This is a genomic window from Paenibacillus sp. R-74696 (assembly GCF_055814915.1).
In genome coordinates, this window is record NZ_JBPULM010000017.1 from 230686 (window position 1) to 288356 (window position 57671).

The window sequence follows — 57671 nt, forward strand, 5'->3', positions numbered from 1 at the left end:
GGCAATCCCGATATCTCGAAGTACCGCAAGCTCAAAGTGTATACCGTAGGTAATTTCCCTCAGAACGACTCGAAGGAAGTTATAGCAGAAATCAACAAATATTTAAAAGAGAAAATTAATGCCGAGATCGACTTTCAAGGACTACCCTGGTCCACCTGGTCGGAAAAGATGGCGCTGGCCTACCAGTCCGGTGAACAAGTGGACCTGACCTTTGCTCCGAACTGGGCTGATTTTGCCAATAATGTATCTAAAGGGGCTTTCCTCCCGCTCGATGATCTGTTGGCCCAATACGGACAAGGAATTACAGAGACGCTGGATCCCCGTTTTCTTGACGGCGGCAAAGTAGATGATAAAATCTATGCCATTCCAACCAATAAAGAAATTGGTGAAAGCCACACCATTATGTTTAGGAAAGATCTACTAGATAAATATGGATTTGATGTCAACTCGATCAGTACGCTGGAGGATCTGGAGCCATGGCTTCAAACGATTAAGGATAAGGAGCCCGGCATTGCTCCAATCTGGCTCTCTGGCAGCGGCTCCGATACACTTGGTTATTTCGACAAAACAAGGCCGAGTGTGGAGGAAAACTTTCGTTACGAGCTCGTAGCGGGTGCGCCTGCCGGAATCGTGCTGGACACGAAAACAGACAAGATGATCATCAGCTCTATGGAGTCCGATATGGCTATTTATCGAATGAGACTCTACAGTGACTGGTTTAAGAAGGGGTACATTAATCAAGATGCTGCAACAACCAAAACGAGTGCCGAAGACGCGCTGAAGGCCGGGAAAACGTGGATGAAGTTTGGGTCCGATAAACCGGATTCCGACAAAGAGGATTCCATCGCTACAGGCATTGCGCTCGTCAAGCTTAAAGGGAACGATCCCGAGATTAGCACAGCTAGCGTTAGCAACTCCATGATGGCAATAGGGCGTACATCCATCGATCCTGAGCGGACGATGATGCTGCTGAATCTTTTGCATACCGATAAGAAACTAATCAATCTGATTGACTTCGGTGTGGAAAATCGGCAATATGTCAAGGTAGAAGGTAAGGATAATTTCATTAAGCTGCCGGATGGCGTGGCTACCCGTACGGATACGGGATGGGCTCCGGGCATCGAGTGGATGTTCGGCAATCAGACACTCACTTATTTGTGGGAAGGAGAAAGCGCTGACAAATGGGAGAAGTTCAAGGCTTATAATGAGAAATCCCATAAGGTGAAGTCATTCGGCTTTAACTTTAATACGGTTCCCGTCAAAACGGAAGTGTCCGTCGTCAGCAATATTATTAAGGAATATCGCCCATTGCTTGAAACGGGAAGCTTGGACGCAGACAAGGTATTGGCTGAATACAACGGAAAGTTACAAGCCAACGGTATCGAGAACATCCGCGCCGAAGTTCAAAAGCAGTACGATGAATGGAAAGCGAAGCAAAAATAAGCAGGCAAAGGGGGAGACTGATGAGGTCTTTCCCCTTTTGTGCCTCACAGGCGTTAATAGGATAGGAAAAGGAGAGAAACTGTGAAATTATCTTTACAATTTAAAGTAAGCGCTCTCGTTCTGCTTCTAGTGACGCCTATTTTTCTTTTTTTATACTACACTAATATTTATTCTACAAACATTGTTCGGGAGAAAGTCGCAAAATCTGCATCGGATACACTGACCCTTCACTTAGGTGCTCTTGATGAATTGCTAGAGCAGACGAGCACTTATTTACTTCGCACATCAAACGAGAGCATGCTGCTGGAGCTATACTCGGAAAGTGATCCGGAAAGTGTTAATTATTATTTATCCATACGAAAATTAATGGATCAATGGTATAGCGATGTCAGCTACTACTCCAGTATTCGCAGCGTGTTTGTGTATCACCTTGATAGGGATGAACTCTTCCTCAGCAGCCAAAAAGAGTATTACAAGGAGAAGGACGCCATTCGATCCGGACTGTCTTCCCAGCTGAAGTCCTTCAAGCTTCCGACTTCCTTGAAGTGGGAAATCGTTACCGTCGGAGGTGAGCCGGTCTTGTTTAAGGTGCTGCCTGATAAAAGTGGGAGGCTGCTCATCGGTGTACTAGTCAGCATTGACTCATTAGCACAGCCTTTAACCCAATTGGAGTCTGTGAGTAGTGACGAAAAGATCGGCATTATATCCAAAGATGGCAATCTGCTATGGGGGCAATTCTCGAAGGAGGACCTTGCCTTGCTCCGCAGTAAGTTGAATGATCAATCGAATCATGCTAGTGCATCCTTGCGCCTCAATGATGGGAGCAGCTACCTGTTTGTAGACAAACCGTCCAATTTCTCGGATCTCAACGTATTCATTCTATTGGATGAAGAATCACTTTTGGATGAGCTGCCCATGTTCCAACGCGTGATTAAAGCGATTCCTATCGCGGTTGTTGTGATATTGGTTATTATGTTCTTTCTACTAAACCGGCTCGTGTTTAAGCCTATTCAACAGTTGACCAGCGGGATGCGCATACTTGGAAAGGGGCAATTGGATTACCGTCTTAAGGAAGGGAAATCGAAGGAGTTCCAGTTGATTACAGAGCAGTTCAATCGAATGGCCGAACAAATCGGAAATCTTAAAATCGATGTATATGAAGAAAAAATGAAAGTGCAGCAAGCAGAACTTAAGCATCTTCAAGCTCAGATAAACCCGCATTTTTTCTTGAACTCTTTGAATATTGTCTTTCATCTTGTAGAGCTTCAGAAGTATTCGCTGATTAAGAAAATGATTGCCCATCTCGTTTCCTATTTCAGATTCATTATGAGCACCAACGATACGTGGATTACGCTTACTAGTGAATTGAATCATATTCGAAATTATATGGAAATACAGATGGTTATGTACCCTGGCAAGCTTAGCTTTCAGGATAGATTCCCGAAGGAGCTAGAGAATGCGCTCATACCACCCTTGCTTGTGCAGCCGTTCGTGGAGAATGCGATTAAGCATGGATTTATTAATAACACAAAACCATTTAGAGTTAACATTACGATAAATGAAGAAGTCGGCAAAGATGACGCTTTGTGGATGGTCATCCAAATCAGCGACTCTGGTCCGGGCTTCTCTGAGCTGCAGCTGGAAAGGCTTAACCTAGGATTGTATGAAAAAGATCCGACAGACCGCCAATTAGGGATATGGAATGTACGCCGACGCTTGAGTATGTTCTATAATGAACAGGCGAGTATCACCTTTTGCAATGATCCTCAGGGCGGTGGAGTTATAAAAATAATGTTGCCTATACATAGGGGGCTGTGATCTTACATATGTACCGGATATTGATCGTCGATGACCAATATTTTGCCTTGCTTGGTTTGCAACAAGGCGTGAATTGGAACGAATTAGGTATTGCCGATGTCAATCTGGCGGAAAATGTAGAACAAGCAGTGGAGTGCCTGGAGCGCCATCCTGTAGATTTGCTTATTTGTGATATTGAGATGCCAGGGAGGAGCGGGCTGGAATTATTGGTCTGGGTATCGCAGCACTCACCGGACACGCTAACGATTATGCTGACTTGCCATGCTGATTTTGAGTATGCACAGCATGCCATCCAGCATGGGGCGTTCCATTATTTGTTGAAGCCTGTTGATTACGAGCAATTGAAACAGGTGGCCAGTGAAGCTATCGCAGAAGTCGCCAGGAAGAAAGAGCAGCATAAGTTTGAAATGCTTATACAAGACTATCGAACAAAATGGGAGCATCAGCTGCCTATATTAGTGGAACGCTTCTGGCAAGACATCCTTAGCCAGCGCACATCCCTTCTCCCGGAATCATTGCAAAGATCTACGGAAACTTGCGGCCTGGACTTCAAAAAGGATGATCGTTATATACTAGTTCTGTTAGGCCTGGAACAATGGAAGGAAAATTTAAGCGCTCGTGATGAGGCTATTATGGAGTACGCCCTTCGCAATTTGGCTGGAGAGCTGCTCCTGAGAGGGCTAGAGGGCGTCGTACTTCAGGATCATGTAGGTCTCAATTTGGCGATTGTATATGTGAGGGACGAAGAGGTTCTTGTTGGTAACGTGCTGGGTTACAATTGTCGGCAGTTCCTGAATGAGTGCAAACGGATTCTTCATTGTTCCTTGTCGATTTATATCAGCCCGACGGTATTCCTGCCGGAGATCGTTAGCGCTTATGCTCACGTGACAGAAAGAGAGCAAAGCAACCTAAACAGCTCACAGCAAGTTTTCACTCCGACCTATCCGCCTTCCGCTAGGCTGTTGAATCAGATACCGGTAGTTGCTCCAATGAACTTGTTTGCAGAGTGGGCGACCATTCTAGAACTCGGCGAGCTTGATGAGCTGGATAGCCGTGTTAAGCAATGGTTCTGTAGCAGTGAGGCGATCACATGGACGAATGAATCGCATCGACAATTCATTCATGGCATTCTTTTTATAGTTCATACCATTCTGGCAAAGAAAGGTTTGTCTATGCACGAGTCAGTGGAATTAAAGCAATTATTGGATAAGGAAAGTTACCCAAAACACTCGGTAGGTTTGCAAAATTGGACGAGAGGGATTCTAGGGGTGACCGTATTACTTCTTAGGACAAGCAAGAATGTTTCCTCTACCGTCGTCACCAAGATCAGACATTACATTCGTTCACGTTTGAATCAGGAAATCAATCGTGAAGAACTGGCCGCCCATGTCTATCTAAACCCGGCGTATTTATCCAGATTATTCAAGAAGGAGACCGGATTATCCTTGTCGGACGCTATTATTCAGGAACGAATACAGGAGGCCAAACGATTGCTGGAAGAAACCGAATACAAGATTACCGATATTGCGGAGAATGTAGGGTATACCAGCTTGGGAAGCTTCTCTAACTTATTCAAAAGAGTTGTCGGCGTAACGCCGCAGCTCTATCGGGCCCGGAAAAAAACGAATAATTAATATTGTCAACCGTGTGAAAGTAACGCGGGCAATTCGCTTGTGTTACTTTCGAAGGAACGAGTCGTGACCAGGTACTAGATAATATGCAAGCCAAGTTCGACACTGGAACAGTTGATCTACAATATCCATGATCTTAGTGTTACGGCTGTCTCTAAACCGGCTAGACGACATTGTCAATAGTTTGGTACAATATATGAGAACGTTGTTTTAAATTATAAAACGAAAGGAGGAGAATACATTCCATGCCCATCATTCAATCACTCGACCGGGCACTTACTATTCTTGATTTGTTTGATGAGCATAATCGAGTATTGAAAATAACCGAGATCAGTGTCAGGGTCGGCTTGCATAAAAGTACTGTGCATTCCCTGCTTAAGACGCTTCAACATCATCGCTACATTGAACAGGATGAGAACGGGCTGTATCGGCTCGGCATGCGTCTGCTGGAGAAGGGGCAGCTGCTATTGCAGAGCTTTGACATCCGGGAGATCGCAAGAGGACCGATGGATGCACTATCAGGGAAGACGGGACAGACTGTTCATCTTGTCATCCGGGATGGAGCGGAAGGCGTCTATATTGATAAGGTTGAAGGCAGCAAAGCAGCCATTCGATATTCCCGGATTGGCCGACGTGTACCACTGCACAGCAGCGCAGTCGGCAAGATGCTAGCGGCTTACGTGCCGGAGGCTGAGCTGGAGCGGTTGCTGGAGAAATACGACTATTCCATTCATACGCCACATACGATCTCAAACAAGTCAGACTTCTTGAAAGAGCTGATCTCCTCTCGAAATGCGGGCGTCGCCTACGACCGGGAAGAGAATGAAGCAGGTGTCCGTTGTGCCGCGGCGCCGGTGTATGACCACAGCGGCCACATTACGGCGGCGATCAGCATCTCGACGATGACATCAACAGTCGGAGATGAGGAATTAGCGGCTTTCGTCCTGCTTTTGCAGGAGACGGCAGAACAGATTTCACGCGGACTCGGCCACCGTCCAAGATAATGCGATTATACGCAAAGATTCTGGGCGGATCTTTTTTTATTACAATATAAGAACGTTGTTTTATAATGTAAAACACTTTGATTGGAGGTCATGTCATTATGCGTATATTTCGTTACCTCGAAAACTCGCTTCCCTATTTGGGAGTAAAGACAGAAGACGGAGATTCTTATCGGCTAGATGCGCCGGATCTTATGACACTCGTCGCAAATGCCCGCACCGTTGGATTGACAACCGCTGCTTATGTTGAGACGATGCTCGGCAGTCTCTCGCCGATAGGCGCTCCCGCCGAAACGCTGAACCTGACGACGCCGCTGGACGCACCGGAGGTATGGGCGGCAGGTGTGACCTATCAGCGCAGCCGTGAGGCGCGAAATTATGAGGCGACGGATGGAAGGCTCGATGCGGCCACATTTTACGACAAGGTGTACGAGGCCGAACGGCCGGAGCTGTTTATGAAATCGACAGCAGCCCGTACCGTTGGACCTGGTGAGCCGGTATGCCTAAGAAGCGACTCCTCGTGGCAGGTGCCGGAGGCAGAGCTTGGGCTGGTCTTAGATAGTTCTGGCGTAATCGTCGGCTATACAGCTGGCAATGACATGAGCTGCCGCGACATCGAGGGCGAAAATCCTCTTTACCTGCCGCAGGCGAAAATTTGGAAGCGTTCCTGCTCAATCGGCCCGTTCGTCCGCTTGGCGGAGACGGTCGCTGACCCTTACGCGCTCTCCATTGCCTGCCGCATTTACCGGGACGGAGCGCTGGTCGTTGAAGAAACGGCTCATACGGGCCTGTTAAAGCGCAAACTGGAGGAGCTTGTCGGCTTCTTGAAACGGGATAACGAGCTGTTCGACGGTACGGTTTTGCTGACAGGCACCTGTCTCGTTCCGCCTAACCAGTTTACGTTGGCCTCTGGCGACCGCATCGAAATTGAAATCGAAGGTATAGGGACGCTGGTGAACACGGTAATTAGCACTCATGAGCTGGACATGGCTCCTAATCACGCCTAAGGGGGAAAAAATAATGGTAAACAGCGAATACACGGTGAACCCGGAAATTCCGGCAATAGATAACTATATCGGAGGCGAATGGAAGTCGCCACTCTCCGGCAGCCGCAAGCCTGGCTGCAATCCGGCCCGCAACAGCGAAATCGTTAGCTTAACGCCCGACTCCGACTGCGACGATCTAGACATTGCGGTCGCATCCGCCGAGGCTGCCCGCCATGCCTGGCGTAAGCAAACCGGTGCTCAGCGCGGCGCCCTGCTGTTCAAGGCGGCTGATCTGCTGGAGAGTCGCTTGGAGGAGATCGGCCTTGCGATGACGCGCGAGATGGGCAAGACGCTTGGCGAGGCGAAGGGGGAGACGGCCCGCGGCGCAGCCATTTTACGCTATTACGCAGGCGAAGGTATGCGTCCGGTCGGTGATGTGATTCCGGCAACAGACGCAGAAGCGTTAATGTTCACGACCCGCGCGCCGCTCGGCGTCGTCGGCGTCATTTCACCCTGGAATTTCCCTGTAGCGATTCCCGTTTGGAAAATAGCGCCTGCACTGGTTTACGGAAACACTGTCGTTTGGAAGCCGGCGGCAGAGACGGCTGTTACCGCCTCGCTGATCATGGCTTGCTTCCATGAAGCTGGCTTTCCAGCTGGCGTTGTGAATATGGTTATTGGCAACGGTGCCGTCATTGGGCAGGGTATCGCCGAGCATCCGGGCATTCACGCCGTAACCTTTACGGGCTCTGACGCGGTCGGCAAGCGTGTCGGCCAGACAGCTCTAGCACGCGGGGCGAAGTATCAGCTGGAGATGGGCGGTAAAAATCCAATTATCATCGCATCCGACGCCGATCTGGACCTCGCGGTTGATGCGACAATCAGCGGAGGGCTTCGCTCAACCGGCCAAAAGTGTACCGCAACGAGCCGCGTTATCGTCATGCGCGATGTTTACGAGACGTTCAGGTCGAAATTGCTCGAGAAGGTGGAAAGGCTAAAGGTGGGCGATGGCTTGAACGCAGAGACGTGGCTTGGCCCATGTGCCAGCCGGAAGCAGTATGAAACCGTGCTGGATTACATTCGCAAGGGCAAGGAGGAAGGCGCGGAGCTTCTCATCGGCGGTGAGCGGCCGGACGATCCGGCACTCGCGGACGGCTACTTCATCACACCGGCCGTGTTCGACCGGGTAATGCCGAAGATGGCCATTGCGCGCGAGGAAATTTTCGGGCCAGTGCTGGCACTGATTGAGGCGCGTGACCTTGATGAGGCGATTGAACTCGCGAACGATACGGAATATGGACTCAGTGCCTCCCTTTATACGAGCAATCTGGGTTATGCACTGAAGTTTATTCAGGAAACGGATGCAGGACTCGTCCGGGTTAACGCCGAGACAGCGGGCGTGGAGCTGCAGGCGCCGTTCGGAGGAATGAAAGGCTCCAGCTCCCATTCTCGCGAGCAGGGACAGGCGGCCATCGAGTTTTACACAGCAGTGAAAACGGTGTTCATGAAGCCTTAACCAGAAGGGGATACGCGCGATGGAGGATCTGTTGAAAAACGTAATGGGACCGGACGGAGCGGATTATTTCGAGGTGACCACACATGCGGCTGGGCCGCCTGGCAAGCTCCCGCTGACCCCGGAGCTTCTTCTGAACGAGCCTAGCGGCAATCTGTTCGGCTGGAGCCAGAACGTCGGCATGGGATGGCAGACGGATCGCTTGCAGGGCAGGGAGGTTCTGATTTTGGGCACGCTTGGTGGTATCCGCAATGAGGACGGCACACCTGCCGCGCTTGGCTACCACACCGGCCACTGGGAGATCGGCCTGTTAATGAAGGCGGCGGCGAAAGAGATTGCCGACATGGGCGGTATCCCGTTCGCCGCTCATGTTAGTGATCCGTGCGACGGACGCTCGCAGGGCACGCCGGGCATGTTTGATTCACTGCCTTACCGCAACGACGCAGCAATGGTCATGCGCCGGCTGATCCGTTCGCTGCCTAACCGAGCGGCCGTTGTGGGCGTTGCAACATGCGATAAGGGCCTGCCTGCGATGATGCTGGCGCTTGCCGGAATGAAAAGCCTGCCTGGCGTTATTGTGCCGGGCGGCGTTACGCTGCCGCCGACGAATGGCGAGGATGCTGGCAAAATCCAGACGATTGGCGCCCGATACGCGAATGGCGAGCTGTCGTTGGAAGAAGCCGCCGATCTTGGCTGCCGAGCCTGCGCGACGCCGGGCGGCGGCTGTCAGTTCCTCGGAACGGCGGGAACGGCACAGGTCGTGGCAGAGGCACTAGGAATGACTGTGCCTCACGCCGCGTTGGCCCCGTCAGGCCAACCGGTCTGGACGGAGATGGCGCGCCAATCCGCCCGTGCGGCCATGGCGCTTGCAAGCAAGGGTCTCACGCTTGGTGACCTGCTGACGGACGCGTCTATCCGTAACGCTATGGTTGTTCATGCGGCTTTCGGCGGCTCCACAAACCTGCTGCTGCACATTCCTGCGATTGCTCACGCAGCAGGTCTCACGGTGCCGAACGCCGGGGACTGGGCGGCAATCAACCGCAACGTTCCTCGACTGGTCAGTGTGCTGCCGAATGGGCCTGTTCCTCATCCGACAGTCCGTGTGTTTCTTGCCGGGGGAGTGCCGGAGGTGATGCTGCATCTCCGGCGGCTCGGCGTGCTGGATGTAAGCGTACTCACCGCGAGCGGTGTCACACTGAACGAGACGCTGGACTGGTGGGAGACGTCCGAGCGGCGGAAGATCATGCGAAACTATCTTGCTGAGCGGGAAGGGATCGACCCGGATACAGTCATATACAGCCCAGATCGGGCACGGACCGCTGGCTTGACGCCGACCGTTACGTTCCCGTCCGGAAATATCGCGCCGGAAGGCTCCGTCATTAAGTCGACGGCCATCGACCCGTCGGTTCTTGACGTCGAGGGCGTATTCCGGCATGTTGGACGGGTAAAGGTGTACACGACCGAGCGCGATGCGATCCGCGCAATCAAGACCGGTGGCATATTCGCTGGCGACATATTGGCTCTGATCGGCCGCGGCCCGGCAGGAACCGGGATGGAGGAGACCTACCAGTTGACGTCGGCGCTGAAGCATCTGACATTCGGCAAGCAGGTGTCGCTCCTGACCGACGCTAGGTTCTCCGGCGTGTCGACTGGCGCCTGCATCGGACATATCGGTCCGGAAGCGCTCGCAGGTGGTCCCGTCGGGCGCCTGCGAGACGGGGATTGGGTAGACATCCGCATCGACACGCGCAAGTTAGAGGGCTCGATCGATATGGTCGGCTGCGGCGAGCAGCCGGATACGCCGGAGGCAGGGGCAGCGATCCTTTCCGCTAGATCGCCGCATCCCTCTCTTGCGGAGGACCCGGAGCTCCCGGACGATACCCGTCTTTGGGCCGCGCTGCAGTCTGCCAGCGGCGGAACCTGGAAAGGTTGTGTTTATGATACGAGCCGCATTATTCGGACGTTGGAAGCAGGCATGCGCATGCTCGCAGCGGAAGAAAGCGGCGGATAACGTTAGTATAAAAACACCAGCAGTCTGGACATTAATTAAGAGTCCACACGACTGCCGGTGTTTTTTTCGATCAAGAAGAAGTATGGAAAGGGAATAACGTACAGGTCATTTACTTTAGCGAACAGGCAATGCACGTCGTAACAATGAATTGAATAACCATTATCCTTTGCGGCTTAGATGGGTCGTAAGGAATAATCAAGAAGATATATTCCAAGATTTTAGAGCAGAGAGTAGATTGAACAGAAGCGTATCTCCAAATAAAATATGGTAAAATTTAAATATTAATGATAAAAAGAAGGGGGGAATGAACCAAGACGAGTTTTTTTTCAAACCCAGACGATATCGACGTTCCGGAGTGGGTTGCTAATGAAATAATAAGCAACTACGAGAATTTTTTTAGTTCCGAGAACATGTCAGTTCGTTATAAAAAACGGTTTACTTTCGTTATAGAGGACAGCAATGGTAAAGAACACGAAATTGAATTGATTTATGGTGATGGATTGATGAGTATAAAAGATGAATTTATTCCCGTTTATTAAATTGATCGTGAAAAACTAATCAATTTGTCTCTTTTTTTCCTATCGGAGGAGCGATAGAAGTTGCATGGCACGTAGCCGCCTGCGATAATACAGGCAAAGAACGCTCGCTGGAACAACGGTATTTGTAAATTCTGAGTGCAGGAATCAGCGCATGGAAGCTGTTGCGAAAAAAGGATATGGCGTTCTTTAAGTCATCCTTAGAAACCAATAAGTGAATTATTTTGCAAGTTGCTATATGCATGTATAAAAATGGATACGCAAGCACATCCATGTCAGTTATAATGAAAATTATAGTCATGTAAGAGTAGAAATAACCTCTAAAGAAGTAAGTGCCGATATTTGTGTATTGTACTTGATGAAAGTTTGAGTATATTGGTCAGAGCTTTTTCTTTAAGAGAATCGTATTTTGAAGGCATGCAAAATAGGGGGAATACCGTCCTGAATGACTTGTTTAGGTAGAAAGCGAGGAGTTTTATGTACTATTCACTAAAAGAACTACAACATGCGTATAAATCTGGAGAAAAGATTAAGTTTCTATTCTTCTGGGGTCATACCCCTATGAAGGATGGCACTATAAGTGTTAGCTGTTTAAGCCAATGGTGGGAAAGCCCATTTAGAGTGGAAGGGGAGCAATACAGCTGCGCTGAGCAGTATATGATGGCTGAAAAGGCAAGGCTTTTTTGTGACGATGAAATGCTTGAGGCAATAATGATGGCGAAGCATCCGAAAGAAATGAAAAGTTATGGACGTGCGGTTAAAGGTTTTGATGCAGAGATATGGAAAAGTCGTTGTTATGATATCGTACTTCAAGGAAACCTAGCCAAGTTCGGACAAAACCCAGAACTTTTGAACTTTATGAAGACAAGTAAAAACCGGGTTTTTGTAGAAGCTAGTCCAGTGGATCGGATTTGGGGGATTGGACTTTCAAAAGATCATCCCCACGTAAATAATCCTTTGTTTTGGAAAGGCGAAAATTTGCTTGGCTTCGCTTTAACCGAGGTTCGCGATCGTTTGAATAACGAAGATTGATGCTACCTTTGTGTCAATCTATACTTGCACCAATCAGACAGAGATTACGATGGGTAAATGGAGAAAGGCATTACGCTAACTTCAAGCCATTCATATGAGAGCATTTCGGTTAAGAGGTGCAGTGTCCAGCATAAGGGTGATCAACCAGTAGGAGGGAGTATGAACAAGAAATACAGTAAATTCATTAGTTGGACTAAAAATAATGGATGGAAAATAACTGATAAATCTGAATTAAATTTAAATGATAGTATAGCATCAAGGTATAAAGAAATTCCCGAAGGTTATCTAGAATTTTTAAAAAGGGTTAAAGAATGCATAACGCCTAGCGAGAAAACATGGTTTATATGTGAGGATGAGTATAATAATAACTCGAGTATTGTATTTAAATGGAATGAATTTGAATTGTTAAGCTTAGAAGCAGCAGAGAATGATGAGGAATGGAAAGCAGAAATAACTTCATGGTGGGATAAATATCTACCCATAGTTATGTCAGTTGATGAAGGATATTCATTCTATGCAATTGATTTAAAGAATGATATAGGCGCAATTGTAAAAGGATATGAGCCCGAATTCGAAGAGGTAGAAAAAATAGCAAATAGTCTTGAAGATTTTTTTCAATTAATCATGTCAAATACAATAGAGATGCATTAGAAAAGGCTCATAAATTTACTTGCGAAGTCAAAGGGCAAAGCGTCGTACAATTAAGAACGGTTGATTTAATCACTGAGCGAACAGTGGAGAAAGAAAACTGGTTTATGTTGCTTCTTCGGTCATTTGGTGGTTTCTTTAGTGCTGATTAGCAGTGTCAAGATGCTTTGAAAAATTATGATTGGGAGAACGAATGGGAGAACGTCGGAATGATAAACAAAAAAGAAAAATACAACAGAACGATTTCGAGTGGAGACTGCCCCAATTCTTCGTCAGTTGAATAAGAAGTTTTGCTAAGTCACTCCATGATTGAAACCATTTCCAAGCAGGAAAGAAGCTGCCAAGTTTTAAAATCGTCTTCTTTCATAAGTTGTCTCTTATAGCCGATGGGATACAGGTAACCACTCCTAATTTTCCATCGGTTGTTCCATTTGTTGTGATGACATTTTTTGCAGTAAAAAGCTTTTTTCAGAATGAAGGGCCTTAAGTTTATTATATACATATGTATATAATACTATAAAATATCAGGCTCTAAGTTTTGTTGACGATCCTATGATTCTACTGTATTTTCATAATTGAAAAAAAGATGCAACTACTTAAGTTATGAATGAAAGAAGGTATAGAAGATGATACGAGAAATTGAAGAGCAATTTACTGAAGAGATCCTTACCGAAGCAATAAAGCGATATGACATTAATACTGACACCGTTCGTTTATTGGGCGGTTTTGAAAGCTTTGTTTATGAATACCAGAAAAACAATGTATTTTTCATATTAAAAATCTCACACACAATTAGAAGATCAAGAAATAATATACGAGGTGAAGTTGAATTTTTAAATTTTTTGTCGAATAAAGGACTGGCGGTTTCAAATGCTGTTCCATCGACCAGCGGTAATATGGTTGAAGAAATTGCTGTAGAAAAGGGTTCGTTCCTAGCCATATCATACGAAATGGCTCTTGGAAAAGAAGTGTCGGATGAAGATTGGAATGAATCGCTTTACGAAAAATGGGGAGAATTTCTTGGGAAAATCCATCATGCCACAAAGGGTTATGAATGGAGCAATTCGGCATTTAAACGACAAGCCTGGGACCAAGAAGTTCAATTAAAGGCGGAGAAATACCTGCGACCTGATGATGTAATGATTTCAATTCTAAAAGAAAGATTAACAAAACTTACTTCTCTGCCCAAGTCCAAAGATACATACGGTTTGACTCATACTGACTTTCATCAAAGCAATTTTTATCTGCATCATGGAGACATTTATTTGTTCGATTTTGATGATTGCGGTTATACGTATTTCGTAAACGATATTGGGATTACATTGTATTATGCACTTTCTTATCCGTTTAAGGAATTTGAAAATAAAACGGAATATTATAAATTGTTTTTCCGCCATTTTATGAAAGGATATCTGAAGGAAAATACAATCCAAGAAGAAGAAATAGAATATTTACAAGATTCTATTAAACTTCGTCATGCATTGCTGTATATTTATTTTCATCAAGCAAACGATGTGTCAAATTTGGATGAAGAATCAATGAACTGGTTAAAAGAGCTTCAACGAGTAGCCGCTTCTGATGACCCTATGCTGCCGATTGATTTTGTTCAAGAATTTAAAAGCATTTATAATAGTATTCATTAACCTGGGAGCAGTGCATTTTACTAAAGCAGGGGCTGACTCAACACAGCTGGCTCATAGGGGGCGGCTATGTGTGTTTTAACTTATATTTTTTTCGATAAAACGATGAGTAGACCAACTCATTTATTTGTATTCGCAATACATCAAGATGAGCGATTACCGTATTTAATACAGAAGTTTGAGGATTTAGGGTGGGATATTGTGAATGTCTAATCTTGTGTATTTTTTTTGTGAAAATGGAGAGTTAGAATCTGTTGTTAAAATTATTCAGAATGAAAAATAGGGCTAGAAACAAGTAGCTGTTAGCTCTCACTAAGCAAAAGCAGAGGCCATAATCCGTGATGGATTTGCCCCTGCTTTTTTTGACTATTGACCTAACTTCAATCCCAGTTTCTCAGCGTTTTGTCTAATAAGTTCAACTAATGTTTGGGCTTCTGTTTCTGGATAATTTCGGATCTCAACAAGCGTGCTATCTGCCAGTTTGGATATTCCCGCACCTTGAGGGAAATGGAGATTGTCAATAACAAGAGCAGGCTTTAAGGCAGCCAGCTCTGCCGCTTGTGTTGGTGTCACTTCTGCTGGACCAAATTCGCTTACGACCTCATAGCCCATTGATTTGGCTACAGGTACCATGTAAGCCTGAGCAACTACACGTTTGGCCGCAGCATCCAGCTTGGCTGTTTCAGCAAGAACTGCTTTAAAAGTGCTGTCAATCTCCTCAAGAGCTTTGCTAGCGGTTTCTGTTGTACCCATTTGTTCCGCCAGCTTGCTGATTTGCTCCTTAAGTGCCTCAGGTGTATTTTCTGTAACGACTGCAAACCGATCTGCTTCTGGAACATCTGCAGACTCCAGAATTTGCTTCATAAACGGTTCATACTCGGAGTAAATGACCATATTCGCATCATTTACCTTCTCAATGTCACTCGGCTTGAAATCATATTCATTGGGATGCTTCATATCAACCGGAGCAAGAATAGAGATATTATCAAGGCCTGCTGTTTTTGCAATTAAAGCGGTCCAGCTTGTGGAAGCGACAATTTGATGTGCCATTCCTCCACCATGATTATGTCCACCGCCTGTGTTCGTCTCGTTTGCTGTTGTTGTGGAACAGCCTGAGAAAATTACGGCACTCGTTAGCAGAGTCAGCAAGGGAGTGGCTACCTTTGATTTCCAATTCAATTGTTTCATTTGTTCGCACCTCCAACAAGAATTATTTTCTTTTTAACATATAGCAAATGCCGAGAAGCAGCACGCCACACATAGTAATCGTTGCGCCAGTAGGCAAGTTCAGAATTAAGGAATATAGAAAGCCACCAATGGCACACAGCATGCCAAACAGAACAGATAATAACAGAAGCTGTTTATAGGTTTTGGCGAGCCTTGATGCCGCCATTGCAGGCAGAAGCAGCAGGGCGTCAATCAACAAGGCACCAACCAGCTTCATGGAAATTCCGATTGCAATACCTGTCAGAAAAAGAAGCGAGTTGCGGATCGTTGTTACTGGGATACCAAGCCACTGGGCTTGCTCGGCATCATGCAGAACTAGCTGTATCTCTCTATAACAAAATAAAAATAAAGACACAATAACTACACTGACGATACACAATAGCCAAAAATCTAAGGGAGTAAGCGTAAGAATACTGCCGGCAAACAGTCCAAATACCTCCATAGCAGGCACTCCGCCAACATGGAAGAGCATTAAGGCTGCAGCAAGCGAGCCCGTCATCAGAAAAGCGCCTGTAATAGCGGGTTCCAAATTGATTTTTGTGGATAGAGGCCCGAAAAGAAGCGACCCGATTACGATGGCAACCATAGCACCCCACATGGGTTTGGTTCCTATAAGTAAGCCTAAAGCTCCACCTAGAAGCGAAAGGTGCATAAGCGCAAATCTGACGACTGTAAGCTGGAACTGTATGACGACAATACCGATGAGGGACAAGCAGCCGCCTGCGATAATACAGGCAAAGAACGCTCGTTGGAACAAAGGGATTTGTAAATAATCGAGGACGCTCATGGCGCTTCACCAACCTCGGCTAATTGTCCTTTTTCCATTAGGTAGATGCGGTCTGCTATTGGAGCGGTTTCTTCCAGCTGATGAGTATTCATCAGGATTAATAGATGGGGCGATTGCTGTCTGCACGCTGCAATTAGTGAATAAAGAAGCTCCTGGGAGCTTTTATCCAAATGTGTAATTGGTTCATCCAGCAACAAAATATCCGGTTCCCTGATTAATGCCCGCGCGATATTCATTCTTTGCCTCTGCCCGCCTGACAACTGCCTACAATCTTTGTTGGCCAAGTGCGTTAATCCGACATGCTCTAGCCACTTGGCAGCTTGATCTTTATCAGCAGAAGTTGGGCGTCTCCAATAAGAAAATGAAGCTCCCCAGTTTCCTAGCATAACGGATTCAAAAACCGTTATAGGTAAATTACCTCCTTGAACGCCTTGAGGCACAAACCCGATGTTCCTTCGAGCTAAGTGAAAATCCTTCTTATTCTCCATTTTGTGTGAATGGATGGTTATACTTCCTGCTGAAATCGGGAGCAGTCCAAGAATGGCTCTGAACAAAGTTGATTTTCCTGCACCGTTAGAACCGCTTATCGCTACAAGCTCTCCTCTCGCAGCTTTGAAATCCAGTTGATTGATGATGGGGTTCATGCCATAACCCGCGGTTACCTGTTGAAGCTCAAGAGCAAGCACTTATCTTCGTTCACCTCTTTCTTTTTTACATTATGTACAATGACGCTACAAGTTAGAATGACTCCATATAGCTATATGCCAATGACATGGTTACAAAGCTGAGAATTTTGTTAAACAATTAGCTCTTATGAGTCATGTGTTAAGAAGTAGAAATAAGCGACAATAGACATATGCTTAAAAGTTCTATTGTCAATCTCAAAGGGGGATATTCACACTGTATAAACAAATTAAATGGTTAATTTTAATCATACCAACGCTAACCATTTGGGTATGGGAGTATGTTCGGCATGAATATTTATTACCCTATATATCGATGGATGCGGGGAATTGGATTTCACCGTTGATTGTATTTGTAGTCACGCTGCTGCTGATCACGCGGCTTTTTACAATTTTAGAAGCGATTCAAGAGGAACTGCAGCAAGCAAGGCTGATACAAATGGCACTTCAGGAGCGTGAAAAGCTGGCTAAAGAACTTCATGATGGCGTTGCCCAGTCCTTATTTTTGGTTTCTGTTCAGCTCGAGCAGCTTAAACCAATTATGGAACAAGACGAGAAGCTGCTGTCTATTAAAAATACGGTACGGGAGGTCAATGAATACGTTCGTCAGTCCATTTCAAATTTAAAATATCCGCCTGAGGTAGCCGTTGGACCTTGGAATGATTCCATTAGCAACTTAATTAATGAGCTGCATTTCGATTCAGATATAAATACCGAATATAGTTGGCCAATATCAGAAATTAATTTAACGGATAAGGAAAAAATAGCATTATACGCATTTCTTAGAGAAGGATTGCTTAATATTCGAAAGCATGCGAAGGAAGTCAATCATATTCGGATTCGCTTAGAATCAACAGAATGCGGCTGGACATGCCGGATTTCAGACAATGGATTAGGCTTTACCGATGATCCGTTGCTCAAGGAAGGCAGTTATGGCTTGAAATTTTTAGAGAAACGGACAGTAGAGTTGGGTTGGGAACTCCAATTGAGACGAGAATCGGAAAGAACCGTACTTGAAGTGATACAGCGGGAGGCAGATGTAGCTTAAATGACCAATCAACAAGTACGCGTTCTTATTGTAGACGATCATCAGGAGGGAGTTATATGAATAGTAAGCTTAAGAACGGTTCTGTAATAGGCGTCCTTCTAGGTGTGTTGGTATTATCGGCATGTGGAAGTTCAGGTGCTGACGCTACAACGAATCATAACCGTACAGAAGAAATAAGTGTCCAAAATGGCGATCCAGAAATCATATACAAGAAGAAATGCATGTCCTGCCATGGTACTGATCTTCAAGGTAGAAGAGGGCCCAGTCTCCAGAGCATTGGAAGTCGATTAACGGAAGAGGAAATCGTTGACATTGTTACAAACGGCAAAAATGGAATGCCCAAGTTTGAAAAAAACATTTCGGCAGAGGATATTCAAAGTGTTTCCAAATGGTTGTCGGAGCAAAAGCCTAGATAAAAAAGGCAGCGCTGTAATGATGCAGCGCTGCCTTTTTTGTTCTGTTCCTAATTCAACCTTCATCATACTAGGCCTGCCTTGCTAAATATGTAGCCTACCCCTCGCACCGTTTTGATCATGGCTCCTATATCCGGTGAAAGGGGGGTTAGCTTTTCGCGAAGACGTTTGATATGTGTGTCTACTGTTCGGTAATCGTTTACTTCAGACTGTCTCCATACGATACCAAGAAGATGAGCACGCGTGTGAACGATATCTGCATGAAGCGCAAGATAATAGAGTAGATCGAATTCTTTTAGAGACAGGTGGATTTCCGTGCCATCTACTAGAATACGGTGAGCAGATGGATTAATGGTGAGTCTACTTAACTGTATAGTTGGATAATCCGTTCTGCTCGTTGCTTTCAGGGCTTGAGCAGTGCTTCTTCTAAGAATAGCTTTGGTTCGCCAAATCATTTCTTTATAGGAAAATGGCTTTTCTAAACAATCATCGGCTCCTGCTTCAAAGCCAGCTAATCGCTGGTCTTCCTTGCCATTCTCTGTAATTAACATAATGGGGGTTTGTAGTCTTTTCCTGATGGCGATGCACGATTGAATATTACTCAAGCCGGTTTCCGCATGGTCAATAATGATTAAACCATAATGATTGCGATCTGGTTTAAGCCAAGCATTTTTCACATGAGACGTGGTGTCTGTAGGATAGCCCTCTTTTAAAAAAAAGGAATTCAATTGAGCTTGGGTATGTTTTTCCTGACTAATAATGAGAATAACACTTTTCTTTTGTTTCAAGGTAGCGACCCTCCATTAAGCAATGAGTTGAATCAGCAAGGTTATATTAGCTGACTATCTTGCATCATTATGCTCTTTACGAACATGAAGTAATATGCCTCGATATAGCTAAAAATCGATAAAATGTAACGAACTAATGAACAATACGCGAAGCAGAAGAAGATAATAAAAACCAGCCATCCTAAGTCGGAATAGCTGGTTGGGAGGGGCACAATTACATTTTTCAATGTCATTTTAACGGATTATTTTTCTTTAAGGAGAGCATTAATGTCTTTCAAAATAGCAGAGTTATCCATTTCTTCACCCATGCGATAGACCTTGCGAATTTGATGATTGGCATCCAGCAGCATGAGGGAGGTTACCGTATGTACAAACTGATCATCTTCCAGCTTTTGAATCGCAATCCCATATTCTCTTGCTTTCTCAATCGTATAGGCCTCGTCTCCACGCAGCAGCTTCCAGCCTGACCGATCAATACCCATACGCTCGGCATAAGCTGCAAAAACCTCCGGTGTATCCGAATTAGGGTCAAAGGTTATGGCTGCGAATTGTACATTTTCACCAAAACGGCCCTGTTTCTTCAATTCATCCTGCAGCAGCACCATATTATATGTCGTTGCAGGGCAAATATCAGGACAGCTTGTGAACATAAATTCGATCAGCATTACTTTTCCCAAACTGTCGCTCAGATTATAGGCTGTGCCGTCCAGCTCCTGAAGGGTGAAGGCCGGAGCTTCTCTCAATACAGGAAGCTTGCTGCTTCCTCCTTGAAACGTATACACAAGATAAGCGATCAAGGCCGCCACGAAAATAATGACTGCGATAAGAAGGGGGCTACGCTTTTTTGTTATCATACCTGATTATCCTTATCACTTACGACTGGATGAGGAACGATGCTATCTTGCAGTTCATTGTCCTCCTGTACAAGCTTCGCTCCGTTGAGCATAACGTAAGCGCCGCCACCTAAAAATAATCCTCCTAAAATAAACCAATACAGCATGTCTCGTTCTCCCTTCTTCGTACTCATTCATTATATAAGCAAAGCATGATGCAACTTAATGACTCGTAGGAGCTATTTTCACAATCATAAAGAACAAATGTCACACGATAGTCAATATTGTGCCTTTTTTCACAAAGTAGCCGCTTTTTCGTGACAGCATTGTCACACGTACCCGCTCAATGGGGCCATACAAAAACATCGATGATGATCTATAATGATGATTATCTGAAAAGTGAGTGAAGAAAATCACATACTTTTTTCAGTACATAACATGCAGAAAAGAGGTAACCACCTAGATGGACGTAGTAGAATTAGCACGCCTTCAGTTTGCAACGACAACGATCCTTCATTTTGTCTTTGTCCCCATATCCATAGGTTTGTCTTTGCTTGTGGCTATCATGGAAACGATGTATGTCATTACAAAAAAAGAATTGTACAAGAAGATGACGAAATTTTGGGCGCATTTTCTGTTGATCAACTTTGCTGTTGGCGTCGTTACTGGTATTTTGCAGGAATTTCAATTCGGGATGAACTGGTCTGACTTTTCACGCTTTGTTGGAGATGTGTTCGGGACTCCTCTAGCCATTGAAGCGCTTCTAGCTTTTTTTCTGGAATCTACCTTTATTGGACTATGGGTATTTGGCTGGGATCGCTTATCCAAGGGCGTCCATCTTGCCTGCATGTGGCTGGTATCCATTGGAACGATGTTATCGGCATTCTGGATTTTGACGGCGAATTCATTCATGCAGCGGCCCGTCGGATTTGCTTTGAATAATGGTCGGGCAGAAATGGTCGATTTCTGGGCGCTTGTAACGAACGAACAGGTGCTTTGGGAGTTTCCGCACACGCTGTTTGCAGCCTTTGCAACAGGCGCATTTCTGATTGCAGGAATCAGCGCATGGAAGCTGCTTCGTAAAAAGGATATGGAGTTTTTTAAGCCCTCCTTTACTTTAAGCATCATCGTCGCCTTTGTATCGTCCATAGCCATTGCATTATTCGGCCATGGTCAGGCTCAATTTTTGGTGGAGACACAGCCTATGAAGATGGCTGCAAGCGAAGGCTTATGGGAAACGAGCAGTGACCCCGCACCTTGGACCGTTATTGCAGGCATTGATCCGGATAAGCAGGAGAATTCATTTGAGCTGAAAGTGCCTTACCTTCTCAGCTATCTCTCTTACAGCCAGTTCTCAGGCTCGGTTATTGGAATGAAAGAGCTTCAAGCTCGGTATGAGGCTGAGTATGGACCCGGAAATTATATCCCGCCTGTACGCACAACCTTCTGGAGCTTTCGCATTATGATTGCTTGCGGCAGTGCCATGATTTTATTAGGACTGTATGGAGCTTATCTTGCGGTGCGCAAAAAGCTTGAACAGTCAAATAAGCTGTTTATGCGCGTGATGATGTTTGCAATCGCTCTGCCGTTTATGGCGAATACCTCCGGCTGGATTATGACAGAGGTAGGCCGTCAGCCGTGGACGGTATTTGGACTTCTGCAAACGAAGGATTCCGTCTCTACGACGACGAGCGCAGGGGAAGTGCTGTTTTCCTTCATTTTGTTTACCGTACTCTATGTCATTTTATTGGGTGTTCTGGCTTTTCTGTTTGTTCGCGAAGCTCGCAAAGGGCCGTATGCAGCCCATGAGCCAGAAATCGCCCTGCAGGATCCATATCAATTCAAGGAAGGGGTCTGACGATGTCGCTTAGTGATTTGTGGTTTTTGTTAATTGCCGTATTATTTACAGGCTTTTTCTTTCTTGAGGGCTTTGACTTTGGTGTTGGTATGGCAACGGGCTTGCTTAGTCGCAATGATAGGCAGAAAAGAGTGCTTATCAATACCATTGGTCCTTTCTGGGATGCAAATGAGGTATGGCTGATCACGGCCGCCGGGGCTATGTTTGCTGCTTTTCCGCATTGGTATGCTACGATGTTCAGCGGCTATTATGTCCTGTTTACGCTTATTTTGATAGCACTGATCTTAAGAGGTGTCGCATTTGAGTTTCGCGGCAAGGTGGAACATTCGTGGTGGAGGAAAACATGGGATATAGCCATTCTGATTGGAAGCAGTGTTCCTCCGCTGTTATTCGGTGTTATGTTGGCTGGGTTACTCAAGGGACAGCCCATAGGACAAGACATGGAGATGCGATCTGGATTCGCCGATGTTGTGAACAGCTACAGCTTGTGGGCAGGCATTACGATTGTCGGTTTGTGCTTGCTGCATGGCCTTACCTTCATTTCTCTGCGGACAATGGGAGAGCTGCGAGAGCGCTCCCGCCATATGGCGGCTAAATTTTTACCCGTGCAAGCTGTTTTGTTAGCTGTGCTTGTGGTATGGACCTATTCCGTCACTGATTTATTTGAACGCCGTGGAGGCTTATTGCTGGTATTTGTCCTGATAGGGGTCCTTGCGGTGTTGCTTGCCGGATGGTTCCTGAAGCGGGGACAGGAAGGCAGAGCCTTCTGCATGTCGGGGCTGTTGATATTGCTGACATTTGGATCGTTTTTTGTTGGACTTTTCCCTCGATTCATGGTCAGCTCAATTAATACAGCGTTTGATCTGACGCTTTATAACGCCGCTTCCAGTGCTTATACATTAAAAGCAATGACGATTGTGGCAGCTACGCTCCTTCCCCTTGTACTGGCTTACCAAGCCTGGAGCTACTTTGTCTTCCATAAACGTGTCAACGAGAAGGAGCATTTGGAATACTAATGGACAGGTCATGGTTTCAGTTAAAGGGAAACCAGCTGCATATGCTGCTGCTGACTGTGCTTTCCCTTCTTCAAGGAGCAGCTATTATAGGTCAAGCCACCTTTTTGGCCAAAGCCATTACGTTGTTATTTGAAAATAAGCCGATTGATCAAGCAACTCAGCCGTTGCTCCTATTTTTGATAAGCTTCGTCGCTCGCCAAACTTTCGTCTGGCTTCAGCGACGGCTTTCCGGCGGCTTCGCAGAAAAAAAAGCTGAAGCCATTCGGCAGCAGCTGCTTGTGGCGATATTCGGGCATGGTCCGAGTTTTGCAGCGAAGCAGGGGAGCGGGCGTCTGGTAACGCTGGTGTTGGACGGAGTGGATCGTTTTCGTACGTATTTGGAGCTGTCGATTGCCCGTATGATTGATATGCTCTGTGTTACGGTTCTACTTTTGCTGTGGGTATATAGGTTGGACATGATATCGGGAATCATTCTGATGTGTACGCTTCCGATACTTATCGGTTTTTTCATTCTGCTCGGGTTCGCGGCAAGGAAGCAGGCTGACAAGCAATGGCGAACTCATCGGATGCTGTCGCATCATTTCACAGATTCCTTGCGGGGCATGCTGACGCTGCGCTTTCTGAAACGGAGCAGAGCACATAGCGAGTCGGTCGGAAAGGTCAGCAATCAATACAGGGTATCGACTATGCGAACGCTGCGTGTGGCATTTCTTTCGTCTTTTGCCCTTGATTTCTTCAGTATGTTATCGGTTGCTTTTGTCGCAGTAGGCTTGGGCATTCGTTTGGTAAATGGAAATCTCGGACTCGAGGTTGCGCTGGCCGTGCTCTTAATCGCACCTGAATATTTCACGCCCGTCAAGCTGCTGGGTACGGATTACCATGCTTCTCTCGATGGCAAAGAAGCCTGGGGCACGATTCGCTCCATTGTTAGCTCTAAAAAACAATTTGAAGCAGGCCAGGAAGACAAACCTCCTTCTATGCTAGCAGAGCAAAAAGGAGAGCTGGCTATGGAGCTTTCTGGCATCGAGGTTGCGGGCGATGCAGGGACTTTTCTGCTGAAGAAGGTGTCCGTACAGCTTCCGCAAAATGTTACCCGAATTGGCATTGTTGGTGCCAGCGGGGCAGGGAAAACGACACTTCTTGGCTTGCTGAGCGGGTTCATTGAACCGGATCGCGGTGACTTTCGTGTTAACAACGTACGGATGACCGGAACCGTCAGAGAAGAATGGCGACGCCAAGTGGCCTATATTCCGCAGCATCCCCACCTGTTCAGTCAATCGCTCACTGATAATGTCAGGTTCTATGCTCCAGATGCCACACAGGAACAGGTTGAGAGGGCGATAGACGCGGTTGGGCTGCGTTCTTTGGTCGATCAGCTTCAGACGGGAAGCGATTCGCAAATTGGAGAAGGTGGAAGAGTGCTAAGTGGGGGGCAGGCACAACGTGTTGCACTGGCCCGTGCGCTTCTGAGTAGCCGTCCCGTCATTTTACTCGATGAGCCAACGGCCCATCTTGACATTGAGACCGAATACGAACTAAAGCAGATGATGTTAACTGTTCTACAAGGAAGAAAGGTGTTTATGGCTACACACCGTCTGCACTGGATGCCAGAAATGGAATTTATCCTAGTACTGGAGCAGGGTCGCCTTGCAGAAAGCGGAACACATGAGCAGTTAAAGGCGCAGCAAGGCGTCTATTATAATTTGATCTTGCAAGGCTCGGGGGAGGTTGGCAATGAAGGGGGATGACCATCGACAAATCGGATGGCTGCTGCCTTATCTGAGACAGCATGTTTGGACCTTCACAGCCGCACTTTTACTCGGTGCTTTGGCACTTGGCTGTGCAGGTGCACTGCTGTTCACTTCGGGCTATCTGATCTCACGTTCGGCATTAAGACCTGAAAATATTTTGATGGTGTATGTGCCGATTGTGCTTGTACGCACCTTTGGCTTTGGCAAGGCTATTATTCAATATATGGAGAGACTGACTGGTCATGATGCGGCACTTCGCGTATTATCACGCATGCGTGTTCGATTGTATCGCGCCCTGGAGCCGCAGGCGCTGCAGCTCCAAACCCGGTTTCGCACAGGAGATTTACTAGGGCTGCTTGCAGAGGACATTGAAAAGCTCCAGAACGTTTATTTAAAATTCCTGCTTCCCGCCTTATCTTCCATCCTCATTTATGCTGTAGGAGTAGCCGCATTGGGACGTCTGGATCGTGTGCTCGCACTTATGATGGCACTATATTGCGGCTTTTTACTATTTCTAGTACCCTTCATTGCTTTGATGGCATCGATGGGGAGAAGGCGCAGAGCAAAGCAAGTCCGTAGTGAAGCTTATCAGGAGCTGACGGATGCAATGTTCGGCATGTCCGACTGGATTCTGAGCGGCCGAATTCAGCCGTTTCTGCAATCCTTTTTCAAAAAGCAGGAATCCTCTTCGCGGATAGAGAACTCGCTTCGCCGCAGCGAATGGCGGGTAAACTGGATTTCTCAGTGCGGTATAGGTGCTGCGGTTATGGTTATGACGCTATGGGCAGGACGGCTAGCAGATGAAGGAACGATTCCAGCGACGTGGATAGCCGCACTGGCGCTTATTGCCTTTCCGCTTCTAGAGGCCATGGTACGTGCAGCAGGGGCCGTAGCCCAATTGCCGGAATACCAGACTTCACTTAAGCGTCTGCAGGCTATAGAAAATGAAAATGCCACGGATGGTCGCAATTTCACATATTCCATTGCCTCTAAGCCTTCAAGTTTGTTGCCGAAAGCAGGGCTGCTTGACCTACAGGGAGTAAGTTTTCGTTATTCTCATTCACGGGAATGGGCCGTAAATGATATTTCTTTACAGCTTCCTCAAGGAGGGAAAATTGCAATTCTAGGACGCAGTGGCTCCGGAAAATCGACATTATTGAATCTGATTCAAGGAGAATTACAGCCTGATAGGGGCAGTGTTAAGGTGAACGGTATTCCTGTAAATGCCGAAGCCGGAAATTCGATTTCGTTCTCCGTATTAAATCAGAATCCGTATCTTTTTGATACTTCTGTTGCTAATAATATAAGACTTGGCCGCCCGGAAGCTAGCGATGAGGAGGTTCGTTTGGTTACCGAGCAGGTGCGTTTGAATGAGCTGATTGAGTCTCTGCCAGACGGATACCATACAAGGATGGAAGAAACAGGGCTTCGTTTTTCAGGCGGTGAAAAGCAAAGAGTCGCGCTCGCACGTATCTTATTGCAAAACCACCCGATTGTACTTCTGGATGAACCTACTGTTGGGCTTGATCCAAAAAATGAGCGTGAGCTTATGCGGACTGTTTTCCGCGTTCTGCATGGAAAAACGGTCGTTTGGGTCACCCATCATCTGAGTGGCATGGAAGAGATGGATGAAGTGATTTTTATGGATCAAGGCAGGATCAGCATGCGAGGCACGCATGAGCAGCTTATGAGGGGAAATATGCGATATCGCAAGCTTTACGAATTAGAATGAAGGTGCATGTTCATCATAGCCCTTTTGAGGCATACGGAAAAAAGTCTATTTTTGTTAAAATACAAATAAGAAACGATAGCGGGTAGGTGAAAAATTGCGAACAGTAGTCAAAATGACAGCAGTAGTAGGTTTAATTTGTACGTTTCTAGGAGCATGTTCTGCTTCTACTACCGCTCCTCTTGATCCGGCAGCTCTGGAGGCAGCATTGACGACGGAGCCGGCTGCTCCATCAGCAGGTACCCCCATTAAGCTAAGTGCCGCATTTACAGGCGCCGAGCTTTCCAAATCATCTGAATTGACGTTTGAAATTCGGGTGGATGATAAACAGGCGTTAGTGGAGGCTGAGAAGGGAGGAAGCAACACGTTTGACGGGGTGTACACCTTCTCTAAATCTGGGACTTACGAGGTTTATCTGCATTTGTATACCGAGGATATTCATTTAACGAAAAAGAAGCAGGTTGTGGTTCAATGAAGAACGTTCAAAAATCCATATTGGTATTCCTATTGGGTGTTTTGTCCTTTATTTACATAACGCCTTCCATAAAAGCAGAGGAACAGGCCAAAGATTTGCAGTCCCTCATTAATGAGGCACAGCCAGGCACTACGATTATTCTGGCGCAAGGAATATATGAGGGACCCATAATGATTGACAAGCCCCTTCAATTGGAGGCGAAGTCAGGGGAAGAGGTTACAATAAACAATCCTTCTAATAAACCCGCTGTTCAAATTATTGCTAATGACGTGGCGTTAACCAGAATCATAATTCGTGACGAACAGATTAAGCAGCAGCCAACTGTGCTGATTCAGGCAGACGGCGTGTTATTGGATCAACTGCAGATCTATACGGGCTCCTTCGGCATTAAGATGAGGAAGGCTGATCATGGTGAAGTGCGAAATACGAGTATTGTATGGGCAGGGAAGGGGGCTAATCGGTCAATCAAGATGTCCGACAAGGGAAACGGAATGGATCTGTATGACTCGGATAACAATACGTTTTATGGAAATACCGTCATCGCTATGCATGATGGCATTTATATGGAGAACAGCGACAACAATTTGGTTGAAGAAAATCATTTTGAGCGGCTGCGGTATGGCGTGCACTGCATGTATACAAAGGGAACGATTATACGCCATAACATCGGGAGATTGAATATTACCGGAGCTATGGTTATGGCAGCCCGTAAGGTTGAGCTTTCCAATAATCAATTCACGAAACAAAGTGAGAATGTGAACTCACAGGGAATCCTTTTGTTTGATGCACATGAAATAATGGTTTTCGATAATCATGTAGAGGGAAACCGGGTTGGGTTATACGTGGAGCAATCGACACTGAACCGTATTACAAACAATAGCATCGTTGGAAACTTTATTGGCCTCCAGTTGCTAGATGCTGAAAACAATACCATGAGCGGAAATCAGTTTATTGGCAATGTGGCAAGTGCTGCGTCTAGGAACAGTGTCAATAATACACTCGATGGAAACTATTGGGATACTTTTCAAGGCATTGATCTGGACGGAGATGGAAAAAGCGAGATTTCTTACGCGATTAATCCTTTTTTCCAAAGCCTTGTGAAAGCAAAGCCAGGCTTTCAGCTTTTCTTTCAGTCTCCAGGTATGGTCTTTCTTGAAGGGCTTTACCAGTCGCAAAGAGAGCAATGGGCATCAGATGCTTCTCCTTTGATGGAGCCAACGGAAAGTGCTCGCTTAGTTATATCCAAGCAGACCTTGCAGCACTCCGCTATCATAGGGGTCTTACTGCTTTGTCTATCTATGTTATTCATTTATATGGGGGTAAGAAAAAGATGAAAATGAAGTCATTTAACGCAATGCTTTTGATAATGGTTATCGTATTGCTAACGAGTGCCTGTGGAGCAAAGGAATATAAGCCGCAGGAGATTAATGAAGAAACCGATATATGTGTCATTTGTAACATGGCGGTAAAAGATGACCCCTATGCTACGCAAATCATTACGAAGGATGGACAATCCTTGAAATTTGATGACATTGGCTGTATGAATGATTGGAAGGTTCAAAATGGAACGGAGACGGTAGGGGCTGAGTTTGTAAGAGACCATAACAGTGGAAACTGGCTCAAATATGAAAATGCCTATTATGCTTACGACGCGGAATATGTGACCCCAATGGCCTACGGCGTGATCGCCTTCGAGAACCAAGCTTCCGCACAAGCCTATATCGCTGAACAAGGTAAGGGCGAATTGCTTAGCTCAGCTGATCTAAAGGATCATAAGTGGGAAGTGAACCGCGATATGATGGACATGGAAAATATGGAGATGCACAACGAAAGCATGCACTCCGATGATAGTAAAGAAGAGATGGAAATGGGTCATGGAACAGAAGGGAAGAACTCGTGATTCAGACCGCACACGTTGCAATAAGGGAAGTACGGCTAGGGTTTCGCAATCCGTGGGCCTATTCCTTCATGGGACTGTTTGCTATATTTATGCTGTGTCTGCTCCTCATCAATGCGCAGGGTTACGTACAAGGCTATTCGGGTATTACGGGGACGACGCTTAACTTAATTTTATATTTATTGCCACTAATGGCATTGCTGCTGGGCTCTTTTTCCTTGACTGCCGAGAAGGAGGACGGGAGCTGGGAGCTGTTATCCGTCTATCCGTTAAGCACATGGTCCTTTATCCTCGGCAAATATATCGGGCTCGCGATTGTGCTGCTTGTTATTGTTTCGATAGGCTTTGGGTTGGCAGGTGCTCTAGGATTTGCTGCAGGCTCTGGCTTTGGACTGCTTACTTACTTGCAACTGCTGGCTTTTTCCAGCAGCGTGGCCTTATTTTTTCTAGCTATCGCTCTGTTAATAGGTACGCTAGCGAAAAACCGTTGGCAGGCATTAACGATTGCCGTAGCGATCTGGTTTTTTGCGATTATTGGCTGGCCTCCGCTGCTTATTGCAGTGCTTGGCTTCATGCCTTACCCCATGATCAAACCTACGGTGACGCTGCTTACCTTTCTTAATCCAGCGGAGCTGTCCCGACTATTTACAGTTGTAAAGCTTGGAGGGGGAGCTATTCTAGGTCCTGAATATTATGAATGGATTACATGGATCAGACGGCCTAGCGGCAACTTTGATTTTGTAGCAGTTGCACTGATATGGATTGGAAGTGTAATGGCAGCTGCACAACTCATGTGGGAGAGGAGGCGCTTGCGTGGCTAAACCGATGGTTAGACTAGATGGGATTACAAAAAAGATGAAGAAGCAAGTGATTATAGAAGGGCTTAATCTACAAATAGAAGAAGGCCAAATTGTAGCATTATGCGGTGGGAACGGTGCAGGCAAGAGCACGATTCTGAGAATGATTGCGGGCATTTCGCATCCTGACAGTGGCAAGATTACGGTCGGCGGGTTACAGTGGAAAAATAATCGTAAGCGTTATGCGGACCTTATTGGCTATATGCCTGATGATTTTCGCTTTAGTCAGGGATTGACCGCATTCGAAACACTCGCCTTCTGGGCCGCGCTTCGTGGGGTAACACAGAGGAGAGTTAAAGAACTTCTGCAAGAAGTCGGTCTTGAGGATACGGGGAAAAAATCAGTCTCAAGCTTCTCTAAAGGAATGAGGCAGCGTATATTGTTTGCGCAGGCTTTGCTGGCAAAGCCACCTGTCGTTCTAATGGATGAACCTACGAATGGACTTGATCCTTACTGGATCGAATCTTTTGTACGTATGGTTAAAGAAACCGCTGCGAGCGGTCAGACCGTTATCTTCTCCACGCACCAGCTTCATGTAGCCGAAGCTCTGGCAGATCGTATTGCTTTGCTACGAGGAGGTCAAATTGAGCTTGAAGGTACAGCAGCTGATATTCGAGCGCAGCTAGGCGCGAGCGGACTACAGGCAGCATTCGCTGAATGGTTTGGATTAACCGGAAAGCTTAACGGCTACTAATCGGCTACTAATTGTATAGGTTATTTCATACTTAAACCCAATAACCCCGAGCCTGTGGCCCGGGGTTATTGGGTTTAAGTATCGTTATTTAATGCTGTTCGCTTTAATGGTGTCCGCCAGCAGCTGGAGCAGGCGCATCGGAGTGCTGCGCACTTTCAAGCTGTGCAAGGCGCTCTATGGCAGAGGCTCCAACCGCGAAGCGTTTAGTTGGCAGCACCTGAGCATCGGCAAATTTGATTCGAGATTGGACATAATACACTCCGTCTTCGTCAATGACATAAGCGGCGGTATACAAACCGGGAGAGGTTTCCTCGGCTTTAAGGGTTATGGCAGAATCCTTGCCGTCTTCCCGCCATATGACAAATTCCGCTGTATTCGCGTGCTCAAGCGGCTTATTGCTTTTAGACACTGCTACAGAAAAAACGCTGGAGCTGCCTTTTTCGAATGACTTAGGCAATTGAAGATTTACACTTAAATGAGGCGGCAGCCCGCTCTCATCCGTCTCTACGGCTTTGGCGGTACACCCGCATAGCAACAAGACAATAAGTAGTAAGACAATAAGCAGTTGCCATGCCCATGTGTACATATTACGGTTGACTTTAATATTCATCATTAGACTCCCCTAGCTACTAGACCGAGAACCAGTGCCGAAGCGACTTTATTCTACGGAGAATGAATAAATCAAGAGCGATAACGATCAGAATGGACGAGCCTACTAGCGGCATGATGGCACCGCAAGCCAGCATAATAACCAGTACAGCAATGGTTATTTTGGTGCTTTTGGGCTTGGCTGGTGCTCCAAGCTTGCCAGCTGGTTTTCTTTTGCGCCACATGACATAAGAGCTGATAGATACGAGTATGAGGCCTATGCAGGCAATCAAACCCAGTATTTGATTGGCAAGTCCAAACAATCGCCCTTCATGAAAGGCTATCCCATAAGAAATGGCTTTGGCCATAATCCCGTAATCCGCAAAACGAACATCGGTCAGAACGGCACCACTATATTGGTCTATATGAAGCGTAGCGCTTTGCCCCGTCGTCGAATGGGCAGTAGACACCGTAAACACACCGGTTTCTCCCGCAGGCTTTGTAATCGTGTAAGGCATAATCACCTGCTGCTCATCGGCAATACCGGCAATGTCGTTTAGGCTCAAAGGAACGTACCCGCCGGCGATTGAAGCCGGGACTGGAACATTCTCCGCTGCCCAAGGCAGATCCTCGGCAATATCCTGTGCTACGGTGACGGAGTCCGGTTTGGCTCCGAAGCTGTAGGCAAAGGGCGGGGTATTCGTATTAGTTGAATTGGCTACCTTGTCAATTTGACTGCCCATGATTCCGGACCAAGGAAGTCCACTTGCGATAATAACCAGCAGCACAAGCGAAAGCCAGAAGGCAGGAACGGCATGCAAATCACGCCAAAAGAGCCGGCTGCCTGGTTTGCTAAGCCGTGGCAAAATCGTTCCCCAAATGGCTGCTTTGCTGCGAGGCCACCAAAGGAAAAGCCCTGTTAGGATTAATATAATAGCCCAGCATGCAGCGAGCTCTACAAGTCGATTGGCGAAGGTGCCCCCGATAACAAGCTCACTGTGCATTTTTTTGAAAAAGGCAGAGAACGTCTTGTTGCTATCCAGCATGCCAAGCGCATGTCCCGTATAAGGATCTACATACATGATGGTAGAAGCTCCATCGCGAGTGACGGACAGCTTATAGCTCGACTTCGCGTTGCTGTCCAGCGTGATCGAGGAAATAACCGTACCCGGGTAAGCTGTTACTATTTTGCCCACAATACTCTCAGGTGCCAGCGGAGCTGCCCCGACTTCGCGTACCATCAGCATATCCTTGTACAAATAACCTTCAATTTGAGGCTTAAATAAATAAACGGCTCCGCTAAACGCTAAAATAATTAAAAAGGGCGCGAAAATAATACCGGCGTAAAAATGCCATCTCCATACAGACTGATAAATAGACTGGCGTACTCCTGCTGAAGTTTTGCTTTTCACCTCGGGTGTAGAAGAGCTTGAATGTTCTGCTGGCATTGTCCTCATCATATAACTCCATTCCTAAATAAATAAAATCCTCCTTCATTATACGTGTGCCTTTCTAGTTAGCCGATGACTCATTAGAGCTATCCTACCGGATATGAAACTATCCTCGTTCATCATTTGTTCAAAAAACAGGATGAAATTGGCTCTCTTGAGTCATAGGCGGTATTTACTATTTATGTAATATTGGATAGGACATTGCCTTTGGCAAGCGAATGGAGGGAGCTTGTGAAACGGAAATATTCACTTTTGCTGGACTTAAAATCATTTGATTATGAAATCAGCCTCTTGAAAGATTATTCGAATGAGCACGCAGATTGTTATGAGCTGCTGCAATTAAAGCTGGATACGCTTTGTCAGTACATTATGAATGAGCAGCATCATGAGAGTTGGGAGCAGTGGGGGCATAACGAAGAAATTATACACCAAAGTGAAAAACTTCGATCGACCAGTAATCAGGCGCTTTGTGAACTGGAGAAATATCAGAGCAGCCAGCTATTGCAAAACAAAGAAAGCTTAAGTGAGTATTTGACTTTACTGTCTTCCTCTATAAAAAAAGAGCTTTTGGATTTTGAGTTTTATTCTGATTCTCGTGTACTATTTATCGGTTCAGGTGCTTTTCCATTATCGGCGCTAACGATTGCAAGAGAGACAGGGGCAGAAGTGCTATGTTTGGATGTAGACGAGGAGGCGGTCAACCTTGGAGGAAAAATAGCGGAGATTGCTGGGCTGCGTAATCGGATTCGATTTTCTGGCAGTTATGTAGAAGGGCTGCATTATGCTCTGAAATCCACACATATCTTTATTGCTTCTTTAGTAGGAAACAAATTCGAGGTTTTAGAGAAACTTAAACCGGCTATTTCTCCGGAAACATCTATTATTTTACGATACGGCAATGGAATAAAATCTATTTTTAATTATCCTCTTGCGATAGATGTTGGAAATGAATGGGAGAAGAAATGGTTTACGCGAAACGACTGCATTTACGATACGCTGGTTCTGAAAGCAAAGCTTACTTTAGAAAAGGTGGCACGTGAGCAATGATGGATAACACACAAACTCCTTTTGGCAGCACCTTAATCATAGGGGCCGGTCCGGCAGGCATCCACGCCGCGGTTAACTGGAGTAAAATGTCTCGTTGTGTAGGTTTGTTGAATCGTAAAGGTAAGCACTCCCAAAAAGTGAATGAAGCACTTGAAAACAACCACTTTCAGTTGGATTGTGAAGTGCAGGTTTCTGGTCATCAGCATATATCAAGCCATGCAACCGTAGAGTGTTTTTATGATGGCTACGATGAGCTAGAAGATTTGTGGGACACAATTGTAATTGCTACGCCGAGTGATTGCTATGCCCAAGTGATAATAGAACTACAGCGGAGCGCGTTACGGAAAGTAAAGCAAGTCATTCTTCTTTCTCCCGGACTAGGCTCTAATGCATGGGTTCAATATTTATGGAAGGATGCAAGGGGACAAATTGAAGTGATTAGCTTTTCGACTTATTATGCGGCCTCCAAATTTTCTCCCGCCTCACAAAATGTGTTGAAAACAGTTGTTAAGGGGATTAAGCGGAAGGTATGGATTGCCTCCAGCCAAGCTGCTAGTTCCATGTCTTTTGTAATAAAAGAGTTAGTGGAGTCATTAGGGATTCAATGTGTTGTTGTCCACTCTCCGTTGGAAGCAGAATGCCGCAGTATTACCACTTATGTTCATCCGCCCTTCTTTATGAGTGAATTTTCTCTTCATGAAATTTTTAGGGAAGAACGCTCGAGGATGCATATGTATAAATTATATCCAGAAGGCCCTATTACTCCTAACGCCATACATGTCATGGTACAGCTTTGGAAAGAAATATCTCACGTATTAGATGGACTTCATATTAACTCGTTTAATTTATTGAAGTTTTTGAACGATGACAATTATCCTGTTCACGAAATGAGTATTTCCAGAGCGAGCATAGAAAATTTTCAGAATGCGGAACAGATTACGCAAGAATATCTCCTTTACACTAGGTATGCGTCCCTATTAATTGATCCATTTTCTATTCCAAATGAGCAAGGAAAGTATTTTGATTTTTCAGCGGTTCCATACAAGCAAGTATCGCTTGATGAACATGGGTTTTGGATCATACCTCGGGTTCCCTACGAGGATTACAAAAAACTACTCTTAATTCGAGAATTAGGTCAACTCATGGGCATCCTTCTTCCGCAAACCCAGCATTTAATCACGCAGTTTGAAAATAAATTAAATGCCTTTGCTGAGGAAAAGGGAAGGAGTCATTTCAGGCAGGAGCTGTTTGAGGATCAAAGTAATGAGCAGGCATTAGCTATTCTTCATTCACATAATGTTCAAGTACATAGCTCTAACGGGTCATAGGAAAGGAAGGGGAAACTTGACACATGTACGATGCGAAAAAAAGGTATCAAATGGATTTGAAAATAATCGGAGCGGCTTTTTTGCTGCTAGCACTCCTAACGGCGGGGTGCTCCTCCAATCAGGCTGTTACGAATGACAAGGGGTCAACTAACAGTGAACAGTCATCTTCTACAGATGCAGATTATGTAGTAGCGGATGAGAACAAAAAGATGACGATTATTCATAGCCTTCCCTCTGATACGTTGGACCCGCATAACGGCTGGATCTCGCTTCGAGCGGGTGTTACCGAAACACTGGTTCGTTTAGATAAGAATATGAAGGTATCGCCTTGGCTGGCTAGCAAATGGGAAGCCATAGATGAGCTAACTTGGGTATTTACGCTCCGAGATGATGTCACTTTCCAGGATGGTACAAAGCTGGATGCCGCAGCTGCTAAAGCCTCATTCGAACGGGGCATTGCCGATAGCCCGGCTCTGAGCGCATCGCTAAAAATCGCTTCTATGGAAGCGAGCGGTCAGGAGCTCACGATCAAGACGAAGGAGCCCCTGCCTGCATATCCAACCGAACTGGTGCATCCAACGACAAGTTTGATCAGTGCGGCTGCTGAAACGGCAATGGGTAAAGAAAAGTTTAATCAAGCACCGGTTGGCACAGGCCCTTTCAAAATAGCAAGCTTTGTGCCCGGTAAAGAAATGAAGCTTATACGCAATGATGAATACTGGGATGAGTTGGCGAAGCTAGCGGAGGTTACATACCAGTTTAACGCTGATGCCAACATTCGTACATTAGCCTTCCAGTCAAAGCAGGCAGACGTTGTGTATCATCTGGCACCAGAGTCGCTTGAGGCTATTGGAAAAGAACAAGGCCTTTCTGTAGAATCTGTCACTAGTCTTCGTACTCATTATTTCACTTATAATCCTGCAAGCAACCAAGTAAAAGACATTAAAGTTCGACAAGCCATCGATAAGCTTATCGACCGTGATGCGATTGTTAACGGTATTATGCTTGGTCATGCTAAGCCTGCCAACGGGCCATTTAATTCGAGCCTAGCTTTTGGTAATCCTGGAGCAGCTCAAAAGCTGGATCAGGCAGGAGCGCTGCAGCTTTTGGAGAGAGCAGGTTACGTAAAAGGAACAAGTGGAAAGCTGGAAAAGGACGGGAAGCCTCTAACCTTTAAATTAATCGCGTTTACAGGAATAAATCCCGAGCTCCCGCTTATTCCTTTGCTCGTGCAATCCGAAGCGGCCAAAATTGGCATCACGATTGAAATCATGTCTGTAGAATATCCGGAAGTCTATATCAAGGATCATACAGATTGGGATATTTCGACGAGTAGTTATTTAACCTCACCGCGAGGCGATGGAGGCTCATTCCTGAATTCCACGTATGTTCTTGGGGGCGCGTACAATCCAGCCAACATTCATATTGAAAAACTGGATCCCCTTATTAAGCAATTAAACGCAACGGGTGGAGTAGAAGAGCGAAATGAGCTGACTCGCCAAGCGGTGGAGGTCATTAATGAAGCGATGCCGCATTCGTATATTATTTACCCAAACATTTTGGTTGGGGTAAATAAGCGGGTTGTGAACTGGAAGCCGGGAGCTGAGGAATTTTACATTGTAACCAATAAACTGGATGTGAATTAAAATGCTTAGGCATTTCACATCAAGGTTCATCCAGCTTGTAGCTGTACTGATATTACTTAGTATGGTGACCTTTATCTTAATGAAGCTGGCACCGGGTGATCCGGTGCTAGCTATTTTACAAGCTAGCGACGGTGCACTGACACAAAGTAATCAAGAAGCTATCCGGGAAGAGCTGGGGCTAAATAGGCCGATCTATGTCCAATACGGAAACTGGTTCAAAAATGTGCTCAGCCTGGATTGGGGCAAATCCATGACGAGTAACCGAGAAGTATGGACGATGTTAATGGAAAGACTGCCGGCAACCATCTATCTTGCTTTGGGTGCGCTCGTTGTACTGCTTGTTTTCTCCGTACCCTTGGGCTGGCTGGCTGCAAAATATAAGGGGCGACTGCCCGATACCTTCAGCCGACTCTTCGCTCTATTTGGGGCTTCTATACCTAGCTTTTGGCTTGGATTGCTTTTGGTTTATGTATTTTCCTATCATCTAAATTGGCTTCCAATGATGGGGAGCGGCAGTGGTCTTCATCTTATATTGCCATCGGTCACGCTTGGGTTTGTGATAGCGCCTGAGTACATCCGGCTACTGCGGGCAGGGCTAATTGACACCATGTCACAGGAATATATCCTTGCTGCCAAATCAAGAGGAATTTCAGAAGGGAGGATTACGATTCGTCATGCGATGCGAGCTGCCTTGATGCCCATTGTATCGATTTTCGGGATAAGCATGGGGGCTTTAATGGCAGGATCTGTTGTGACTGAATCGTTATTCGGCTGGCCGGGGCTCGGCAGTACAGCTATAGAAGCTATTAGGCTGCGTGATTACCCCGTCATTCAAGGTTATGTGTTATTAAGCGGATTCTTTTTTCTTGCGGCTAACTGGCTTTCGGATATTGGCCTTGCCGTTCTCGACCCCAGACTTCGCTTGCAGAAAGCGGGGCGTCTATGAAAAAGAATCAGACTCTAGATATAAATAAGAAGCCTGGAGCTTTGAGAAAAAGGCATCGCTTTTTTAGGCATCCCATGTTAATGATCGGTACGGCAATAGCTCTTTTTTTTCTCATCCTGACTTTAACGGGTTCATGGCTGGCTCCGAATGACCCGCTTCTGATTCAAATGCAGGATCGGCTGCTGCCTCCCTGTTTTACCTATCCGCTAGGTACGGATCATCTAGGTCGCTGCATTTTATCTAGGTTGCTTGTAGGGGTACATACAACATTAGGCTTATCACTTGCAGTCATCTCAGTAGTCGTAGCGATTGGAGTACCCATTGGGCTAATCTCCGGCTACAAAGGCGGTCGAGCGGATACGATTTTAATGCGCATGGCTGATGCCTCGGGAGCGCTGCCTGAATTTTTGATCGCGGTTGCCGTTGCGGGAATTGTCGGACCAGGGCTGATGAATGTGATGCTCGCTGTCGCCTGTGTAAAATGGATTGGTTATGCCCGTGTTGTACGGGGAGTTGTGATGTCCGAACGGCAGAAGGCGTATATTATGGCGTCTATTGTCGCTGGGAGTTCGACTGGAACAGTCATTAGACGTCATCTTCTTCGCAAAATAGCTTCTCCTTTGGGCATTCTTATTGCGGGGGATGTAGGGAGAACGATTCTGCTTATTTCTGCCCTTTCTTATCTTGGATTAGGCGCGCAGCCACCTGCTCCTGAATGGGGGGCCATGCTCAGCGATGGGCGGCCTTATTTTCAGGCAGCGGCACAACTGATGATTTACCCAGGATTATGTATTTTAATTGTCGTTTTGGCATGTAATATGCTAAGTGACGGTTTGCGCGAGCTGCTCGATGTCCGCAGAAGTTCATCCATTAAGTCCTGAAATGGACGGAAGGGGGTTAATGATGCTAGGAGATGGACGGAGTATCCCGCTTAAGACTGATCTTGAGATTGCTTCATATCCCTCGCAGAATGACGAATCGATGGTTCTGAGTGTAAAGCAACTGCAAATCGAAATAGCAGATCATGAACGGAGCAGGGTGCTCGTTCAAGGAATTTCATTCGATATCCGTAAAGGAGAAATGCTTGCACTTGTAGGGGAAAGCGGGAGTGGCAAAACCCTTACAGCCTCTGCGATTGCCGGATTGTTGCCCAAGACACTGAGCGCCTCGGGTCAAATCCACTTTGCCAGCCAAGATTTAATGAAGCTGGGAGAGAAGCAGTGGAAACCGCTCCGCGGCAAACAAATCGGCTGGGTTTTTCAAAACTATCAGGGCAGCTTCACACCTTATTTAACCATTGGCTCACAGCTGCTTGAAATGATCCAAACGCATGAGCCATTATCCAGAAAAGAAGCGAAACAAAGGGTACTAAGCTGGTTGGAGCGGGTAGATGTTCCTGCGGAGCGTGCATATCGTAGTTTTCCGTTTCAGCTAAGCGGCGGACAGCGGCAGCGAATTGCGCTGGCAGCTGCATTAATGCCTAAACCGACCTTATTAATTGCAGATGAACCGACCACTGCTCTTGATGTGCTGACGAGCGGGAAAATCATGGAGTTAATTTTAAAGCTGCAAGCAGAGACAGGCTGCGCCGTTCTATTTATTACCCATGATTTGCGGAAAGTGTTGAAAACAGCGAACCAGCTTGTGGTAATGAGAAGAGGTCACATGGTTGAATCCGGGAAAGCCTCGAAGGTACGAAACCATCCGGACCATCCCTACACACGAGAGCTGCTAGCGGCTTGTCCAAGGCTGAGTCCACCAGTCGTGCAAGGGAGGGCAGCTCGTGAATAAGCTTTTGGAAGCCCGGAATTTACTGAAGCATTACAAGCGAAATAGCAAAATAATAAAGGCTGTACAAGACATTTCCTTTGTCATTCACGCAGGGGAATGTGTGGGACTGGTCGGAGAAAGCGGCAGTGGAAAAAGCACACTCGTTCGACTTCTGTTGGCTTTAGAAAACCCGGATCAGGGCGATGTCTATCTTTCAGGTCGCACCTTTAGCTCTTCAAACAAGCGGGAATTGCGAAGGATGAGGCAAAGTATACAGGTTATCTTCCAGGACTCTACTGCTTCTCTAAATGATAGCTTGCCCGTGTGGCGCTCCGTCATGGAGCCACTCGATAATTACCCGAGCTTTACGCCGCCATACCATGCCCCAAAAAAGCTTGGAAGAAGGGATACCGCCTTGCTTTTATTTGAAATGGTTGGTTTGGAGGGGGAGCTTATGGATCGCTTTCCTCATGAGTTAAGTGGAGGACAGCGCCAGCGTGTTTGCATCGCTCGTGGAATCAGCCTGTACCCGCAAGTACTCCTTTGCGATGAACCGACCTCCAGCCTTGATGTGACAACGCAAGCTCAGATTTTAAAGCTTCTTAAAAGCCTGCAACAGCAGTTAGGGATGTCTATGTTGTTTATTTCACATGATCTAGCCGCTGTAGAGCAAATGAGCAATCGTATACTGGTCATGAACGAAGGTCGCCTTATCGACCAATTCGAAAGCTCCGACTTATGGAGTGAAGAGCGTCACCCCTACACTCGCATGCTTGTTCATGCTGCACAGTATTTATGATTTCTTATTTGATAGGTTGTCATTTGGCTTGAAGGAGAAAATCATGAAAAACGGATTTTGGTTTGCCTTGCTTTCTTCGCTTGTATTCAGCGTCATGAATGTCCTTGTCAAAGCGGTCAGCGATCACATTCCAGCGGCTGAAATCGCCTTTTTTCGAGGACTGATCGGTACCGCTTTAATTATTTTCTTCATGCAATACAGCAAGACGAGCTTTTCTAGAAAGGGTATTCCCATGCTTATGGTCAGAGGACTCATGGGCGGTTTGTATATGCTGGCCTTTTTTTATACGTTGTCCCGAATGCCTTTAACCGATGCGAGTATATTGGCACAGACCTCACCGATCTTTGTCGTTTTGTTATCTGCGATTATTCTGAAAGAACGCATACAGGGAAACGCCAGGTGGCTGCTTATGCTTACCTTCATAGGTGCTGTATGTCTGATCAATCCCTTTCAATATTCAAGCTTCTCGCTAATCGCTATTGTGGGCTTGCTGGGGGCATTATTCTCTGCAGCGGCAAGTATCTCGATCCGTCATTTAAGCAAATCACACCCAGCCTATGAGATCGTATTTTATTTTGTCGCGACCTCAATGTTGATAGCCATACCCTTTATGTGGAATTCTTTTGTAGTTCCAGGTCTAATGGACCTGCTATGTTTGTGTGCAATTGGTATCGTTTCATTGCTCGGTCAAATTTTCCTAACAAAAGCCTTTACGCATGAGAATGCTGTTGTCGTTCAAATGATTAGTTACTCGGGTTTGCTCATGAATGTGCTTTTTGGTTTGCTGCTTTGGTATGAGATTCCAAGCCTAATGACGATTATAGGCGGTATTTTTATTGTTGCTGGCTGCATTGGACTGTCCCTTCGGAAGCGAGGGCAGCCGCATGGCGTACAAATTCAACCAAATATAAAGCGATGAGGAGAAAAATGATGAATCCAAAAGAGAGCTTTTATGATGTATGGTGGAAAGACGGAGATCAAAGCATGGAGGATTCTCATTTGGCTCACTGGAAGCGTGTACTGGAATATATTCCAGAAGATGATTTGCGGACAAGCCGTATACTGGATGTTGGCTGTAATCAGGGAGGGTTTCTACGCATGCTCTATAATCAGCGCCCTTTCAAGGAGGCTGTGGGAACTGACCTTGCAAGGCAATCCGTAGATGTGGCCAATGAGCGAAAAGGGGATTTGCCCATTACGTATGTCGTTACTGCTGAGCCGGATAAATTAGGGCAAAGCTTTGATTATGCGTTCAGCCTGGCCGTTTTATACTTACTTGATGATTTAGATGATCACGCAAGACGTATGAGACAGTGCCTAACGCCAGGCGGGGTCTATTATGCAACGTATGCTGACTATCCAAACAATCCAAGCTTCCCGTTCATCAGAGAGTCCATTAATCAGAAATCAGCCCAGCCTATGCAAGAGTATTCATTGGATATGATCGCAGTAGCCTTCTTTAATGCAGGTTTTCAGGTCGGGGTGCGCAGAATGATACCTACAGATTTTGTTGAACTCACTCCACAGCAAAATTGGTATCAATGCGCTGCGGACAAGCTGCAGTATGCTTACGAGCAAGCCTATGTATTTAGATTTGTTGCAATAGGATAGGGATACGCATGGAATGCAATTTATATAGAAAAAGTAAACCTGCAGCAGTCAAGGAACATTAAAACGCTCAAAGAAAAAAATCGTTCGAGTGGTACAATAGCTGAGAATTTAAAAAGTAGATTCGCGAAGAATCTACTTTTTAAAAAATGATTATTAAAATGTGAAGGACTCACCCAATGGCTCTTCTTAAGAACGAAGCATTTTATTTACATGCGGTTGTTGTAACCAATCCTTCAGCGTGGTCAGTTGGAGATCAGGGACGATCACGCGATCCTTAACATCATAATAGTTGAGGGAATCGATATTGGCTCCAATCCAACGGTAGAAGCCCGCAACACCAGTTGCTTGCCTTGCTCCCAGCACTGGCGTGAGAGATGCTTCGAAATCATCGTAGTTCAGGTAATGGAATGTGACATCTTGTCCCAGTGCTTGTGTAAAGCGCTCCCCCAGTTCTGCACCCGTCAATGCTTCTGGCCCTGGAGCCAGCACCGTTTGTCCTGCCAGCTCAGGATGACTTAAAGCATAATAATGATATTGCGCTGCGTCATCGGAGTTAATCCAAGGAATAGGTTTATCTGCGGGCACAGGGTAGAACAGCATGCCGTTGTTGATGAGTCCTGGAATCAAGAAATTCTCCATGTAAAGTGTTGGTTTTACCAAGATTGTAGGAATGCCGCTTTGCTGTACGTACTCAATCATATCGCGCTTTACATCCAAAGTTTTGGTGTCGGTCGGCTGTTCCGGCAAGAAGCCATTCGAGTTCACTACAATCAATTTTACGTTAGCTTGCTTAGCAGCTTCAACGGCATTAGTAATGTGTTGCTTAATTAATGCTGTATCATACTCGATTGGCATATTCAAGAAAACTTTATCAACATTGCTGTTAACTTCTTTCAAGGTTTCTAGTACAGACAAATCGCCAACAAAAGCATCGATGCCTTGTTCCTTCAGCGCTGCTGCGTTTTTCTCCTGACGTGTGATTGTGCGAACGTTTATCCCTTTAGAGGTTAACAATCTTGCTACTGCACCACCTTGTACCCCTGACGCTCCATAAACCAAAATAGTTTCCATTTATACGACAACCCCTTATAGTAAAGTTCATTTGTTCAATAACGAACCAAATGTTATATTTATAATAAACAACTTACAAACTTTATGTAAGTACGCACATTTGGGATATTAGGTATCTCACGTGATACTTTTGGAGGTAAACTCATGGAGACCAAACCACAGGAGAATTGTAGTCCATGCCCGGTCGAATTTGCAGTCAATCTTATTGGCGGGAAGTGGAAAATTTTGATCATGTACCATTTATTGAATAATGACATGGTCCGGTTTAACGAATTGCAAAAATTGCTCTCTACCGTGACGCATCGTACATTGACTCGCCAATTGCGCGAACTTGAAGAAGATGGGCTCGTCAATCGAGTTGCTTTTGCTCAAATGCCTCCTCGTGTCGAATACTCTTTAACGGATAAAGGAAAAAGTCTCACTCCTATTTTGTTGCAACTGCAAAACTGGGGACTTCAGCATATGTAGGTCTCTTGGACATCAGTAAAAACCAGTCGCACATGGGGACTGGTTTTTAAGTTGGTTATGTTTTTGAAGCAATGTTGGAGCAACTCCTGCATGCTGGCGCAAAACTGTATGGCCAGGGAGGTTGTTTTCAAAATAGTACCTGATAGAGGTGATCATGCATGAATGATTATTCAAAAAACCAACCGTATAAAAGCTCCCGATCTGATATCCAAAATGTTCTGCGTGATTCTCGTCTACCTGCTTTAATCTGGGTCATTCTGATTTATTTTTCTGCATTTTTCTCCCAGCTTCCCATGTATCCCACATGGTTCGAATTTATTATTTTTACAGGTCTCATTCTGATTCACATTTTGCTGCATTGGTATGCCGGATCTGTTGTCGATAGAAGACCCTGGATTTATTTTGTGACGCAAGGATTTATTATCTGGGGTTGCGCGTTAATCATGCCTAATGCTCATTCTCTCATCTTTGTAAGTCTATTGACGGCTTTGGCCGGGCAAAGTATTGGTGTATACTCTCAACGGAATCAGGTGCTTTTGGTTTGTACCTTTTATTTTACCTTGTTTTCTGTTTCACTGGTTTGTCTCGGGTTGACCGAGGATTTGCCATCAACATTGCCATCTCTCTTCTTCGTAATGTTTTTCGTAATCGGCTATGCTTCTTTGTTCTATAAACAAGTTCGTGCTAAATTGCGGACCCAATCGTTTTTAAGTGAATTGGAACGAGCGCACAGGAAAGTGGAGGATCTAACAATTGCCAACGAACGTCAAAGGATGGCCCGTGATTTACATGATACCTTGGCACAAGGGCTAGCAGGTCTCATCATGCAGCTTGATGCCGTGGATGCGCATTTAGAGAACGATAATATCCATCGTGCCCACGAGATTGTTCAGCTGTCGAAAGCCCAAGCAAAGCGCACACTTTCAGAGGCGAGAAGCGCAATTGACGACTTGCGTTCGTATTCTGCAGAGGTCATAGATATTTCTAAAGCGGTAAAGGATGAGGCTGAACATTTCACACATATGACAGGGATTCGTATTTCCACTCAGTTATCGATACCCCATTCGGTGGTACCGAAGTTGATCTTAGAACATAGCTTACATATCATCCGAGAATGCTTGGCCAATACAGCTAAATATGCTAATGCTACGAACGTAGAAGTCGTGGTTGCAGCACGCGAAAACATAATTGAGCTAAGAATTACGGATGACGGAATAGGATTCGATTCCAAGCAGATCGAGAAACAATCCGGCAGCTATGGTTTAATTGGCCTATATGAACGAACCAGAATTATTGGCGGGGATATCAAAATCGAAAGCGGAAAGCAAGGAACAGAAGTTTCTGTTCGCATTCCATTACAACAGGAGGATACCATCTTATGACAATTCAGGTTCTTATAGTGGATGACCACCTAGTCGTTCGTGAGGGACTTAAGCTGATCCTGGAAACCAATCAAAGGTACGAGGTAGTCGCAGAAGCATCCAACGGTGTGGAAGCGGTCCGACTGGCGGAGGCACACAAGCCGGACATTATCCTATTGGATTTAAACATGCCTGAAATGGGCGGCTTAGACACCATGGCAGCGCTCAAAGCTAAAGGACTCGATATTCCGGTCATTATTCTGACTACCTACAACGAGGATGAAATGATGATTCGCGGACTGGCGTTAGGTGCCAAAGGGTATTTGCTTAAGGACACGGGAAGGGAGATGATATTTCGCTCGATTGATGCCGCGATGCGGGGGGAGACGTTGCTACTTCCAGAGATCACTGAGAAAGTATTCGCTAACAAGACGTCAGGAAAGGCGAAAGAGCCAACCTCGGCGAAGACATCTCTTACAGACAAAGAGCTGATCGTGCTTCAAGCGATTGCCCGTGGATCTCGAAGTAAAGAGATCGGCTTCGATATGGGAATATCCGAACGGACAGTAAAGACTCATTTAACTAGTATTTACAATAAATTGGGTGTGGATTCGAGACCGCAGGCCGTCGCCGTCGCGGTTGAGCGTGGAATCCTGCATTTATGATTGAACATTTTATAGATTTGCCCGATCGTACACTTGGGGGTTGCCCTTTTGTACGATTTTTTATTTTTCTCCTTCGTTTATGATGGATGCATGAATAAAAGAGGAGTGAGTGATAGATAACAGAAAAGCTTTATAAACTTGGAAAATGATGTGCCAATCATCGCGGGAGGAGCTGCTGAATAAGGCTGCCCAAAAAAGAAAGGAGTTTTTAAAAACCCATGGTCAAGAGGGCGTTTTCGAACTTATGGTTCGTGACAACACGGCCGAGGCATTGAATGAATTGGGAATCAAGTTCGTTAAAACAATTATAACTCTTCCCGTAGATGTCTTGCTTTACTTATATCTGGATCTGTTTAAAGACGAGTCCGTCGTTATATTCAAGGACAGCTTGCGACGGTTGAGGTACGACGGCAAGCTCCGGCCCGACATTGACGACGACCTGATTTCCTTTAAATACGCGACTGTACAGTTCAATCTGATTTTATTTACAGGGAAGCAGGCATTGTGACCAAAACCTGCGACCGGGTGGCTGTCATGTACAGCGAAACCTGCCCCTTCACGATTCAATAACTTAAATTGGAGGAGAAATTATGAAAAAACGACTGACAGCGATTCTGACAATTGTGCTCGCACTGACCATGCTCTCCGCCTGCGGCAAAGATAGCGGGACTTCCACACAGGAGGAAATTCCGAAACCGGAAAATAGCAGCACTTCCGCACAGGATGAATTTCCGAAACCGGTTGGAAGTTATACGGTCGGGCGTACACAGATGGACTTCAAGTACAAAGCATCAGACAATTCAGAAAGGGAACTGACGGCGTTATTTTTCTATCCGTCCGACAGCAGTGGAGGCAAGCCAACGGCAGAATATGCATTTCCGGAGTTTCATTCACTGAGGGATGAGCTTCTGGTTAGATTAGGGGCTACAGCGGGTGGTGAGCAGCTTTTCGACTCCAATTTTAAGACAGGGTCTTACGACGATCTGGCCTTGTCTGAAAAGGAAAAACAATATCCGGTTTTATTCTTTGTTCATGGCGCAGGCGCTTACCCGCAGCAAGGCACTTTGTTCTCTCAGGACCTGGCAAGCTCCGGCTATATTGTGGTGTCAATCGGCCATGCCGAAAGTGGTGTGTACAAACTCAAGGATGGACGAACGGTTGGTATGACAGAGGAGTTTATGGACGAATTAACGAAATACGGAATGGAAGCGGCCGCTCTAACTCCCCCTGAAATTGTGACAGAGAAGCTCGAGGAAGAAAAAGCAATTGAGATTGCTCGCAAATTGACTTCGGCGCCTGAAGCAGTCAAGTTTGCAAAATATGCCGTTTTACAGAGCGAGGATGTTAGCTATGTCGCAGATAGTCTGCAAAAAATGAATGTAGGTGACATTGAATCCATGTTTAAAGGCAGATTGCAGCTTGAAATCGGTATGGGTGTGTTTGGACATTCTTTTGGAGGAACTACAGCGGCAATTGTTAGCCGTGACGATGACCGATTTGTCGGCGGTGTAAATCTAGATGGTAATATGTTAGGTGCCCTGGATAGCGACCTTAAGAAACCCTTCATGCAGCTCGGCACTGTGCTTGCTTATAATACGAATGCATTTCTTCTTGAATCCAACAGCCAGGAAACTTACTTTGCCATTATTGATAATGTGGTTCATGGTGACTTCTCCGATTCCTTGTTTACTACTACGGATAAAGCCTCCAGAGGAACCCGGGACGCCATGGATCAGCGCAACATTATTACATCTTATACAAAGGCGTTTTTTGATAGATATATGTTGAAAAAGGAAACGGAAATTGAAAGCCTTACCTTTGACGGCGTAGAAATGATTAAGAAGCCTCAAAAGCCTTAGCATTTATTTGCCTAAATTTCGCTAGGGCATTCATCCTTACCACCATGCATTAACGATTCGTCACCTTCTAGTACTGAATAATGGTGTGGTAGGAGATGAATTTAGAATAAAGCATATGGGTGTCGAGGATTTGGAGGACAGGAGATAAATGTAATTCCAGGCAGAAATTTTGTTTCAGTTATTCAAGCTACACCAACACCTTCGAGCAAAGCTTATGGAGATATCAACGAAAACATATTGAGAAAAGCTATTTTGTAGAATTTCCACAAAGTCGATCAAGGCGCGAGAATTACCAAGTAAGAGAATGACACAAAACAGCCCTCAATCTATCTAGTGATTAGGGGTTGTTTTGTGTCATTAGACATGGACATAGAGACAACAAGCAGTCGTGGTAAGGTTTTGAGTCCATTTATATATATTCACAAAACCCGTATTTATTTTCGTTTGTTAAAAAATCTTTTATAACCATGTATGTCAGCCCTTTCTCAACTAGATATTGATGGAGTAAATACAATAATCGAAGGCTTCGATAAAAATTTTGATTTAAAGTCTCTATCCGTACAGATAAATTATGATGGACCTGCAATGTCTCCTGAAGATGGTCAGTATGAATTCGTTTTGGTCGATAAGAATTTTAAAGAAAATCATGAAGAGAATTCGCTAGTCATTCGTTATCAAGAAAATGGAGTTACCGTGTATCACAATCCATTTATACAGTATTTTCCTTATGCAGAAAGTATGGTTGTTAAATATTTAGAGCTTATTGATGCGGGGAACATCACTAAATTGGCTAAATTTTTAAACCCAGACGATATCGACGTTCTGGAGTGGGTTGCTAATGAAATAATAAGCAACTATGAGAATTTTTTTAGTTCCGAGAACATGTCAGTACGTTATAAAAAACGGTTTACTTTCGTTATAGAGGACAGCAATGATAAAGAACACGAAATTGAATTGATTTATGGTGATGGATTGATGAGTATAAAGGATCAAGATCGTGGATCTTGATCCTGTTCTACATGAGAAATCCTTGGCTGAGACGAAGAGCCAGAGGATAAACTCATAAGAAAAACAACTCATAAACAACCTATATAATGTGTCACATGATATTGGCGCGTCCCATTTTTGTTATCGGGAGTGGCCTTTTTTTTATTGCCTTTGAACGGTTATTTAAGGGAGAATATGGGGAGCTATTTTCATCAATACTGTCCATAGGGGACAGTTAGTAAGTACCGACTCATCGTATTTGATCATGAGAAGCAACCATTTATACCTCTCACCGAATATTATCATCATGAACTTCTCCAAATTGACTGTAATGAAAATGGCATATTTTCAAGCAAAATCTCCTATTGAATATGTGGATCATCTTCTTGAGCACGACCCCACTTTTTAAACATTTAACTTTACAAAGTAGAATGCTTCATGTATATTCAGAATGATAAGAGGTTTAATTTACCATAATAACCATCAACTTACGGAGGTGTGGAAGACAAACAACAATCAGATTGGGATTTTTGATGCTCAGTACAGGGCACCTACAATTGGTATTATGCTGGTTCTGACAACCGTAGCTTTCGAAGGACTGGCTATCACGACTATTGCCGCGAAAATGGCACAAAGTTTAGAGGGCATTCATTTATACGGTTGGATATTCAGCGTATTTTTGTTATCTCAGCTTATTGGAACCTTGGTTATGGGTCAGCAGGTTGACAAGCGCGGTGTTTTTACATCCATGCTGGTATCTTTTAGTGTTTTTGTGCTAGGAACTGTGGTCTCCGCTATTTCTTTCGATATGCACATGCTTATTGCCGGAAGAGCCCTTCAAGGTTTTGGAGCGGGGGCCCTGATCACATGCGTTTATACCTGTGTGACATTGCATTATCCAGATGCACTTCGTACTCAAATCCTGGCCGCATTCTCTATGGCATTTGTACTGCCTTCCTTGATCGGGCCTTATGTAGCAGGCCTTATTGCTTCCTATATCTCGTGGCGATATGTTTTCTGGATCGTTCTACCTTTGATTGGATTGGCGCTCAGTCTTACATTCCGCTCTTTCCGTGATTTGCAGCTTCGGCAAGATCTGACAGGTCCAGCGCGAGCAACCGACTCGAAGATTATTTATGCGATTCTACTTGCCGTTGGAACGGGGCTGTTACTCACAGGACTTGGTATGATAACCGATTGGAAAGGCATAGTACTCACTTTGGGTGGATTAGTCGTCATGATCCCACCATTGCGTAAACTGCTGCCTGTGGGCACTTTTTCGGTAAAAAAAGGATTGCCTGCTACTTTGGTTTCCAGAGGGCTATATGTTGCTTGTTATTTTACAACGGAAAGTTTTGTGATCTTGGCACTAACCGAAGTGAAGGGGTTATCAGCTGACCTTGCTGGCCTTCTTGTAGCAGCAGGTTCTCTGAGCTGGTCCGCCGCAGCGTGGTTGCAAGCCAAGCTTGATGCACGAGATCAAGGTCTTGCCCGAAAGGGCAGAGTCATGACCGGCATTGGGATTATGATCGTTGGAACTGTACTCGTGATCCTGGCTCTTATTTTGACGGACGGTGGAATTATACTCATCCTTCTCTCGCAAATGATTACAGGGTTCGGTGTTGGATTGGCCAACCCTACTACTGCAGCCATTGCTTTACAACATGCCATGCCCAGGAAAGAGGGAGAAATGTCCGCGAATCTGCAATTTGTGGATTCCTTCTATATGGGAGTAAGCATTGGAGTTGGTGGCGCACTGATTGCCTTGTCCGAAACTTTACAATGGGGCATATCCACAGGCGTTTTGATCGTGTTAACACTGCAATTACTATTAGTCTTGTTAAGTTTCTTGGCAGCACTACGAATTAACAAACTCGTTCATCAAGAACATCATCCGATCAGCCAGGTGAAGGACAACATTTCCATGTAACGGATGACAGCCGCGTCGTTAAATACATCACGAAGAACGGGGGGACAAATTGCATTGGGAGGTAGATAAGATGGCACGTGTATTAGTAGTCATTACTCCAGCTGAAGGACATGTGAATCCGTCGTTAGGATTAGTTACTCAGTTGACGAACAATGGTGAGGAAGTCATCTATGTATGCACGGAGGAGTATCGTTCCCGAATTGAACAAACCGGTGCCCAGATACTTACCTATCCATTTCCACAAGATGCCTTCTCTCATGATCCGGTGTTGAAACCCCAGGAGTACAAGCATTCTTATCAGTTCATTCATATGATGGTAAGCGGTATCATTCGGAGGATCATCCCCAATGTGCTGCGAGTAATAGAGAATCAAAAGTTTGACTATATAATCTTTGATTCCCTGATGGGATGGGGAGGGACTATTCTTTCAGAAAAACTGGGAATTCCCGCGGTGTGTTCGATTGCCTCCTTTGCTTTTGTAGAGCCTCTCGGGTCTGGATCAGACCTTAATGAGACGGAGACGAAGGAGCTTTATGAGACTACGATGAAGATAACAACTGAGTTATCCGAAGAGTTTCAAGTGAGTATTCCAGCCATGGAAGAGATTCCTGCACATGCAGGTCAGTTAAAGCTCGTGTACACCAGCCGTTATTTTCAGCCGCAGGCCGAAAAGCTGGATGAAAGTTTTATTTTCACTGGTCCTTCGATCATAACACGTCAAGATGCTCCGGCCTTCTCGTTCGAGCTGCTTCGTGAACGGTACCCTCAAACCGTGTACATTGCCATGGGTACGATTTTAAATAAGGACTTGGATTTCTATCAGCTTTGCTTTGAAGCATTAGGGGATCTACCCGTGAATGTTGTTCTATCTTCAGGGAAATACACGGATATGGAGCCGCTGACGGAACAAATTCCTCCTAATTTTATCGTCAAGCCATACATTGCACAGTTGGACATGCTGCAGCATACAGATGTTTTTATTACACATGCTGGAATGAACAGCACGAGTGAGGCGCTATATTACAACGTTCCGATGGTGATGATCCCATTAACGTCAGATCAGCCTCTTGTTGCAAATCGGGTACAGGAGTTGGGCGCGGGTATTACTTTGAATAAACATAACCTCAGTGCAACTGATTTGAGAGAGGCGTTAACAGAAGTCCTACACAATTCACTTTATAAACGGCAGGCTTACCTCATCGGTGAATCTTTACGCCAGGCTGGCGGTTACAAGCGGGCCGCCGAAATGATCATGAGTCATATGGGTTCAGCCCGAGGAAGTTACACAATTTAGTGGTGTTCCATTCAAAGTCGCTTACAAAGCGGCTTTTTTTGTTTTTAGGAACCAAGTTCTTGTCCAAAGCCAAGGACAAGAACTTGGTTCCTTAGCCGAGAAAGACAAGAACATTGTGCCATTGTCAAATAGATGCTGATGTAAAGGGATTTGCACGTTTTAGCCCAAGCCTTAGAAGCATGCAAACAAACCATTTAAAAAAGATTGTTTTAGTATTAAAAGTGAGACAACGACTTTATGGAAGGGTCATCCTTAAGAGGATGGCAGCGTATCTGAGCTAACGTTAACAGCTCCGCTGAATTTTAGGTCCATGGAGAAAGGGCCTACAACCGAGAGAAAGTGGGACCAATTTGTTTATGGTGATCATCCGCTTCCGCGACAATACGCAAAATCATATGAGAAGCCTAATGTTAGGAAAAAGGCAAGGAATAAACTGATGCCAACATAGATTGAAATTTTTACATAAAGATTGCTTTTCCCAAAAAATCTCGAATGGTATACTTTCATAATGGGTTATCCCTCCAACGTTTTCCAACGGTCATTCAAGAATTTCTTAAGACTAGAAAAAATTAAGGTTGACATTAAATCATTCAGTTCTATAATTTGGTGAGGTGAGCTCTATTGAACTTTTGGTTGATGGAGAACATAAAGAAAGCTTAATGGGACACATCGATTTGGAACGTCCAATGATCAGAGATGAGGATAGAGAACATTGATTTTTAGAATATTCAAACCATTAATAACAGTAATCGTCGTTTGTATACTGGCAATATATGTGTTACCGCTCTCCGTTTCAGCCACGAACCAAGGAACACTTAACTCATCGGGGATGTCTGACATACCGACTGTGGAATCATTGCAACTTAATGTTAAATCCGCCATTCTCATTGAACAAACTACAGGAGATATTCTATTGTCCATCAATGCCGATCAGGGCTTAACGCCGGCAAGTATGGTCAAAATGATGACAGAGTACATTGTTGCAAAAAAAGTTAGAACAGGAGAGCTATCCTGGGATGACATCGTTACAGTCAGCGATCATGCATCTAAAAGCATAGGTAGCCGTGCATTTCTTTCAGAAGGAGATCAGTATACGGTAAAAGAACTGTACACCGCAATGGCAGTGGGATCCGCGAATGATGCTGCGATTGCTCTTTCTGAGCATGTATCGGGCACAGAACAGAACTTTGTAACACTTATGAATGAGGAAGCCAAACGCATGGAACTGACTAAAACCCATTTTATCAATGCTACCGGACTGAGCCGCGCCGACATGCCAGAAGGCTTTCGTCCTGATGAAATGGGAGAAACGCTGATGTCAGCAAAAGACGCGGCCACATTGGCAAAAAACCTTATTCAAGATGAACCAGATTATGCTGATGTCACAGCCATTCCTTTTTACAAGATGCGTAAGTCTGATAAAGATCCAATTCTTAATTCAAACCGGATGCTAGAGACTAACAAAGCTATTCCGAGTTATGCTTATGAGGGCTTGGATGGGCTCAAGACAGGATATACTGAAAGCGCAGGCTATTGCTTTACCGGAACTGCAGAGCGCAATGGTATGCGTTTAATCAGTGTTGTCATGGGGACTCCATCGATGGGGAGCCGTTTCGAAGAGACGGCAAAGGTATTAGACTATGGATTCAATCACTTTACAATGAATCAAGTCATTCCTGCTGGGAGTTTAGTCACTGGAATGGAAACATCTCCTGTCAAGGGCGGGAAAGAAAAAAATGTTCAGATAGTAACAAAAGATGATGTTTATTTTATTCTCCCGAAATCAGATGTATCTACACAACCTATTGCTACAGTCAATTTAGTTCCAGGTGGGCTCGCTGCCCCGGTGGTAGCTGGTACAAAAGCTGGAACGGCGACATTTACTTACGTAGTCAAAGGGCAAAGCGTCGTACAATTAAGAACGGTTGATTTAATCACTGAGCGAACAGTAGAGAAAGAAAACTGGTTTATGTTACTTCTTCGGTCAATTGGTGGTTTCTTTAGTGCTGATTAGCAAGTGTCAAGATGCTTTGAAAGATTATGAATTGGAGAACGAATAAGGTCTTTTAACTTGAACGGAATGATAAACAAAAAAGAAATATACAGCAGAACGATTTCGAGTGGAGACTGATCCCGATACTTGATCAGTTGAATATAAGAAGTCTTGCTAAGTCACTCCATGATTGAAACCATTTTCGAGCAGGAAAGAAGCTGCCAAGTTTGAAGAGGGGTTTAAACTCGCTTCTTTCATAAGTTGTCTCTTACAACCGATGGAAAACAGGTAACCACTCCTGATTTTCCACCGGTTGTTCTATTTTTTGTGATGAAATTTTTTGCAGTAAAAAGCTTTTTTCAGAATTGTCGAAGGACAAGAACATATTCCCATTGAAGTCGCTATTTTAGCGGCTTTTTTATTTTATCGGTACAAGTTCGTGTTCCGAGCCAAGGACAAGAACTTGTACTGGTTGCCGATTAGATGATTATCTAAGGGAAGTGGTGGGTCTTTCTTGAATGACTGAAATGCTAAAAACTGGTTTAGACGTGTTTATCTCTCCTCCGATATTCATCATTATTTTGTTTAATTCCGTTCGTTTCAATTCAAGTACATGGTTGGGCTACAATACTCAAATATTTGTAACAGGTTCAGTAACTATTATTTAGATTTTAAATTTCAGGAAAAACACAAAACGACCGTTCACCGGTTGATACCGGAAAACGGTCGCAGCTTAGACGGTGTCTTTTTAGTAATGTAAGGCTTACTTTAAATTTTCGCTGAAGAAAGACTTGTGCTTGTCAAATGGAATGTATTCCATTTGATCGTACAGATCCACATGGTCTGCGCCGGGAACAATATATAGTTCCTTTTTTTCGCCCGCCAGTTTGTAAGCATCTTCACTATAGTATCTCGAGTGGGCATTTTCACCAGCAATAAACAGAAGAGGACGCGGAGAAATCGTTTCAACTTTCTCTAATGGGAAAAAGTTCATGACTGCCGGAATGCTTGTAAGACTCATTGCTGCTGAGCGTGGGTGTTGTCCCCTAGGTGTACCGTAATACTCACCAAACTCTTTTGCTGCCGCTTCTTGGGAGGGTTTCAATTGTACGGCTGTTCCTAAGCCGTATTTCTTCTGTCCACCCTCAAATTCGGTCCAACGCTGTTCAGCAGCTTCTTCAATATCTTGAATAGTGATCTCATCAAATTTTTTTCAGACATCAGTTTGATAACAGCATTTTTCAAGGATTCTTGTGTTTTTAAGAATTCTTCGATTCACTTTTGTCATCGCGATATTCACCTGTCTTTCTTAGATAATAGCCACTTTTGAATTATTTGTTGATAATTCATCGGTTCAAGCTTTATTAACCATTGATTATCCATGTCATAATTTATAATAATGGACATGAGTTGATTAAACAATTTAATTTGCTTATCCATATCCAAATATGTTTTATCTCTGTAACGATCTAAAGAAAATCAAAGGAATGGTGATGAAAATTGAAAGAAAAGATGACTATCATATTACAATTCAGATGGGCGTGGGAGACCCCAAAAAAATGGAGATAAGCTTTATAGAATCACATTTATAAAATGATTTCGCACAAGCATAGAACCTTTCATTTAAACAAAATTCTTTAAACTCATCTATAAAGGGAGGTAACTATCGGAGATTACAAATGAAAGTTGATTTAATGGAAAAGATAAGGTGGATCCTCACCCAAATGGAGGAAGATATTTTTCATAAAGGAGGGGATTTATCTGATGTATAAGCGTAAAAATCTACTTATATTTATTTTGACCACAGGGGCTTTTGGCATTATAAATACTGAAATGGGTGTTATAGGGATATTACCCTATATTGCTGATCACTTTGATGTCAGTGTATCCAAAGCAGGGTTACTGGTGAGTCTTTTTGCCCTTGTTGTTGCTATATCAGGTCCAACTATGCCGTTATTATTTTCGGGGATAAACCGCTAATAACAGGGGAGTGTAATTTCTTTTTACTATAAAAGTTGATAAAGGGAGGAGAAAGATGTATGTCTTTAATTGTTTAAACCGTTATGTCAGTATGTATTTTGACTGGTTTATATATTGTAGTAAGTAATTTAATGGATTCTCCACGAATTCTAAGTTATTCAAAACATCTATATGAACAATTTGAAAAGAATCTTTATGAAGATAAATGCGAAGTGAAGAATAAAATATAAGAAGCAAAGGAAGGAGATCTGCTCCATCCTTATTGGTCGCTGGGCTAAGCAAGCACTCACTGCAGGTTGTTATTGTAGAAACTCATCCAAAAGGCTGAGTTTTAATTCCATTAATTTGGACTATTTGATGACGAAATCAAATAGGGATCAATGTAAGATGAGAGTAGGAATAGGGGCAGGACCAAATTTCAAGGAGAACAGTTCAGTAAGAAAAAAGGCAATTCGAGCATCATTAAACATAGATAGTACAAAGGATAACGATTTAGACAGGAGATATTAATGTATAGGGAGGTAAATCTATAATGAACAAACAAACTAAATGGATTCATGCAGGTGATTTGGAAGCGCTTAAACGAGAGGGTGTTAAGGTTCTTAAAGGGGGTATCGCTGTTTTTTATCATGAGAATAGTGTCTATGCAGTAGATAATCGCTGTCCGCATTTGGGGTTTCCTCTACACATGGGCAGCTTGTGTGAAGGTATCCTAACTTGTCATTGGCACCATGCTCGTTTTGATGTTTGTAGTGGTGGAACTTTAGATCCTTGGGCAGACGATGTGCCTGTTTATGAAGTAAAGGTTGAAGATGGTGAGGTATGGGTAAATCAGCAGTCAAAACAGTCGAATGATATAGAAAAGTATAAGATGAGGTTGAAGGAAGGACTGGAGCAAAATATTGCAATTGTAATTGCGAAAGCAGTTGTGGGGTTAGTAGAAGCCGACGTTCCGGAAGCGGATATTGCACGGGTTGGTATAGATTTTGGTACGGCATTTGGAAGCGGTTGGAATTCAGGTTTAACAATTCTTACTGCCATGACACGTATGATTCCAAATCTTGATAAAGAAGGAAAAATTTTAGCTCTATATCATGGGTTGGTGCATACAGCGCGAAACAGTTCAGGTAGAGGACAACGGCATATGTTAAGCACATTGCCTTCCAATGATGCATCAATAGCAAGATTAATTGAATGGTACCGGAATTGCATTGAGGTTAGAGATACGCAGGGAGCTGAGCGTATTCTACTAACTGCAATCAACAAAGCGGTATCCGATGAACAACTGGCAGAAATGATGCTGATGGCTGTGACAGATCATTTTTACCTCGATGGTGGTCATACATTTGATTTTCATAATAAAGCATTCGAAGCACTTCAATATGTGGAAAATGATCAGAAGAGCAAGGTGCTTACTTCGCTGGTCACTATGCTTGGAAATGCAAGTCGCAGTGAGGAGTTGCACCAGTGGCAGGCTCCCATTGATCTTGTAACACCCTTACAAGAAGCGTTTGATAGTTTATCACAAAATCCATCAGTGAAAATTCGACAATTAACTGAGAGTGAGGAAGATGAGATCATTGAACAGCTTTTAGGTGATAAGCCACTTGAAACAATACAGCTATTGACCCGCATAATGGTGAGTGGAGGGCAGCCTGTTCATGTAGCTCAGCTCTTAACTTTAGCAGCTGGAGAACGAATTGTACGTTTCCATACACAAAATGACTTTCGGGATTGGATTTCGGTACTTCATACATTTACTTACGCTCACGCTGTACACGAAAGGCTACGTCATTCCACAAATCCTTTACTGATTCGTGGTATATATCATGGAGCAATGAGTATTTATTTAGACCGTTTTCTTAATGTGCCTGCTGCTTCTCGACCAAAGAATACTAAACTGGTCGATACCATTCAACCAGAGAAGCTTTTAGATGTTATGGATAAACGTCAAAATGTCAACGAAGCTGCCCGTTGGGTTATTGGATTCCTTAATAATCAAGGGAGTCCCCAGCAACTTATTAATCAATTGGGTCATGCATTATTGAGAGAAGATGCTGATTTCCATACCTTTCAAATGTATGAAGCAGCTATTGCCGAATACGATAATTGGGATTTAAGAACCGATTCATTCGCAGTGAGAGCACAAGAAACGATGCTTCTAGCAGTAACCCGTTATTTAGCGGCACATGCTCCAACGGCTAGAGAACTATCGCATACAGCGCGAATCGCTTCCCGTCTGTATCGTGGAGAAAGGTTGTTTGAAGAGGAATAATTCATTTCCCAATGGATTTAAAACCTTTTCATTAACTGATTTGAGGAAAGGCACCTAATCTAGTTAATCAATCAAAACGAAACAAAACAAGGGGCAGCAGGGCTAAGCTGCTCTTTGTAATATTAACAATCGATACACCCCACACTAACATACGCTCACCGCATTCGACTTCCTTTCGCGCCCCGTTCATTTACTTGTAATACGGTCTCTTTCTAAAATATACGGTACTTATTTGGTGGTTTGTTGATTAATCAACAAATTGTGAGGAATTGATCATTGCATGTATT

At 44.8% G+C, this 57671-nt stretch carries 50 protein-coding genes and 1 pseudogene (1 of these 51 running past the window's edge); 41 read left to right on the top strand and 10 right to left on the bottom strand.

The window, feature by feature from the left end; all coding sequences use genetic code 11:
• The 10 genes from ACSR9A_RS03535 to ACSR9A_RS03580 all read left to right on the top strand — a co-directional run.
• Positions 1 to 1443, top strand: the 3' portion of a protein-coding gene (locus ACSR9A_RS03535; protein ID WP_473755629.1) for an ABC transporter substrate-binding protein. Its footprint begins 150 nt before the window's first position; the window shows 1443 of its 1593 coding nt (coding positions 151-1593); its start codon lies off the left edge, out of view; the stop codon is at positions 1441 to 1443.
• 81 nt (positions 1444 to 1524) lie between these two features.
• On the top strand, positions 1525 to 3261 hold the full coding sequence (locus ACSR9A_RS03540) for a sensor histidine kinase (protein WP_473755631.1): 1737 nt from the start codon (positions 1525 to 1527) through the stop codon (positions 3259 to 3261).
• Between the two features lie 8 nt (positions 3262 to 3269).
• A complete protein-coding gene (locus ACSR9A_RS03545; protein ID WP_473755632.1) occupies positions 3270 to 4895 on the top strand; it encodes a response regulator transcription factor in 1626 nt (541 codons plus the stop codon).
• A 242-nt stretch (positions 4896 to 5137) separates the two neighbouring features.
• Positions 5138 to 5896, top strand: a complete 759-nt coding sequence (locus ACSR9A_RS03550) for an IclR family transcriptional regulator (protein WP_473755633.1) — start codon at positions 5138 to 5140, stop codon at positions 5894 to 5896.
• A gap of 98 nt (positions 5897 to 5994) precedes the next feature.
• Complete coding sequence (locus ACSR9A_RS03555) at positions 5995 to 6900, top strand: fumarylacetoacetate hydrolase family protein (protein WP_473755634.1); 906 nt, start codon at positions 5995 to 5997, stop codon at positions 6898 to 6900.
• Between the two features lie 13 nt (positions 6901 to 6913).
• Positions 6914 to 8395, top strand: coding sequence for an alpha-ketoglutaric semialdehyde dehydrogenase GucD (gene gucD, locus ACSR9A_RS03560; RefSeq protein WP_473755635.1), 1482 nt, complete (start codon positions 6914 to 6916; stop codon positions 8393 to 8395).
• A gap of 19 nt (positions 8396 to 8414) precedes the next feature.
• A complete protein-coding gene (locus ACSR9A_RS03565) occupies positions 8415 to 10403 on the top strand; it encodes a YjhG/YagF family D-xylonate dehydratase (RefSeq protein ID WP_473755636.1) in 1989 nt (662 codons plus the stop codon).
• A gap of 1013 nt (positions 10404 to 11416) precedes the next feature.
• Complete coding sequence (gene ybiA, locus ACSR9A_RS03570; RefSeq protein WP_473755637.1) at positions 11417 to 11971, top strand: riboflavin biosynthesis intermediates N-glycosidase; 555 nt, start codon at positions 11417 to 11419, stop codon at positions 11969 to 11971.
• 159 nt (positions 11972 to 12130) lie between these two features.
• A complete protein-coding gene (locus ACSR9A_RS03575; RefSeq protein ID WP_473755638.1) occupies positions 12131 to 12622 on the top strand; it encodes an SMI1/KNR4 family protein in 492 nt (163 codons plus the stop codon).
• 623 nt (positions 12623 to 13245) lie between these two features.
• On the top strand, positions 13246 to 14262 hold the full coding sequence (locus ACSR9A_RS03580) for a phosphotransferase enzyme family protein (RefSeq protein ID WP_473755639.1): 1017 nt from the start codon (positions 13246 to 13248) through the stop codon (positions 14260 to 14262).
• A gap of 363 nt (positions 14263 to 14625) precedes the next feature.
• On the opposite strand, the gene ACSR9A_RS03585 is transcribed toward ACSR9A_RS03580, so the two are convergent.
• The 3 genes from ACSR9A_RS03585 to ACSR9A_RS03595 are packed head-to-tail and all read right to left on the bottom strand — an operon-like array spanning position 14626 to position 16959.
• Positions 14626 to 15447, bottom strand: a complete 822-nt coding sequence (locus ACSR9A_RS03585) for a metal ABC transporter substrate-binding protein (RefSeq protein WP_473755640.1) — start codon at positions 15445 to 15447, stop codon at positions 14626 to 14628.
• A gap of 22 nt (positions 15448 to 15469) precedes the next feature.
• Positions 15470 to 16273 carry a metal ABC transporter permease gene (locus ACSR9A_RS03590; protein ID WP_473755641.1) on the bottom strand — a complete coding sequence of 268 codons (804 nt, stop codon included), beginning with the start codon at positions 16271 to 16273 and terminating at the stop codon, positions 15470 to 15472.
• A complete protein-coding gene (locus tag ACSR9A_RS03595) occupies positions 16270 to 16959 on the bottom strand; it encodes a metal ABC transporter ATP-binding protein (protein WP_473755643.1) in 690 nt (229 codons plus the stop codon). The genes ACSR9A_RS03590 and ACSR9A_RS03595 overlap by 4 nt, the downstream gene beginning before the upstream one ends.
• Before the next feature lie 340 nt (positions 16960 to 17299).
• Between ACSR9A_RS03595 and ACSR9A_RS03600 the strand changes: the two genes are divergently transcribed.
• On the top strand, positions 17300 to 18004 hold the full coding sequence (locus ACSR9A_RS03600) for a sensor histidine kinase (protein ID WP_473755644.1): 705 nt from the start codon (positions 17300 to 17302) through the stop codon (positions 18002 to 18004).
• Between the two features lie 56 nt (positions 18005 to 18060).
• Positions 18061 to 18420 carry a c-type cytochrome gene (locus tag ACSR9A_RS03605; RefSeq protein WP_473755646.1) on the top strand — a complete coding sequence of 120 codons (360 nt, stop codon included), beginning with the start codon at positions 18061 to 18063 and terminating at the stop codon, positions 18418 to 18420.
• 62 nt (positions 18421 to 18482) lie between these two features.
• Here ACSR9A_RS03605 and ACSR9A_RS03610 read toward each other — a convergent pair whose 3' ends face one another.
• The 3 genes from ACSR9A_RS03610 to ACSR9A_RS03620 form a co-directional block, all read right to left on the bottom strand.
• On the bottom strand, positions 18483 to 19205 hold the full coding sequence (locus ACSR9A_RS03610; RefSeq protein ID WP_473755648.1) for a response regulator transcription factor: 723 nt from the start codon (positions 19203 to 19205) through the stop codon (positions 18483 to 18485).
• Between the two features lie 242 nt (positions 19206 to 19447).
• Positions 19448 to 20059 (bottom strand): SCO family protein, encoded by a 612-nt coding sequence (locus ACSR9A_RS03615; RefSeq protein WP_473755650.1) that lies wholly within the window; start codon positions 20057 to 20059, stop codon positions 19448 to 19450.
• Positions 20056 to 20205: a hypothetical protein gene (locus ACSR9A_RS03620; RefSeq protein ID WP_473755652.1), complete on the bottom strand. Its 150-nt coding sequence runs from the start codon at positions 20203 to 20205 to the stop codon at positions 20056 to 20058. The genes ACSR9A_RS03615 and ACSR9A_RS03620 overlap by 4 nt, the downstream gene beginning before the upstream one ends.
• Before the next feature lie 296 nt (positions 20206 to 20501).
• Between ACSR9A_RS03620 and ACSR9A_RS03625 the strand changes: the two genes are divergently transcribed.
• From ACSR9A_RS03625 to ACSR9A_RS03665, 9 genes are all read left to right on the top strand, one after another.
• Entirely contained in the window at positions 20502 to 21896 is a 1395-nt protein-coding gene (locus ACSR9A_RS03625) for a cytochrome ubiquinol oxidase subunit I (protein WP_473755653.1), read from the top strand.
• A gap of 2 nt (positions 21897 to 21898) precedes the next feature.
• Positions 21899 to 22912 carry a cytochrome d ubiquinol oxidase subunit II gene (gene cydB, locus ACSR9A_RS03630; protein WP_473755655.1) on the top strand — a complete coding sequence of 338 codons (1014 nt, stop codon included), beginning with the start codon at positions 21899 to 21901 and terminating at the stop codon, positions 22910 to 22912.
• On the top strand, positions 22912 to 24660 hold the full coding sequence (gene cydD / locus ACSR9A_RS03635) for a thiol reductant ABC exporter subunit CydD (RefSeq protein WP_473755657.1): 1749 nt from the start codon (positions 22912 to 22914) through the stop codon (positions 24658 to 24660). Before cydB ends, cydD begins: the two co-directional genes overlap by 1 nt.
• Entirely contained in the window at positions 24647 to 26395 is a 1749-nt protein-coding gene (gene cydC, locus ACSR9A_RS03640) for a thiol reductant ABC exporter subunit CydC (protein WP_473755659.1), read from the top strand. Before cydD ends, cydC begins: the two co-directional genes overlap by 14 nt.
• A gap of 112 nt (positions 26396 to 26507) precedes the next feature.
• A complete protein-coding gene (locus ACSR9A_RS03645; protein ID WP_473755661.1) occupies positions 26508 to 26867 on the top strand; it encodes a hypothetical protein in 360 nt (119 codons plus the stop codon).
• Complete coding sequence (locus ACSR9A_RS03650; protein ID WP_473755663.1) at positions 26864 to 28201, top strand: right-handed parallel beta-helix repeat-containing protein; 1338 nt, start codon at positions 26864 to 26866, stop codon at positions 28199 to 28201. Before ACSR9A_RS03645 ends, ACSR9A_RS03650 begins: the two co-directional genes overlap by 4 nt.
• Positions 28198 to 28767, top strand: coding sequence for a nitrous oxide reductase accessory protein NosL (locus tag ACSR9A_RS03655; protein ID WP_473755665.1), 570 nt, complete (start codon positions 28198 to 28200; stop codon positions 28765 to 28767). The genes ACSR9A_RS03650 and ACSR9A_RS03655 overlap by 4 nt, the downstream gene beginning before the upstream one ends.
• The gene (locus tag ACSR9A_RS03660) at positions 28764 to 29585 is read left to right on the top strand and encodes an ABC transporter permease (protein ID WP_473755667.1); all 822 of its coding nucleotides are present in this window, start codon (positions 28764 to 28766) and stop codon (positions 29583 to 29585) included. The genes ACSR9A_RS03655 and ACSR9A_RS03660 overlap by 4 nt, the downstream gene beginning before the upstream one ends.
• Positions 29578 to 30315 carry an ABC transporter ATP-binding protein gene (locus tag ACSR9A_RS03665; RefSeq protein WP_473755669.1) on the top strand — a complete coding sequence of 246 codons (738 nt, stop codon included), beginning with the start codon at positions 29578 to 29580 and terminating at the stop codon, positions 30313 to 30315. Before ACSR9A_RS03660 ends, ACSR9A_RS03665 begins: the two co-directional genes overlap by 8 nt.
• Positions 30316 to 30418: 103 nt before the next feature.
• Here the strand turns inward: ACSR9A_RS03665 and ACSR9A_RS03670 are convergent, their stop codons facing one another.
• Positions 30419 to 30928 carry a FixH family protein gene (locus tag ACSR9A_RS03670; RefSeq protein ID WP_473755670.1) on the bottom strand — a complete coding sequence of 170 codons (510 nt, stop codon included), beginning with the start codon at positions 30926 to 30928 and terminating at the stop codon, positions 30419 to 30421.
• A 16-nt stretch (positions 30929 to 30944) separates the two neighbouring features.
• A complete protein-coding gene (locus tag ACSR9A_RS03675; RefSeq protein ID WP_473755672.1) occupies positions 30945 to 32363 on the bottom strand; it encodes a PepSY-associated TM helix domain-containing protein in 1419 nt (472 codons plus the stop codon).
• Positions 32364 to 32585: 222 nt separating this feature from the next.
• On the opposite strand from ACSR9A_RS03675, the gene ACSR9A_RS03680 reads away from it, so the two are divergent.
• The 9 genes from ACSR9A_RS03680 to ACSR9A_RS03720 are packed head-to-tail and all read left to right on the top strand — an operon-like array spanning position 32586 to position 41501.
• On the top strand, positions 32586 to 33401 hold the full coding sequence (locus ACSR9A_RS03680; RefSeq protein WP_473755674.1) for a nicotianamine synthase family protein: 816 nt from the start codon (positions 32586 to 32588) through the stop codon (positions 33399 to 33401).
• Positions 33398 to 34729: an opine metallophore biosynthesis dehydrogenase gene (locus tag ACSR9A_RS03685; protein ID WP_473755676.1), complete on the top strand. Its 1332-nt coding sequence runs from the start codon at positions 33398 to 33400 to the stop codon at positions 34727 to 34729. The genes ACSR9A_RS03680 and ACSR9A_RS03685 overlap by 4 nt, the downstream gene beginning before the upstream one ends.
• A 23-nt stretch (positions 34730 to 34752) precedes the next feature.
• On the top strand, positions 34753 to 36375 hold the full coding sequence (gene nikA / locus ACSR9A_RS03690) for a nickel ABC transporter substrate-binding protein (RefSeq protein ID WP_473755679.1): 1623 nt from the start codon (positions 34753 to 34755) through the stop codon (positions 36373 to 36375).
• Position 36376: 1 nt separating this feature from the next.
• Positions 36377 to 37321 (top strand): nickel ABC transporter permease, encoded by a 945-nt coding sequence (nikB, locus tag ACSR9A_RS03695; RefSeq protein WP_473755680.1) that lies wholly within the window; start codon positions 36377 to 36379, stop codon positions 37319 to 37321.
• Complete coding sequence (gene nikC / locus ACSR9A_RS03700; protein WP_473755682.1) at positions 37318 to 38202, top strand: nickel transporter permease; 885 nt, start codon at positions 37318 to 37320, stop codon at positions 38200 to 38202. The genes nikB and nikC overlap by 4 nt, the downstream gene beginning before the upstream one ends.
• Before the next feature lie 19 nt (positions 38203 to 38221).
• Positions 38222 to 39112 carry an ABC transporter ATP-binding protein gene (locus ACSR9A_RS03705; protein WP_473755684.1) on the top strand — a complete coding sequence of 297 codons (891 nt, stop codon included), beginning with the start codon at positions 38222 to 38224 and terminating at the stop codon, positions 39110 to 39112.
• Complete coding sequence (locus tag ACSR9A_RS03710) at positions 39105 to 39890, top strand: ABC transporter ATP-binding protein (RefSeq protein ID WP_473755686.1); 786 nt, start codon at positions 39105 to 39107, stop codon at positions 39888 to 39890. The genes ACSR9A_RS03705 and ACSR9A_RS03710 overlap by 8 nt, the downstream gene beginning before the upstream one ends.
• A gap of 43 nt (positions 39891 to 39933) precedes the next feature.
• Positions 39934 to 40809, top strand: a complete 876-nt coding sequence (locus ACSR9A_RS03715) for a DMT family transporter (protein ID WP_473755688.1) — start codon at positions 39934 to 39936, stop codon at positions 40807 to 40809.
• A gap of 8 nt (positions 40810 to 40817) precedes the next feature.
• Positions 40818 to 41501, top strand: coding sequence for a class I SAM-dependent methyltransferase (locus tag ACSR9A_RS03720; RefSeq protein WP_473755690.1), 684 nt, complete (start codon positions 40818 to 40820; stop codon positions 41499 to 41501).
• Positions 41502 to 41687: 186 nt separating this feature from the next.
• On the opposite strand, the gene ACSR9A_RS03725 is transcribed toward ACSR9A_RS03720, so the two are convergent.
• Entirely contained in the window at positions 41688 to 42572 is an 885-nt protein-coding gene (locus ACSR9A_RS03725; RefSeq protein ID WP_473755692.1) for an SDR family oxidoreductase, read from the bottom strand.
• A 144-nt stretch (positions 42573 to 42716) separates the two neighbouring features.
• Here ACSR9A_RS03725 and ACSR9A_RS03730 point away from each other — a divergent pair, with 144 nt between their 5' ends.
• The 9 genes from ACSR9A_RS03730 to ACSR9A_RS03770 all read left to right on the top strand — a co-directional run bounded on the left by ACSR9A_RS03730 (position 42717) and on the right by ACSR9A_RS03770 (position 53150).
• Positions 42717 to 43040 (top strand): winged helix-turn-helix transcriptional regulator, encoded by a 324-nt coding sequence (locus ACSR9A_RS03730; protein ID WP_473755694.1) that lies wholly within the window; start codon positions 42717 to 42719, stop codon positions 43038 to 43040.
• Positions 43041 to 43198: 158 nt separating this feature from the next.
• The gene (locus tag ACSR9A_RS03735; protein WP_473755696.1) at positions 43199 to 44422 is read left to right on the top strand and encodes a sensor histidine kinase; all 1224 of its coding nucleotides are present in this window, start codon (positions 43199 to 43201) and stop codon (positions 44420 to 44422) included.
• Positions 44419 to 45066, top strand: a complete 648-nt coding sequence (locus ACSR9A_RS03740; protein ID WP_473755698.1) for a response regulator — start codon at positions 44419 to 44421, stop codon at positions 45064 to 45066. The genes ACSR9A_RS03735 and ACSR9A_RS03740 overlap by 4 nt, the downstream gene beginning before the upstream one ends.
• Before the next feature lie 244 nt (positions 45067 to 45310).
• Positions 45311 to 45574, top strand: coding sequence for a hypothetical protein (locus tag ACSR9A_RS03745; RefSeq protein ID WP_473755700.1), 264 nt, complete (start codon positions 45311 to 45313; stop codon positions 45572 to 45574).
• A gap of 82 nt (positions 45575 to 45656) precedes the next feature.
• Positions 45657 to 46925 (top strand): alpha/beta hydrolase, encoded by a 1269-nt coding sequence (locus ACSR9A_RS03750; protein WP_473755702.1) that lies wholly within the window; start codon positions 45657 to 45659, stop codon positions 46923 to 46925.
• A 585-nt stretch (positions 46926 to 47510) separates the two neighbouring features.
• Complete coding sequence (locus ACSR9A_RS03755) at positions 47511 to 47933, top strand: hypothetical protein (protein WP_473755704.1); 423 nt, start codon at positions 47511 to 47513, stop codon at positions 47931 to 47933.
• A gap of 544 nt (positions 47934 to 48477) precedes the next feature.
• The gene (locus tag ACSR9A_RS03760; protein ID WP_473755871.1) at positions 48478 to 49842 is read left to right on the top strand and encodes an MFS transporter; all 1365 of its coding nucleotides are present in this window, start codon (positions 48478 to 48480) and stop codon (positions 49840 to 49842) included.
• Between the two features lie 70 nt (positions 49843 to 49912).
• Positions 49913 to 51136, top strand: a complete 1224-nt coding sequence (locus tag ACSR9A_RS03765) for a macrolide family glycosyltransferase (protein WP_473755706.1) — start codon at positions 49913 to 49915, stop codon at positions 51134 to 51136.
• A 712-nt stretch (positions 51137 to 51848) separates the two neighbouring features.
• Complete coding sequence (locus ACSR9A_RS03770) at positions 51849 to 53150, top strand: D-alanyl-D-alanine carboxypeptidase family protein (RefSeq protein ID WP_473755707.1); 1302 nt, start codon at positions 51849 to 51851, stop codon at positions 53148 to 53150.
• A 742-nt stretch (positions 53151 to 53892) separates the two neighbouring features.
• Here ACSR9A_RS03770 and ACSR9A_RS03775 read toward each other — a convergent pair.
• Positions 53893 to 54234 carry an alpha/beta hydrolase gene (locus ACSR9A_RS03775; RefSeq protein WP_473755709.1) on the bottom strand — a complete coding sequence of 114 codons (342 nt, stop codon included), beginning with the start codon at positions 54232 to 54234 and terminating at the stop codon, positions 53893 to 53895.
• Positions 54235 to 54893: 659 nt separating this feature from the next.
• On the opposite strand from ACSR9A_RS03775, the pseudogene ACSR9A_RS03780 reads away from it, so the two are divergent.
• Positions 54894 to 55106: pseudogene (locus ACSR9A_RS03780) on the top strand (MFS transporter); the annotation flags it as partial.
• A gap of 535 nt (positions 55107 to 55641) precedes the next feature.
• Positions 55642 to 57384 (top strand): Rieske (2Fe-2S) protein, encoded by a 1743-nt coding sequence (locus ACSR9A_RS03785; protein ID WP_473755711.1) that lies wholly within the window; start codon positions 55642 to 55644, stop codon positions 57382 to 57384.
• Positions 57385 to 57671 lie beyond the last annotated feature (287 nt).

Bases quoted from the DNA above. Each gene is read 5' to 3' on its own strand.
- cydC (WP_473755659.1), top strand. From the start codon at position 24,647: ATGAAGGGGGATGACCATCGACAAATCGGATGGCTGCTGCCTTATCTG.
- ACSR9A_RS03765 (WP_473755706.1), top strand. From the start codon at position 49,913: ATGGCACGTGTATTAGTAGTCATTACTCCAGCTGAAGGACATGTGAAT.
- ACSR9A_RS03785 (WP_473755711.1), top strand. From the start codon at position 55,642: ATGAACAAACAAACTAAATGGATTCATGCAGGTGATTTGGAAGCGCTT.
- ACSR9A_RS03755 (WP_473755704.1), top strand. From the start codon at position 47,511: ATGTCTCCTGAAGATGGTCAGTATGAATTCGTTTTGGTCGATAAGAAT.
- ACSR9A_RS03615 (WP_473755650.1), bottom strand. From the start codon at position 20,059: ATGATAACAAAAAAGCGTAGCCCCCTTCTTATCGCAGTCATTATTTTC.
- cydB (WP_473755655.1), top strand. From the start codon at position 21,899: ATGTCGCTTAGTGATTTGTGGTTTTTGTTAATTGCCGTATTATTTACA.
- ACSR9A_RS03745 (WP_473755700.1), top strand. From the start codon at position 45,311: ATGGTTCGTGACAACACGGCCGAGGCATTGAATGAATTGGGAATCAAG.
- nikC (WP_473755682.1), top strand. From the start codon at position 37,318: ATGAAAAAGAATCAGACTCTAGATATAAATAAGAAGCCTGGAGCTTTG.
- ACSR9A_RS03715 (WP_473755688.1), top strand. From the start codon at position 39,934: ATGAAAAACGGATTTTGGTTTGCCTTGCTTTCTTCGCTTGTATTCAGC.
- ACSR9A_RS03590 (WP_473755641.1), bottom strand. From the start codon at position 16,273: ATGAGCGTCCTCGATTATTTACAAATCCCTTTGTTCCAACGAGCGTTC.
- ACSR9A_RS03705 (WP_473755684.1), top strand. From the start codon at position 38,222: ATGATGCTAGGAGATGGACGGAGTATCCCGCTTAAGACTGATCTTGAG.
- ACSR9A_RS03720 (WP_473755690.1), top strand. From the start codon at position 40,818: ATGATGAATCCAAAAGAGAGCTTTTATGATGTATGGTGGAAAGACGGA.
- ACSR9A_RS03650 (WP_473755663.1), top strand. From the start codon at position 26,864: ATGAAGAACGTTCAAAAATCCATATTGGTATTCCTATTGGGTGTTTTG.
- gucD (WP_473755635.1), top strand. From the start codon at position 6,914: ATGGTAAACAGCGAATACACGGTGAACCCGGAAATTCCGGCAATAGAT.
- ACSR9A_RS03575 (WP_473755638.1), top strand. From the start codon at position 12,131: ATGAACAAGAAATACAGTAAATTCATTAGTTGGACTAAAAATAATGGA.
- ACSR9A_RS03625 (WP_473755653.1), top strand. From the start codon at position 20,502: ATGGACGTAGTAGAATTAGCACGCCTTCAGTTTGCAACGACAACGATC.
- ACSR9A_RS03565 (WP_473755636.1), top strand. From the start codon at position 8,415: ATGGAGGATCTGTTGAAAAACGTAATGGGACCGGACGGAGCGGATTAT.
- ACSR9A_RS03675 (WP_473755672.1), bottom strand. From the start codon at position 32,363: ATGATGAGGACAATGCCAGCAGAACATTCAAGCTCTTCTACACCCGAG.
- ACSR9A_RS03750 (WP_473755702.1), top strand. From the start codon at position 45,657: ATGAAAAAACGACTGACAGCGATTCTGACAATTGTGCTCGCACTGACC.
- nikA (WP_473755679.1), top strand. From the start codon at position 34,753: ATGTACGATGCGAAAAAAAGGTATCAAATGGATTTGAAAATAATCGGA.
- ACSR9A_RS03550 (WP_473755633.1), top strand. From the start codon at position 5,138: ATGCCCATCATTCAATCACTCGACCGGGCACTTACTATTCTTGATTTG.
- ACSR9A_RS03545 (WP_473755632.1), top strand. From the start codon at position 3,270: ATGTACCGGATATTGATCGTCGATGACCAATATTTTGCCTTGCTTGGT.
- ACSR9A_RS03730 (WP_473755694.1), top strand. From the start codon at position 42,717: ATGGAGACCAAACCACAGGAGAATTGTAGTCCATGCCCGGTCGAATTT.
- ACSR9A_RS03605 (WP_473755646.1), top strand. From the start codon at position 18,061: ATGAATAGTAAGCTTAAGAACGGTTCTGTAATAGGCGTCCTTCTAGGT.
- ACSR9A_RS03620 (WP_473755652.1), bottom strand. From the start codon at position 20,205: ATGCTGTATTGGTTTATTTTAGGAGGATTATTTTTAGGTGGCGGCGCT.
- ACSR9A_RS03585 (WP_473755640.1), bottom strand. From the start codon at position 15,447: ATGAAACAATTGAATTGGAAATCAAAGGTAGCCACTCCCTTGCTGACT.
- ACSR9A_RS03685 (WP_473755676.1), top strand. From the start codon at position 33,398: ATGATGGATAACACACAAACTCCTTTTGGCAGCACCTTAATCATAGGG.
- ybiA (WP_473755637.1), top strand. From the start codon at position 11,417: ATGTACTATTCACTAAAAGAACTACAACATGCGTATAAATCTGGAGAA.
- ACSR9A_RS03555 (WP_473755634.1), top strand. From the start codon at position 5,995: ATGCGTATATTTCGTTACCTCGAAAACTCGCTTCCCTATTTGGGAGTA.
- ACSR9A_RS03760 (WP_473755871.1), top strand. From the start codon at position 48,478: ATGCTGGTTCTGACAACCGTAGCTTTCGAAGGACTGGCTATCACGACT.
- nikB (WP_473755680.1), top strand. From the start codon at position 36,377: ATGCTTAGGCATTTCACATCAAGGTTCATCCAGCTTGTAGCTGTACTG.
- ACSR9A_RS03735 (WP_473755696.1), top strand. From the start codon at position 43,199: ATGAATGATTATTCAAAAAACCAACCGTATAAAAGCTCCCGATCTGAT.
- ACSR9A_RS03670 (WP_473755670.1), bottom strand. From the start codon at position 30,928: ATGATGAATATTAAAGTCAACCGTAATATGTACACATGGGCATGGCAA.
- ACSR9A_RS03725 (WP_473755692.1), bottom strand. From the start codon at position 42,572: ATGGAAACTATTTTGGTTTATGGAGCGTCAGGGGTACAAGGTGGTGCA.
- ACSR9A_RS03740 (WP_473755698.1), top strand. From the start codon at position 44,419: ATGACAATTCAGGTTCTTATAGTGGATGACCACCTAGTCGTTCGTGAG.
- ACSR9A_RS03645 (WP_473755661.1), top strand. From the start codon at position 26,508: ATGACAGCAGTAGTAGGTTTAATTTGTACGTTTCTAGGAGCATGTTCT.
- ACSR9A_RS03580 (WP_473755639.1), top strand. From the start codon at position 13,246: ATGATACGAGAAATTGAAGAGCAATTTACTGAAGAGATCCTTACCGAA.
- ACSR9A_RS03655 (WP_473755665.1), top strand. From the start codon at position 28,198: ATGAAAATGAAGTCATTTAACGCAATGCTTTTGATAATGGTTATCGTA.
- cydD (WP_473755657.1), top strand. From the start codon at position 22,912: ATGGACAGGTCATGGTTTCAGTTAAAGGGAAACCAGCTGCATATGCTG.